The following is a 56,205-nucleotide window of genomic DNA, read 5'->3' on the forward strand; positions in this document are numbered from 1 at the left end:
ATCGCGACCAGGTCCATGTCTGGACGCACAGCCAGGGCGTCTATCTGCTCCGCGCCGATCTCGCGATCGTGCTCAAGGTGCCGCCCGCAAACATCATCGTCGAGCATATGGAGGGCGCGGGCTGCTACGGGCACAATGCGGCTGACGATGTCGCGCTCGATGCCGTGCTGCTGGCGAAAGCCGCCGGCGGCCGCCCGGTGCGGGTGCAGTGGTCGCGCCACGACGAGATGTCGCACGCGCCGTTTGGTGCCGCGATGGCCATCGAGATCGAGGCCGATCTCGACGCGGATAACGAGATCGTCGGCTGGCGCCACGCGATCTGGAGCAACGGCCATGCCGCGCGGCCAGGGCGCGCGACCCAACCTGCCCTGCTCGCCGCGACCGAGATCGAAAATCCCTATCCACGCATGATCTCGACGAATCCCCCGGCTGCCAATGGGGGCGGCGGAGACCGCAACTCCGTCCCGCTCTACGATCTTCCGGCATGGACGATCACGAGCCATCGCCTCCTGACCATGCCGGTGCGCACCTCGGCGCTGCGGACCCTCGGCGCGCAGGGCAATGTGTTTGCAATCGAATCCCTGCTCGACGAAATCGCAGCCCTGCGCGGCGAGGACCCGATCGCGTTTCGCCTGCGGCACCTCCGCGACGAGCGGGCACGCGAGGTTATCCGCGCAGCGGCGCGACGTGCGGCCTGGAAGCCCGAACGACGATCCGGCATCGGCCACGGCGTCGGCTTTGCTCGTTACAAGAACACCGGCGCCTATTGCGCCGCGATTGCTGAGATCGAAGGCACCGACGAGATTCGTGTGAGACGGCTGACGCTGGCGGTCGACGTGGGCGAGGCCATCAATCCGGACGGCGTCGTCAACCAGATCGAGGGCGGCGCGATCCAGGTGACGAGCTGGGTGTTGAAGGAGCGCGTCCGCTTCGACCAAACACGGATCACGTCCACCTCCTGGACGGACTATCCGATCCTGACCTTCAGCGAAGTGCCCGCGGTGGACGTCGAGATCATCCAGCGGCCGGAGATCGAGCCGGTCGGCGCAGGCGAAGCCGCGCACGGCCCGGTGACAGCCGCGATTGCGAATGCGATCCACGACTGCCTCGGCATACGCGTGCGCGACCTGCCGATCACACGCGACAAAATCATCGCAGCCATGGAGCTTGCATCGTGACCACAGTGAACATTTTGAGCGGCGGCGCGGCGCAAGGCCTGGTGCGCGGCCTCAGCGAGGACTTCAAGGCGAGGACCGGATTTGGCATTGACGGCGAATTCGGCGCGGTTGGCGTGATGGCGGACAAGCTGCGCACCAGCGCGCCGGCTGATCTCGTCATCCTGACGCAGGCCCTGCTTGCAAAGCTTGCCGCGGAGAAACTTGTCGTCCCCTCCTCGATCGCCGATGTCGGCCGGGTCGAGACCGCGCTGGCGGTCCGTGGCCGCGATCCCAAGGTGACCGTGAAGACGGAGGCTGATCTGCGCGAGGTCCTGCGCTCCGCGGACGCCATCTACGTTCCCGACACCAAGGCCTCGACCGCGGGCCAGCACGTCGCAAAAGTGCTGGATCAGCTCGGCATCGCCTATGAGGTCACCTCGCGCCTGAAGATTTTTCCGAACGGCGCGACAGCGATGCGCGAGCTGGCGTCGTCCACCGCGACGCGGCCGATCGGATGCACGCAGGCGACCGAGATCATCGCGACCGACGGCATCGCGCTATCGGGATCGCTGCCGCCGGGATGCGAGCTGATGACGATGTATGCGGCCGGCGTGACCACGCAAGCGGCGCATCCGAACGAAGCGGCTGGGCTGATTGCACTGCTGACCGGTGTAGATCACAGGGAGCTGCGCCAGCGCGTGGGCTTTGCCGGCTAGATGCGAACCTTATGTGTGCAGCTGGGTGAGACCGGTCGGCGGACCGTCGACCCCGGTCCAGCCGCCATCGACGAACAGCGTGCTGCCGCTGACATAGCTCGCGGCGTCCGAGGCGAGGTAGGCGACGGCCGTCGCGACCTCGTCGGCGCTGCTCCAGCGGTTGAACACGGTGTGGCCGGCGTAGAGATTGTAGATGTCGGGCCGCTGCTTGAACGGGCTGGTCAGCGCGGTCTCGGCGATGCTCGGCGCAATCGCGTTGACGCGCACGCCGGAGCGACCGACCTCGGAGGCAAAGCCCTTCACGAGGAGACCGATCGCCGCCTTGGTCGAGCCGTAGACGCCGAGGCCGGGCTCGATGGTCACAGCACGCACCGAGGAACAGGCGATGATGCTGCCGCCCTTCTGCTCGACCATGATGCGGCCGAAAGCCTGGAAGAACCAGACCGTGCCCTTGACGTTGAGGTTCAGGACGCGGTCGATATCCTCCTCGGTGTAGTCGAGGATGGTCTTACGGATGTTGAGCCCGGGCGTCGTCACCGCGATGTCGAGCCGCGAGAACTTCAGCATCACGGTTTTGGCGAGCGCGTTGACGTCGGCAGCGCTCGCGGCGTCGCACGCCGCCGCCTCGGCCCAGCCACCGTTGCCGCGGATGCCCGCAGCCGTCGCCTCTGCCGCCTCAAGCGCGCGATCGGCGCAGACGACGCGGGCGCCAAGCCCGGCCAGCGCCTCGGCCGACGATTTGCCGATGCCCGATGCGGCGCCGAGCACCACGGCCGTCTTGCCGGTGAGGTCGAAGAGCTTGCGATAGTCAGTCACGGACAGATTCTCCCTGTTGCTGTGACCCAAACTATCGCAGGCGCGGTTCGCCGGCCAATGCCGACGAACGCACGACAGCTATCCCTTGTATCCCATCAGCAGACGGGGCAGCCACAGCGAGAAGGCCGGGACGTAGGTCACGAACATCAGCGCCGCGATCAGGGCGGCGTAGAACGGCAGGATGGTGCGCATCACCGCGCCGACCGAGATGCCGCCAATGGCGCAGCCGACGAACTGCGTCGTCCCGACCGGCGGGGTGTTCAGCCCGAGCGCGCAGTTGATCAGCATCAGCATGCCGAACTGCACCGGATCCATGCCCGCCTTCATTGCGATCGGCAGGAAGATCGGCGTGCAGATCAGGATGGTTGCCGCCATGTCCATGAACGTGCCGAGCAGGAACAGGATGACGTTGATGAGCAGGAAGATCACCCAGGGATGTGTGGACACCCTGCTCATCAGGTCGCCCGCGAAGTCGGCGACCTCGTAGAGTCCCATCAGATACTGGAACATGGTGGAGACGCCAATCAGCAGCAGGACCACGCCCGTCGTCTTCACCGCCTTGGCGGCAGCATGCAGGAAGTTGTTCCAGGTCATGGTCCGGTAGATGAAGAACGTCAGCACGATCGTGTAGGTGACGGCAACGGCGGCAGATTCAGTCGCGGTGAAAACGCCGGACAGGATGCCCGTCAGGATGATGGCGACGATCAACAGGCCCGGCAGAGCCGCCGCGAACGAGCGGAACACTTCGGCCCAGCCCGGAAACTTGCCGGCGGGATATCCGCGCTTCACCGCGACCGCGTAGGCGGCGACCAGCATGCAAATCATCAGCACCAGCGCCGGCAGGAGGCCCGCGGCGATCAGCGCGCCGATCGAGACCTTGCCGCCGGCGGCGAGCGCATAGATGATCATGTTGTGGCTGGTCGGCATCAAGGCTCCCACCAACGAGGCGTGGGTGGTGACGTTGACGGCGTAGTCGGTGTCGAACCCTTCCTTTTTCATCATCGGGATCATCACCGCGCCCATCGCCGACACGTCGGCCACGGGCGAACCGGAGACGCCGCCGAACAGCGTGCAGGCCACCACGTTCGACATGCCGAGGCCGCCGCGGATGTGGCCGACGAGATTCTTGGCGAGCTGCACGATCTTGTCGGCGACGCCGCCATGCAGCATCAGCTCACCGCTGAAGACGAAGAACGGGATGGCCAGGAACGAGAAGATGTTCATCCCCGACATCATCTGCTGGAAGATGACGGCGACCGGCAGGCCTTCGTAGAGGATGGTGCAGATCGCCGAGAGGCCGATCGCGAAGGCGACCGGTACGCCGAGGACGAGGAAGCCGAAGAAGGTGGCGCCGAGAATAATCAGTTCCATGAGGGGACGACCTCTTCGCCACGCAGGAGAGCAATGATGTGCTCGATTGAAAAGGAGACGATCAGAACGCCCGAGACGATCAGCGGCACGTAGCGGACGACCTCGGGCAGGCCGAGATTGGGGATATGCACGGTTCCGACCGACGCGCCGAGGATCCAGCCGTTGTAGACCATCGCAACGCCGAAGATCGCCACCAGGACGTGGATCACGAGCTCGATCTTCTCGCGCACATGATCCGGAAGCATCACCAGCAAACTATCCATGCCGATATGTCCGGCATCGCGCACGCCAACGGCGGCGCCGATCAGCGTGACGTAGAGGATCAGCACCAGTGCAAGGTTCTCGGTCCAGGTCGGACTGGAATTGAGCACGTAACGTCCAAACACCTGGTAGAACACGATGGTGACGATGATGAGCAGGCCGGTCACGGACAGATACATGCCGAGGCGCGCGATGACGGCGTTGATCCGCGACAGCAAGCCGGTCGACGGTCGCCCGGCGACTTCCTGCTCGTGGTCTGCGACGTGAGGGTCTGTCATCATCGTCTCCTTGCAAGGGTCCGGTGCCGCCTCGCGGCGACGCCGGACCGGATGCGCTATGGTGCTACTTCGTGGCCTGGATGCGCTTGACGAGACTCGAGAGCTTCTCGTCGCCGGCGAACTTGGCGTAGACCGGCTTCATCGCGTCGACGAATTCCTGCTTGTTCGCGATGGTGACGACCTGAACGCCGGCTGCCTCGACGGTCTTGCGCGAAGCCAGCTCACGCTCGTCCCAGAGCTTGCGCATAACGGGCACCGAATCCTTGGCCGCCTTGCGGATCATCGCCTGATCCTCCTTGCTGAGCGTGTCCCAGACCTTCTTGGACATCACGAGGACTTCAGGCGCCAGCGAGTGCTCGGTGACGTTGTAGAACTTGGCGGCCTCGAAGTGGCGCGAGGATTCGTAGGAGGGCCAGTTGTTCTCGGCGGCGTCCACCAGACCGGTCTTCAGAGCGGTGTAGACCTCGCCATACGGCATCGGCGTCGGATTGGCGCCGAGGCTCTCGATCATGCCGACCCACAGGTCGGACTGCTGGACGCGGATCTTCAGGCCCTTGAGGTCGGCGAGCGACTTGATCGGGGCCTTGACGGTGTAGATCGACCGGGCGCCGCTGTCGTAATAGGCGAGGCCGATCAGGCCCGCAGGCTCCATGGCCGCGAGGATCTCATCGCCGATCGGCCCATCGAGAACCGTGCGCATGTGCTGGGTGTCGCGGAATACGAAGGGCAGGCACAAGGCGACGGTTTCCGGCACGAAATTGTTCAGCGGCGATGCGTTGATCCGCATCATGTCGAGCGCGCCGATCTTGAGCTGCTCGATGGTGTCCTTCTCCGAGCCCAAGGCTCCGTTGGGAAACACCTTCACGCCAAGCTTACCGCCGCTCGCTGTCGCGAGCTGTTTGCCCATGAACTTGACGGCCTCGACGGTCGGATAGTCGGCCGGGTGGACGTCGGCGGAGCGGAAATCGCGCGCCGTCGCGAACGGCGCCGAGACTGTCAGTGCAGCGGCTGCGATGATACCGATTAGTGTCTTCATCTGGGGTTTCCTCCTGAGTTGATTATGTCGTCGTTGGGCACGTGCTGCGGGCCACCTTGGGTCGCTCCACTTCAGGTGTGAAGTCAAGCGCTGCAACTGCACCACCTTCGTAGGATTGCGTGGCGGAGTCGAGGGGATTTGGCTGATTGGTAATGTCTGTCCGGGACAGTGCGACGATGATCGCGCCCGCTCCTGCGGGGGGACCTGTGCGGCAAGTGCCGGCTCCCCGGCAATCGGGCCGCGTCATCGGCCAATGCCGGATGCGCGGTAACGATGCTCATCGTATCCATGGACGTTTCTCTGGTGTTGTACTCGACCGCTATTGATTGCGGCTTGAGGTTCGGACGAGACGATCGTCTCATCCTGTACGAACGCGCCCCGTCGACGCGATATCGCCAGTGTCGTCCCTAGGGCGGGCGGCATTCTGAGTCCAAGCCAAATGCGGCATTGATCGATGCTGGAGTTGCATTGATCAACCACTCGGTGCCCATGGGGACGATCGGCGAAAACTTCTATCTTTCCGAATAATGCCGCGCAGGAGCGTTACTTGACGTCGCGGGCGGTGCCCCCTCAAGATGCATCGAAGCAAATGACCATCTTGAGGGAATGCCCATGCCGCGGAAGCTGATCGACATCTCCGTGCCGCTGCAGAACGATGTGCCCGCCGATCCACCGGGCAATCACCCGACGATTCATTACATCGATCACCAGCAAGGACTGCCGCGCATGCTGCAGTTTTTCGACGGCCTCAAGGCGGAGGACCTGCCGGATGGCCAGGGCTGGGCCGTTGAGCAGGTCTCGCTGTCCACGCATAACGGCACGCATCTCGACGCGCCCTGGCACTTTCATCCGACGATGAATCGCGGCGAGCGATCATGGACCATCGACGAGGTTCCGCTGGAGTGGTGCCTGCAGCCCGGCGTGAAGCTCGACTTCCGGCATCTGCCGGATGGCCATGTCGCGACCGCCGGCGACGTCGAGAAGGAGCTCAAGCGCATCGGCCACATGCTGTCGCCGCTGGAAATCGTCGTCGTCAACACCAGCGCCGGCGCGAAATTCGGCCAGCCGGATTATGTCAACTCCGGCTGCGGCATGGGCTATGACGCCACCATGTATCTGCTCGAGCGCGGTGTCCGGCTGACCGGCACCGACGGCTGGAGCTGGGATGCGCCGTTCGTCTTCACGGCAAAGAAATATGCCGAAACAAAAAATGCCGGCCTGATCTGGGAGGGCCACAAGGCTGGGCGGCACATCGGCTACTGCCATCTCGAGAAGCTGAACAATCTCGAGCAATTGCCCTCGACCGGATTCACCGTCTCATGTTTTCCGGTGAAGATCGAACGCGCCTCCGCGGGCTGGACCCGCGCGGTTGCGATCATCGACGGCTAGACCGGCAAGATCACTCGCCGTCGAGGCCGCTTTCGGCAAGCTCGCGCAGCGCATCGGTATCGAGCACGACGATCGCGCCGTGCTCGAGACGCACCCAGTTGCGTCCGGACCAGGCGCGCAATTGCTTGTTGATGCTCTCGCGCGTCATCCCCACCATCTCGCTGATCTCCTGCTGGGTGATCGCAAGCGTGCCGCTGCCGGAGTCGAATTTGCGCTCCTCGGTGAGGCCGAGCAGCGCGCTCGCCAACCGGCCCGGCAGATTCTGCAAGATCACCTGCTCGACCTGCTGACTGGTCCAGCGCAGCCGCGCGCAGAGCAGCTCGATGAATTTCATCGCAAGCGCCGGCTGACTCTTCACGAACGGAAGAAAATCGCGGCGGTCGATGATGTAGAGTTCGCAATTGGTGTTGGCGGTCGCGTCCGCCGACCGTGGTGCACCATCGAGCACCGCGATCTCGCCGAAGATTTCGCCGGGACCGATCAGATTGAGAATGGCGTTCCGGCCGTCGGGCGACGAGGAGGAAATTTTCACTGTTCCGGAGATCACCGCGAACAGATTATTGCCGGGGTCACCCTTGGCGGCGATCGTCGCACCGCGCTTGACCGTGGTGTGCTTGGCGTAGCGGCAGAGTTGATCGAGCGCATCCGGATCCAGATCTGCGAAGATCGGATGCTTCCGCAGAACCGACAGTTTATTACCCGACGGCTGCCGGGGGTCGCCGGTCTTGTCCTGAGGCACGCCGGGACTCCTAAGACTGCGAGGCACTGGGGTTCCTGCGTAGTCAGTGTTGTCGGGCTTTTCAACCGGAAAGCATGGATACAGTTTGAAGCAAATGTCGTTTAAGTGCCGTGGCCCGCGCTGGAAATCGCACCCGCAGGGTGCGCCGACGCGCTTCAGATCATGCAGAGTTGCAGGAGCGAGCATGCCACAGTTGGGTCTGCCAACCATGCCCCCACGGCAGTCACGTCAAAATGTGGCAATGATCTCAGGAACTTCGGCGCGGCGTGTCCGAGTCGAGCCGGTCTGCATTTGTTTATCGATCCGCCCAAGCCAACGCGGCTGCGAATGTGACAAAGATCGCTACGCCGGCAATGATCACCAGCAACGCGTCAATCGGCATCGCACCCTCCCCACCTTATTCCGGCCATTATTCGAGGTGCGCGACCGGCGTCATTGATCGGGATCAAAAAATAAGCGGCCGTTGGGCCGGGCCGAGAGTTAGGCCGCAGCCAGTGCCTCGACGCGTGCGGGATCGCGCAGGCTGATTCCGCCATGGAGTATCTCGATCGCTCCGTGCCGTTCCAGCTTGGTGAAGGTGCGACTGACGGTCTCGATGGTCAGGCCAAGATAGTCCGCAATGTCCTGCCGGCTCATCGGAAGTGGGACCGTGTTCGACAATCCCTCGAGCGAGAACAGCCGCTCGCGCCAGCCGAGTAGAAAGGTCGCGACCTTCTCATCCGCTGAGCGACGGCCGAGCAGAACCATGTGGTCGCGCGCCTGGCTCAGCTCACGAATCGTCATCTCGTTGATTCGCCTGAGCAGATGCGGCCGATCCTCGATGAAGCGACCGAACGGCGCCTTGGCGAACTGGCACACGGTCACCGCGCCGATGGCATCGCCCGAAAAATTGTGGCGGCCCGAAATATTCATCCCCAGGAAGTCTCCTGGCAGTGCAAAGCCCACGATCTGCCGCCTGCCGTCAGGCAGCAGCTTGTAGAGCCGCATGACGCCCTCGAGCAGATTGTAGAACGAGGTGGTGATGTCCTCCTCGGAGAACACGGTCTCTCCCGTGGCGAAATGGACGCGGCGCCCGAGATGCTCGAACGCCCTCAGCTCAGCCGCATCCAGCGACGAACAAACCGCGAAGCCGCGGACTGCACAATCGGTGCAAAAATAACCGTTGGGCTTGATCGTCACCACGGAAGTCCTCATCCATCGCTCCAAGCGTCGGCTGTTCTCCGTATCGGATCGAATCCACCGCGCGGGGTGCATTTTACTGCACTGTTCCAAAGCCGATTGACCCAGATCAATTTTGGCGGACATACCCGCCCTGTTCTGAAGTGCTCGAATGTCAGACCGCCTGCACCGTCCAGTCGATCAGCTCCTTGGCGATGCGGGCGAAGGCCGCGTCGAACGCCGCGACCGCTCCAGCCGGCTCGACTCTGTCGAGCTTCTCGCTGGTCTCGACGAGGCGTGATGCGATCACCTTGCCGGCCTTGTCGACGATCCGCGCCGACAGTCCGATTTCGACCCGCGTCTCACCCTCCGTGGCGATCCGGAAGCGCCTGATGTCGATCAGGAGCTGGTAGTCGGCTTGGCCCAGATCAGTCGTCCGCAGCGGGGCGTGGGCGATATCGTAATTCTCAAAGCTATCGATCAGCCTCGCCTGCACCAACTTTGGAATGCTGTCGGCCCACAGGAAATCGGCAAAGCCCTGGTTGTCTCCAACCGACGCGAACAGCATGCGCTGCGTCTGGAGCATCGCAACAGCAGTCGGCTCGGGAATGGCCAGCGACGCCGAGAGCGTCTTGCCGGCCGGCCCGAGGTTTTGCGGCGTGCGGAGGTCATAGGTGATCTTCTGCACAGGTGCGCCGCCGCCGGTCATCTTTTCCAGGCCTGCCAGAATGCCGTCAAGCTTGCCGGTGTTACGCGCAAGGCCATCGGAGAATGTCTTGAAATTCGCGATGGTGTCCTTGAGGGGACCGGAATTGTCCTCCAACACGGTGTCGACGCGCCGCAAAGCATCGCGCGCCGCCTGCGTCATGCTCTGGCCCGCGCCCGCCTCGGCGACTAGGGTCTGTGGCTCGCCGGACTTGGCGACGAGCATGCCACCCTCGAGCGTTACCACCGGCACGCCGGTCAACCCCTGGAAATCGAGCCTGACCTTAGTGTCGGTACGGACAGGCGTCGTCGAGGCAACCGAGATCGTCGCGTTGACGAAGCGCGGATTGTCAGGCGCAAGGCCGAGCTGGATCACCTCGCCGACACGGATGCCGTTGAACAGCACGCCAGCGCCGACCAGAAGGCCCGGCACCGGCCCCTGGAATTGCAAATGGTAATTCGTGCGCGGCCCGATTCCACCGGTGTTGTTCAGCCAATAGACGAAGCCGAACACCGCAAGGATCGCGGCCAGCACAAAGCTGCCGATCAACACGTAGGGAGCGCGGATTTCCATATCTCATCTCATCTGTGATTGCAGCATCTGCGAGCGCTTGCCGTGGAAATAGGCGCGCACCCAGGGATGCTCGGATTGCAGCAAATCGCGCATCGGGCCGATGGCCACGATCATGCCGTCGGCGAGCGCGGCGACGCGGTCACAGACCGTGGTGAGGCTGGCGAGGTCATGGGTGACCATGAAGACGGTGAGCCCCAGGGTCTTTTGCAGCGTCCGGATCAGCGCATCGAAATCGCCGGCGGCAATCGGATCGAGACCGGACGTCGGCTCGTCGAGGAAAAGAATCGGCGGATCGAGCGCGAGCGCGCGTGCCAGCGCCACGCGCTTGGTCATGCCGCCCGACAGTTCCGACGGATATTTATCGCCGTCCTGCGCCCGCAGCCCAACCATCTCCAGTTTGGCGATCGCGATCTCGTCCATCAGCTCCTGCGACAGCGTGAGATTTTCGCGAAGCGGAAATTGTACGTTCTGCCGGACTGTCAGAGAGGAGAACAGCGCGCCCTGCTGAAACAAAATGCCCCAAGTCGCTGCCCGGCTCCGGTCGTGCGTGCCCCCGATCGGTTGTCCCATGACTTCGATCGAGCCGCTGCGACGCCGGATGAGGCCGATGATGGTGCGCATCAGCACCGACTTGCCGCCCCCGGAGGCGCCCACCAGCCCGAGAATCTCGCCGCGGCGGACGTCGAGCGACAAATGATCGAGCACGGTCTGGCGACCGAAACCGACCACGAGGTCATGGATGCGGATCGCTAACTCGTCATGTAGCTCGGGCATTGTCACATCCCGATTGAGGCGAAGAAGATCGCGAACAGGCCGTCCAGCACGATCACCAGGAAGATCGACTTGACCACCGATGTTGTCGTCTGCCGTCCCAGCGACTCCGCACTGCCCTTGACGCGCAATCCCTCGCTGCAGGCGACGATGCCGATCACCAGCGCCATGAACGGCGCTTTCAGGATGCCGACCTCGAAATGCGTGACGGAGACGGCCTCATGCAGCCGGGCGACGTAGATCGCCGGCCCCATATCACCGTAGAACTGCGCAACCAGGCCGCCGCCATAGAGCGCGGCAATCGATCCGATGAAGGCGAGAATTGGCAGCGCGATGATGAGCGCGGCCACACGCGGCAAGATCAGAACTTCGACGGGATCGAGCCCCATGGTCGAGAGTGCGTCGATCTCCTCGCGCATTTTCATCGCGCCGAGCTCGGCAGTGTAGGCACTCCCCGAACGTCCCGCGACCATGATGGCGACGATCAGCACGCCGAGCTCGCGCAGGACGAGGATGCCGACCATATCGACGGTGTAGGACTCCGCTCCGAACCGGCGGAAATGGAAGAACCCCTGCTGCGCGATGATGGCGCCGATCAGGAATGTGATCAGCACGACGATGGGAATCGCCTGAAACCCGATCCGGTTGAGCTGATAGACCAGCGAAGTCAGCCGCAACGAGCGCGGCCGGCGTACGACGCCGATGACCACCATGAACAAAGCGCCCAGCATTTGCAGAAAGATCGTGATCTCTTCGCGGGCACCGATCGTGGCCTTGCCGAGATCATTCAGACTGAGCAGGACCGGATTGGGTACGGCCGCCGGCGCCGGCGTGTGCCGATTGACCCGCCGTACCTCCTCCAGCAGACCGCTGAGATGATCAGCTATCCCGACGATTTCGGCCCGCCTGCCGGATGAGGCTGCCTTGCGCGACAATTTCTCCAGGATCCAGGCACCAAGCGTATCGAGTGCGCTGATGCCCGACATGTCCAGCGTCACGGCTCTTGATCGATCGACATCCACTCCGACAGATCGAGTCAGAGATTCAAGCTTTGTCGCGTTCACCGCAATCCACGGTCCCTCGGGCCGCAATTCGAGCGCATCGCCCGACGAGGTTGCCAGCAGCAGGGGTTCCGAATTCACGCGCATATCCTCATGGGACGACCGGGCCGGATGAATATGTTCTAGGCGGGCATGGAGCGGCTCGATTGACTTGCGTCAAACAGACTTGCCTCAAACAGATTTGCCTCAAACACAGGTCCGCTCTCGCTCACTTGACCCAAATCAATGGCCGTCCGGCGCGCCGGCATAGGCTCTCGCCATGGAATGGAGAGCGCCAATGTTCGACACGGGCAGAATGAGCGACGAGCTGAAAGCGCTGAAGATCGACGTCACGCGTCTGCTGAGCACCGCTGGCGAGGAGATGTTCGAGACGTCCAAAAATCGTGCCGATGCCCTCGCCGATCAGATCAAGGCCGCGCTGACCGAACTCGGCGAAACTGTCAGCGAGGAGCAGGAGCAGCTGCATGAGTTTATCGCAGAGCGCCCCGTCACCTCGCTCGCATCCGCCTTTGCGCTCGGCGTGGTCGTCGGCTTCATGCTGAGGAGGCACTAGTTGAATACGGAGAATGTGGCCAAGCATCTGCGCGCCCTGTGGCGCACGGACAGGATCATCACGGATATCAGGCTCCGCCACCTGCTGATCGGACTCGGTCTGCGCGCCTTCGCGGCGCTGATCGCCGCATTCGGGCTGCTGATGCTCGAGCTGTCCGCCTATTTTTCTCTCGTCCAGATCTGGAGCGCGATCGCCGCAGCCGGCGTCTTGGGAGCGATCAATTTCGCCATCGCGACGGTCCTGTTCATCGTCGCCGGACGCCCGCCCTCGGGCCGCGACATCGAGCTCGCCAATGAAATCCACGGCACGTCAATCGAGGCCCTCCAGCTCGAAGCCCGGGCGTTACAGGCTCAATTGACCGGCGCGGTCCATCATCCGCTCAGCACGATCGTGCCGGTGCTGGTGCCGTTGATCGCAATCATCGTCAAGAACATGCGAAAGTCGGCCAGAGAGCCCGCAGCGGATACAGCGCCCGGAGCGCGCTCATAGCCGGCGCGCGTCAGAGCTTCAGCCGCACGTCACAGATATCAGGCTCGGTCGGGTCCGGCTTAATCTCGAAACCGAGCTGCCGGCACATTTCGAGCATCACGACATTCTCCTTGAGAACGTCACCCGAGATGGTCTTGAGCCCTTCGGACCTGGCGTAGTCGATGATCAGTTGCATCAGGGCCCATCCGAGCCCCCTGCCCTTGAGGTCGGACCGCAGCAGGATCGCGTACTCGCCGCTCTCGTAAATCGAGTCCGAGTGAAGCCGCACCACGCCGACCATCTCATTCTTCTCATCGAACGCAATGAACGCCATAGCGCGCGCGTAGTCGAGCTGGGTCAGGCGCGCGATGAACTCGTGGGTAAACTCCTTCATCGGCGCGAAGAAGCGCAGGCGAAGGTCGTGCGGCGTCACATGGCGCAGGAACTCGTGGATGGTCGGCTCGTCCTCCGGGCGCAACGGCCGCACGAAGATGCGCCAACCGTCCTTGAGCGCGAGCCGGCGCTCCCATTGCGAAGGATAGGCGCGGACGGCGAAATTGGCGGGGCCGGAGCCTACAAATTTCCGCTGCGGCGGCGCCACCGCGACGCGGGCGTCGACGGCGGTCACGCCAGTTTCGTCCGCCAGCAACGGATTGATTTCGAACTCGCGGATTTCGGGGATGTCCGTCGCCATCTGCGCCAACTTGACCAGCACCATGGCGACGGCGTCCTGCTTGACAGCCGGCACGTCCCGATACGCGGGCAACAATCGCGACACACGGGTGCGCTCGATCAGGTCACGGGCGAGCTGCAGATCGAGCGGCGGCAGCGCCAAGGCTTTATCGTTAATGATCTCGACCGCCGTCCCGCCGCGCCCAAACACGACGACGGTGCCAAAGGTGGGATCGTCAGCGAGGCCCAGGATCAGCTCGCGCGCCTTCGCCTTGACGACCATCGCCTGGACGATGACGCCGTCAATGCGGGCTTCAGGCCGGAGCTTCTTCGCCCGAGCGAGAATCTCGACAGCGGCCACGCGTACAGCATCCGGCGTGGTCAGATTGAGCACGACACCGCCGACGTCGGACTTGTGCACGATGTCGCGCGACATGATCTTGAGCACGACGGTCGCGCCTTGCGCGAATATCTCATCCGCATAGGCGACCGCCTGCTCGACATCTGCGGCCGCATAGGTCGGCACCATGGCGATGTCATAGCACCCAAGCAGATGCTTGATCTCGACGGGTTCGAGCCATTTGTGCCCGTCTGCGATGGCCGCGGTGACGATCTGCTTCGCAGCCGCGACATCCGGCACGAAGGTGTCCGGCATCGCCGGCGGAACCTGGCTCAGCTCATCGACCACCTCGCGATGCCGGACCATATGCATGAAGCCACGCACCGCATCGTCTTCGGTCGGATAGTTCGGAATGGCCGCGCCGGACAGCGTCGCGATGATCTCCTGGTCAGCCCCGACCCAGGCCGCAAGCACGGGCTTGGCCCAACTCCGGTGCTTCTCGCGATACTTGACGACGAGCTCCGTCACAGTCGCCGCGATCTCGGCGGCCGATGCAATCGCGGTCTGCACGTTGAGCACCAGAACCGCGTCATTGCCGGGATCGTCGAGCAGCACCTGCAGCGCCGCGCCGTAGCGCGACGCATCCGCGTCGCCGACGATGTCGATGGGGTTGGCGCCGGACCAGGTCGGTGGCAGCACCGCGTCGAGCTTTTCGCGCGTATCTGACGTCATGGGCGCAGGAATTCCGCCGAGGTCCGCCAGCCGGTCGACCGCCAGGACACCGATGCCGCCACCATTGGTCAGTATGGCGAGGCGCTTACCCGCCGGCGATCCGATCCGGCCGAGCGTCTCGGCGCAATCGAACAGCTCGCGCAGATCGGACACCCGGAGGACGCCGGCCCGGCGGAAGGCCGCATCATAGACCGCGTCCGCACCTGCAAGCGCACCCGTATGCGTGGCCGCCGCCTTCGCACCCTGCGCCATGCGGCCGGACTTCACCACAACGACGGGTTTCACGCGCGCCGCGGCGCGCGCGGCCGACATGAATTTCCGCGCGTCCTTGATGGCCTCGATATAGAGCAGGATCGCGCGGGTCTTGTGGTCCATTGCGAAATGATCGAGCAGGTCCGCGATGTCGACGTCGATCTGATCGCCGATCGTGACGATGCCCGAAAAGCCGACGCCGCGCTGCGCAGCCCAATCCACCATCCCGGCCGCGATCGCGCCCGACTGGGAGATCAGCGCGAGGTTTCCCGCCCCCGGCATGTGCGCGGCGAAACTCGCGTTGAGGCTTGCGCCGGGCATCATGATGCCAAGGCAGTTGGGGCCGATCAGCCGCATGCCGTATTTGCGCGCGGCAGCGGTAGCGGCTTCCTGAAGCGATCCGGGTCCGTGACCGAGTCCCGCCGAGACGATCAGGGCGCCGGCCGAGCCGCGACGGCCGGCCTGGTCGATGATTTCAGGGACATCACGCGCGGGCGCAGTAATGACGACTAACTCGGGCACGAAAGGCAGCTCGTCCAGGCTGCTCACCGCCGCGACGCCGCCGATCTCGGCATGGCGTGGATTTACGAGGCCGAACTGCCCCTTGAAATCCGCCTTGCGAATGTTCTCCAGGACCGCGCGCCCGACTGAGACCGGGCGGGAGCTGGCGCCGACCAGCGCGACCGATCGGGGCGACAGTAGGTTTTTCAGGCGGTAGGTCGACATGAGTGCAATCGTCCGATCGGGCGGCAGGTCCGACAGCTACGAAACTAACCCGGATGCGAGCCGAAACGCCCCTAGTGCGACATCATCACCCAGCACGGTGGCTGGCCGATGACGGTCTTGGTCACGCCGCCCCAGACGATCTCGTTCAGGCGCGAATGATGGTAGGCTCCCATGACGATGGCGTCGATGGCGTGAGACTGCGCCCAGCTCCCCAGCACCTTGCCAATCGAGCTGCCGCTCCCCTTCACAGTCTCGAAGGATGCGTAGACCCCGTGTTCCCTCAGATGATCAACAAGGCTCGTTCCGGACTGCATGACCTCGTCGGTCCTGTCGTCCGTAGCGGTGACCACGCGCACCGCGTTGGCGGCCTGAAGCATCGGCAGCGCGTCGCCGACCGCACGTGCGGCGCGGGCCGAGGGCGCCCAGGCAATCATGACGTTCTCGATTTCCGGCCGTAGCAGCTCCACATGCTGCTCCGGACAGAGCAGCAGCGGCCGGCCGGATTCGAACAGGAAGGTCTCGACGATATTTTCCGCACGGCTGTCGTGCGACTTCACGGGCACCAGGATGAGGTCGCCGACGCGCGCATGTTCGGCCAGGGTCGATGCGATCCGATCCGCCGGCACCCTGCCCGATCGGCTTTGGGCGCGAACGCCGATGCGGGAGGCCGCATTGGTGAATGCGTTCAGGAGCTGCTGCATGTCACTCACCTCGCGCACAGCGGCGAGTCCAGTGGACTCCGTATCATCGGGGAACAGCACTTTCGGCCGGACGAAAGCGTCATCCTCCAGTGCAAGCCCGGTCACCCTGGCGCCGAGGCCGGCGGCAACGGCTACGCACTTCTCGATCGCAGCCAACGTGGCGGCACGCGGCTCGCCAAAGAGCGGCAGAAACACGTCCTTGATGGGCATCGGATTCTCCTTGCCGGTCAAAATAGGCCAGCTTTTGGTCCGGGCGCTTGATCCTCCTCAAGCCGGGAAAACTCCGTGTCGCCAACCGACGCCAGGCCTTGACCGAAGTCAAGGACTGGTCGCGGTCCCGCCTTAAGGGTTACCCTGATTTGCGGCCCGACCGCTTGGCGCCCTCATTTGCAATATGCCGGCAGGGATGACAGACAATTCTGCGACCCAGGAACGGATCTTCGCGGTACTGAGCGCACGTCCCGGCGTGAAGCGGATCGACACCCACGCGGCTTCGGTCTTCCTCGACGGGACGCGCGCGCTGAAGATCAAGCGGGCGGTCAAGTTTCCGTTTCTCGATTATTCGACACTCGAGAAGCGCAAGATGGCCTGCGAGGAGGAGGTCAGGATCAACCGGCCGCACGCGCCACAGATCTATCATCGCGTGGTGGCCATCACAGAAGAGCCGGACGGATCGGTGAAGGTCGACGGCCGCGGCCGCCCGGTCGAATATGCCGTCGACATGTCACGTTTCGACGAGAGCCGGACGCTGGACCATCTGGCGAAGGCCGGACAGTTCGATGCGGACTTTGCGTCGGCCATCGCCGACGCGATCGCGGCTTCGCATGCGGCGGCGACGCCCGCCGACGGCCAGTCATGGGTTGCCTCCATTCCCGCACTGATCGACGGCAACAGCTCTGGGTTGCGGAACGGGACTCATATCCCGGCCGCGGAAATCGAGCAGCTTGCACAGGCCTCGCACGCGGCATTCCTGCACGCCCGTCCCTTGCTTGAAGAACGCGGCCGCCGCGGCTTCGTCCGCCGTTGCCACGGCGATTTGCATCTCGCGAATATCGTGCTGATCGGGCAGCAGCCCGTGCTGTTCGACGCCATCGAGTTTGACGCGCAGATGGCGACTGTCGACGTATTCTATGACCTCGCCTTCACATTGATGGACCTGTTGCGCCACGATCAGCCGCTGGCAGCCAACACTGTTCTAAACCGGTACCTTGCCGCGACGCCGCTGGAAAACCTCGACGCACTCGGCGCGCTGCCGCTGTTGATGTCGATTCGCGCAGCGATCCGCGCGCAGGTAGCGCTCGCAAGGCTAAAGCCGCCACGTTCCGGCGATGCCGGTATTCTCGACGAGGCGAGGCGCTATTTTGACCTTGCCCGGGCGCTGATCCAGCCTCCCGCTCCCCGCCTCATCGCGGTAGGCGGACTGTCCGGCACCGGGAAGACGGTTTTGGCGCGCGCGCTCGCACCCATCGTTGCGCCGCAGCCGGGCGCCGTCGTGCTGCGCAGCGACGTCATTCGCAAGCAGATGTGCGGGGTCGCCGACACCGAGCGCCTGCCGCCATCCGCATACACGCCCGAGCTCGCAGAGCGCGTCTACGCGACGCTGGCCGAGCACGCCCGGCGTGTGCTGGCCCAGGGCCATTCGACGATCGTCGACGGGGTGTTCGCCCGCGATTTCGAGCGAGACGCCTTCGCCACATTGGCCGGGGATTGCAACGTGCCTCTCACCGGTCTCTTCCTGACCGCGGATCTGGCGACCCGGCAGTCCCGAATCGGAGGGCGCCGCGGCGACGCATCCGATGCGACGCAAGAGGTTGCCGCGTTGCAAGAGCACTATAATATCGGCCATATCGGTTGGACGATCATCGATGCATCCGGGACACAAGCGCAGACGCTCCAGAACTGCCAGGACGCGATCGCTGAGGGCAGGTAAGGCAATCTGATTGGCGCGAGCTAGGATGGCGCGACCCACCACGAGTTCGACGGCGACCACGCGCGCCAGGCCGGCGGCGAGCCGTAATACGCTGCCCGGGCGCCTCAGCCCCGGCATGGCCTGCGACACCGCCTTCCGGATCATCGCCCGCCGTCACCTCGCCGCCGTCCTCGCCCAGCATGACGGGACCTGTCGTGGCGATCCGGAGGCGCTGCATCAGATCCGAATCGCGCTGACCCATCTGCGGACCGCGATTCGCTTCTTTTCGCCCATGGTCGACGATGCGCTGCGCCCCAACGTCTGGGCCGAGTTGAAATGGCTGAACGGCCAGCTCGGCATGGTGCGGGACCTCGATGTCGCCATCGAACGCGTCTTGGCCGAGACCGGCGATGAGCTCGCGGTGATCGCCGAGCTCCAGCACTGGGACCAGAAGCGGGCCGAAAGCCATCGCCTGTTGGCCCGCGCACTGCAATCGGCGCGATATCGCCGCCTGGTCGAACAGGCCTCGATCTGGATCGAGAGCGGCCCCTGGTCGACCAGGCGCAGCAAGGAGGCCATCAGGCTGCGCCGCTGTCCGCTCGCCGACCACGCCACGTCGCAACTGACCGAATGGGAAAAGGCGTTGCTCAGGAAGGCCAAGAAGCTGCGCAAGCTCGACGTCGAGAAACGGCACAAGCTGCGAATTCTCAACAAGCGGCTGACCTATTCGATCGAGTCGCTGCAGGATTTGTTCGCCGACGAGTCGTTGACGAAGCAGAAGTCGATCCTCAAGCAATTGCGCAGGGCGCAAAAGTCGCTCGGACAGTTGAACGATGATGCGCGCGGTCAAACGCTGGCAGCGTCATTGAATGAGGCCGTTCCCGAGGCCGGCATTCGCTTTCTCGACCGGAAGCGAGAAAAGAAGCTGTTGCGAACGGCTTCGACGGCCTATCGCAAGCTGGACAAGGCAAAGCCCTTCCGCTCCTCCGACCTGACCCCGGATTCGGAGCCGGAGGATTAGCTCTCCGCCAGCGCTGCTTGACCTGAGTCAAATCAGGCCACCGCCGCTGATCTAAGCTCCGCACATTGATATTTGTGTGAACTTGCGGAGCCCCCCATGCGCGCCCATCAGATCATGACCCGGTCGGTTATCTCGGTCACGCCTGACACCAGCATCGTCGAAGCCGCGAATATCATGCTGAAGCGCCACGTCAGCGGCCTCACCGTCGTCGACGACAACGGTAGGCTGGTCGGCGTGGTCTCGGAAGGCGACTTCATCCGCCGCAGCGAAATCGGCACCGGGCGCACGCGCGGCCGCTGGCTGCGGTTCATTCTCGGACCCGGTACGACGGCCAGCGATTTCGTCCATGAGCACGGCCGCAGAGTGTCGGAGGTCATGACCGCCTCGCCCGTCACGATTAACGAAGATACGGCGCTTGCAGAGATTGTCGATGTGATGGAGCGAAACAACGTCAAGCGCCTGCCGGTGGTTCGCGGCAACAAGGTCGTCGGCATCGTGTCGCGCGCGAATCTCCTGCAGGCCGTGGCGGGCCTCGCTCGCGAAGTGCCAGACCCGACAGCCGACGATGATCACATCCGCGGGCGCATCATCGATGCCATGGAGAAAAACGACTGGTGTCCGTTCGGACTGAACGTCATCGTCCGCGATGGCATCGTTCACTTGAGCGGCGTCATCACCGAGGAGCGCGCGCGGCAGGCCGCGATCGTTGCCGCGGAGAATGTCGCGGGCGTCAAGAAGGTGCACGACCATCTGTGCTGGGTCGACACCATGTCCGGCGTCTATCTGAACTCGCCCGAGGACGATGATCTCGCCAAGGCAGGCTGAAACGGCAAGCTGAGGGCAGTTCAGCGAGAAATGACGGCGGTGGCCTCGATCTCGACGCGCGCCGCCTTCTCGACAAGGCGCACGACCTGGACCAGCGCCATCGCCGGATAGTGCGCACCGAAGATCGTGCGATAGATCTTGCCGAGCTCCTTCAGGTTCGCGAGGTACTCTTCCATGTCGACGACGTACCAGGTCAGGCGAACGAGATGCTCGGGCCGCGCACCGGCCTCGGCAAGGATTTCTGCGATGTTACTCAGGGTCTGGCGGACCTGCGCGACAAAGCCTTCCGCGAGACGCTCCTCGGCGTCCCAGCCGATCACGCCGCCGGTGACGACGATGCGCCCTTCGGCAGCTATGCCGTTGGCATAGCCCTTCGGCATCGGCCAGCCGGACGGTTGGAGCACCTGTACCTTAGGGCTGGCGTCGTCGTCGGCTGCACTTGGCAGCACCGCGAGCTGTGGGCCTTTCGGCGTCGTCACGGACAATTCCTGATCCTCATCTCATTCTGCCGCGACGCCCGAAGACGTCACTGCGGCCTGCGCCAATTGCCGCAAAGCAAAGCGCTTCAATTTTCCGGTCTCGGTCTTCGGCAATTGCGTTACGAACTCGATCGCGCGCGGGTATTTATACGGTGCGATCTCGCGTTTGACATGTTCCTGCAACTCGGCTGCGAGCTTTGCATCGGGCGTCACGCCGGGTGCGGCAATGACATAGGCCTTCACAATCATCCCGCGCGCTTCATCCGGCGCCCCGACGACTCCACACTCGGCAACCGACGGATGCGTCAGCAGCGCTGCTTCCACATCCGTGCCCGCGATATTGTACCCGGATGACACGATCATGTCGTCGGAGCGCGACTGGTACCAGAAGTAGCCGTCGCTATCCATCAGATAGGTGTCGCCGGTGATGTTCCAGCCGTTCTGGACATACTTCCGCTGCCGCTCGTCGGCGAGATAACGGCAGCCGGTCGGCCCGCGCACCGCAAGCTTCCCCATCGTGCCCGGCGGCAGATCGTTGCCGTCATCATCGACGATCTTCGCCTCATAGCCGGGCACGGGCTTGCCGGTCGCGCCAGGACGAATTTCGTCCTCGGTCGCGCTGATGAAGATGTGCAGCAGCTCAGTCGAGCCAATCCCGTCCATCAGCTTGATGCCGGTGGCCTTCAGCCAGGCATCGAATGTCGGCTTGGGCAACGTCTCGCCCGCAGACACGCACTTCCGCAGCGAGGAGATGTCACGACCCGGCAGTTTGCCGATCATGGCGCGATACGCGGTCGGCGCCGTAAAGCAGACTGTGGTCTTGTACTGCTCGATCGCCGTTAGCATGTCATCGGGCGTCGTCTTCTCGAGGACGACGAAAGAAGCGCCGATGTGCATCGGGAACAGCACGCCGCCGAAACCGAAGGTGAAGGCGAGCGGCGCGGAGCCGACAAAGCGGTCTTTCTGCTCGGCCCGCAAGATATTGCGCGCGTAGCCGTCGCACACCGCCAGCATGTCCCGGTGAAAATGCATGGTGCCCTTGGGATCGCCGGTCGTTCCCGACGTAAAGGCGATCAGGCAGATATCGTCAGAGGCGGTATCGATCGCGGCGAACTCGGCGCTCGCATCCGCGATCAGTGCTTCGAGCGAGTCGGGAGCACCGTTGCCCCAATAGACCACATGCCTGAGACCCGGTGCGGCCAGCTTCGCCTTCTCCATCTCATCGGAGAGTTTTCCGTCGCACAGCGCGAGCGTGATCTCCGCTTTCTGGATCGGATAAGACAGCTCCTTCGCGCGCAGCAACGGCATCGTCGCCACGCAAATGCCGCCGGCCTTGATCACCGCAAGATAGGTCGCGACCATCATTGGGCTGTTCGCGGAGCGCAGCAGCACGCGGCCGCCGGTCACGAGACCGAGCTTGCCGACCAGCACATTGGCGATACGGTTCACGAGCCCCTGCAGTTCGCGATAGGTGTAGCTCACGGCGGGACTGATGACGCAAGGCGCATCGCCCTGCCCCTGCTCGACCCAACGGTCGAGGAAATAGCTGACACAGTTCAAACGCTGCGGATAGCGCAGCTCCGGCCGCGTGAAGATGAACTCCGGCCACAGCTCTGACGGTGGCAGATGCTGCCGCGCAAACGTGTCGACGTGGGCGGTCGCAGCGTTTGCATCATGCGAGCCCGAGACTTGAACCTTGGCGGTGTTGGCCATCGCACGCTCCTTTGCGCATGGAAAGCACCCGGCAGCACTAACTTGGGAAACATTTTAGGCTTAAAACAATTCGGCGCAATAGCGGATTTTGGGCGTCCCTTGCATTTTCGTGCGGCAAATTGGGATTAGCGGGCGCGTCAGCCCGCGCTTAGGGCCGGCGACGCGCGGCCGATTTCTGCGCCGACGCCTTGGTCTTGGCCAGCAACCGCATCAACTCGCGCACGTCCTTTGGCGTCAGATCGGCGAAGAGATCGGCGATCCAGGTTTCGTGTTCCGAGGCCATTCTGCGAAACTCGGCACGGCCAAGCTTTGTGAGCCTGATCACCTGGACGCGGCGGTCAGTCTCCGAGGTGCGCCGGTCGAGATGGCCGGATTCCACCAGGCGCTCGACGAGGCCGGTGACGTTGCCGTTGGACACCATCATGCGCTTGGAGACGTCCGACAGCGTCATGCCGTCGGGCGCCTTGTCGAGCTGCGCCATCAGATCGAAACGGGGCAGCGTGACGTCGAAACGTTGCCGCAGCCGGCCGCGGACTTCTCCTTCGATCAAGGTCGTGCAGGTGAGCAGGCGCAACCACAGCCGAAGCTCTTCGGCATGGTCCTCCGGTGTTTCGACGGCCTTGGTCTCGGAATCGAGCATCTCGATGCAGTCACTCACGGCCGGCATTGGCGCCGGCACGGATTCCCCAATGTTTTGAGCTTCAAATAAATCAACGCCGGCCGCAAGCCCAAAGCTGCAACAATCGACCACACCCCAGTTTCTTTAGGCTTCAAATAATTGGCGCGCGGCTTGCATGCGCCGCTGCGCGCGAGATGGTGACGCCTTGAGCTTGGCTTGCCGCGGCGGCCATCATCGGCATAAGCTTGGATCAAGGTACGCGGCTTGCAGCACAAGCCCGATGTTGATGGGGGACAGATCATGAAGACGCAAATGACTTTGGCTGCGGCCGCCTTGCTGCTTGGCACCGCAATGAGCCCTGCCCTCGCTCAGGAGAAGATCAAGCTGGGCGTCATCGTGACGCTGTCGGGCCCCGGCGCCGCGCTCGGCCAGCAGGTTCGCGACGGCTTTGCCCTCGCGGTGAAGGATCTCGGTGGCAAGATGGGTGGCCGCGACGTCGAGGTCGTCGCGGTCGACGACGAGTTGAAACCTGATGTGGCCGTGACCAAGGTCAAGGGCCTGCTCGAGCGCGACAAGGTCGACTTCGTAGTCGGGCCGATCTTCTCCAACATCCTCCAGGCGATCCATCGGCCGGTCACGGAATCCAAGGTGTTTCTGATCAGCCCCAATGCCGGCCCGTCGACCTTTGCCGGCAAGGACTGCAACCCGTTCTTCTACGTGACGTCCTATCAGAACGACCAAGTCCACGAGATCCTCGGCAAGGTGGCGCAGGATCGCGGCTACAAGCGCATGTATCTGATGGTGCCGAACTATCAGGCCGGCAAGGACTCGGTCGCCGGCTTCAAGCTCGACTACAAGGGCGAGATCGTCGAAGAGTCCTACATGCCGCTCAATACGCTGGACTTCCAGCCGGAGCTTTCCAAGATTTCGTCGCAGAAGCCCGATGCTCTCTTCACGTTCATGCCGGGCGGCCTCGGCGTGAACCTCGTCAAGCAGTACAAGCAGGCCGGTCTCGCCGACAGCATTCCGGTGCTCTCGGCCTTTACGGTGGATGAATCGACCCTGCCGGCGCAGCAGGACGCGGCGGTCGGCATGTTCGGCGGCGCGAACTGGGCACCCAATCTCGACAATCCCCAGAACAAGAAGTTCGTCGCCGCCTATGAAGCCGCCTATAACGGCGTGCCCGGCACTTACGCCTTCCAGGCCTACGACGCTGCTATGCTGATCGACAGCGCGGTCAAGGGTGTGAAGGGCGACCTCTCCAACAAGGACGCCGTTGCGGCAGCCCTGAAGAAGGCGGACTTCACGTCGTTGCGTGGTTCGTTCAAGTTCAACACCAACGGCTATCCGATCCAGGATTTTTACCTGACCAAGGTCGCCAAGCGTCCGGACGGCAAATTCCAGACCGAGATCGTCCAGAAAGTTTTCGAGAATTACGGCGACCGATATGCCAAGGACTGCAAGGCGGCAAACTAAGGCCGCGCGTCGCGTTTAGGGAGGACTGCAATGAAGAGCGAAATCACCGGCATCACGCGGGCCAATGAGGGGATTCAGGGCATCTCCTGGAACATCCTCGGTCAGACCTATGTGCCGAAGAGCAACACCGAGAACAGCTTCTCCTGGCACGCAACCCTGCCGCCGGGCACGTTCGTGCCGCCGCACATCCATCCCGATCAGGACGAATATCTCTACATGCTGGAAGGCAAGCTCGATTTCATGCTCGGCAATTCGGAGGCGCAGGCAACACCCGGCGATCTGATCCGGCTCGGCATGGGCGTGCCGCACGGCATCTTCAACAAATCGGACCAGACCGCAAAAGTGCTGTTCTGGGTCTCGCCGACCAAAAAGCTGTTCGACCTGTTCTGGGGCCTTCACAACATGAAGGAGCAGAAGCCCGAGGACGTGGTGGCTATGGCCGCCGAGTTCAACATCCACTTCCTGCCGCCGCCGCCCGGCGCCGGCTAGCGACGCGGTTTAGGCGCGCACGGCCGCGAGTCCCGGGACCGCGGCGAAGCCCGCCTTGGTGGCATAGCCACGCACAATCGCCTCGCGCTGGGAATAGCTCAGCACGTTGTCGACATTGTCAAAGCCGTCGGGCGCAAGCTGCTCGACGGTGTCGATGACGCCCTCGGGGCCGCCGCGACGGTTGGAGCGGACGATGTCCGCCGTCATCGGCAGGCGCTTCTTCTCGTATTCCATCAAGGCCTGACGCGGATGCTCGGCGCGCACCAGCGCGTCGGCAAGGCAGCGCGCGTCGAGGATCGCCTGTGAGGCGCCATTGGAGCCAACCGGATACATCGGATGCGCGGCATCACCGAGCAGAGTGACGCGACCGGACGACCAATAGGGCAAGGGATCGCGGTCGCAGGTCGGATACTCGTAGAATTCCGGCGTCGCTGAAATCAGGCTCCTCACATCGATATAAGGCACCGAGAAGCGCGCGACATGCGGCATCAGCTCCTCGCGCCGGCCCGGCCGCGACCAGTCTTCCTTCCGCGGCGGCGGCGCGTTACCCTCGCCTACCTTCACCAGCACGGCCCAATTTGTCAGACGGCTCGCCGGGCTCGATCCCTCCGCTATCGGATAGATCACCACCTTGGCGTTGAGGCCACCGGCGACGATCATCGATTTGCCGGTGAGGAACAGCGGCCAGTCGCGCGCACCGCGCCACAGCATGAGGCCGTTCCAGCACGGCGGCCCTTCGTTCGGAAACAGCGTGTCGCGTACGCGTGAGTGGATGCCGTCGGCGCCAATCAGGATGTCGCCGCGCGCGGTGTGGATATGCGCGCCGGCACGATCGAAGAAATAGGCTGTGACACCGCCCTCGTCCTGCGTGAAGGCGCCAAGCCGGCAGCCGGTGTGGATCGACTCCGCTCCGAGCCGCTCTTCGACGGCGCGATGGATGACACCCTGGAGACGGCCTCGGTGGATCGAGAATTGCGGCACGTCGTGGCCGGCGTCCACGCCGCGGGCTTCGCGCCAGACCTCCTGGCCATGGCGGTTGAGGTAGTAGAGCTGGTCGGTACGGATCGCGACGTCGTCGAGCTTTTGCAGCAGGCCAAGACCGGCAAGCTCGCGCATGGCGTGCGGCAGCGTGTTGATGCCGACGCCGAGCTCGCGGATCGTATCCGACTGCTCGAAAATCTCGCAGCCGATGCCGCGGGCCCGCAGCATCAAAGCCGTGGTGAGACCACCGATACCACCGCCGACGATAATCGCCTTCATCGCCCTTAACTCCACTCAATACACAGGCAACGGGGTTAACGTCGCACGGGCGGTTACTCCGCCGCAAGCGGCTTTGTCGCCTCCGCCTTGAGCTCAGCCCGGGTCTTGGGCTTAGCCTTAATTCTCAGCTCCTCGAGATCCTGCCGATCTCGCACGCTATTGCGGAAAATCTGGTCCTTCCCGGGCAGATATTGCGGCGGGCAGAACGCGTCGTTTGCGCCGTACCAGGCGGCTGCTTTCAAGGTGAAGAAGGGGTCGACCAGATGTGGCCGCCCGAGCGCGACGAGGTCGGCCCGACCGGCGGCCAGAATGGTGTTGGCCTGGTCCGCGGTCGTGATGTTGCCGACGCACATGGTTGCCACGCGGGCCTCGTTGCGCACCTGGTCGGAGAATGGCGTCTGGAACATGCGTCCATAGATTGGCTGCGCATCGCGCACGGTCTGTCCGGTCGAGACATCGACGAGATCGACGCCGGCCTCGGCAAAGGCCCGCGCGATGGCCACCGCATCGTCACCCGTGATGCCGCCGTCAGCCCAGTCAGTCGCGGAGATCCGCACCGACATCGGCTTGTGCTTCGGCCAAACGGCCCGCAGCGCCTCAAAGATCTCGAGTGGGAAGCGCAGGCGTTTTTCGAGCGAGCCGCCATACTCGTCCGTACGGGTGTTCGTCAGCGGTGAGATGAAGCTTGCAAGAAGATAGCCATGAGCGCAGTGCAGCTCAAGCATATCGAAGCCGCAGCGCTCGCCGCGCTCGGCCGCCGCGACAAACGAATCTCTCACCGCGTTCATGCCGGCGTGGTCAAGTTCGCGCGGCACCTGGCTGTCGGCGAAATAGGGCAGCGGCGATGCCGAGACCACGTCCCAACCGCCTTCGTCCAGCGGACGGTCGATGCCGTCCCACATCAGTTTGGTCGCGCCCTTGCGGCCTGCGTGTCCGAGTTGCAGGCAGATTTTTGCGGCCGAGTTGCCGTGAACGAAATCCACGATGCGATGCCACGAGGCCTCCTGCTCGTCGTTCCACAGCCCCGCGCAGCCGGGTGTGATCCGGGCGTCGCGGCTGACGCAGGTCATCTCGGTGAAGATCATGCCGGCGCCGCCGATGGCGCGCGAGCCATAGTGCACGAGGTGGAAGTCACCGGGAACGCCCTCCTTCGCCGAGTACATGCACATCGGCGACATCACGGCGCGGTTGGCGACCTCCATCTCGCGCAGGCGGAATGGCTGGAACAGCGGCACCATCGGCTTGTCGGTGCTGACGTCGAAGCCGTTGCTGCGCACTTGCCTGGCGAACGACTTCTCAACTTCGGCGACGAAATCGGGCGCGCGGAGCTTCAGATTGTCATAAGTGATCGCCTTCGAGCGCGTCATCACGCCAAAGGCGAATTGCACGGGATCGAAATCCCAGAAGCGGTCGACATGCTCGAACCAGACCAGCGAAACGTCGGCCGCGTGCTGGGTCTTCTCGACCTCTTCGCGGCGGCCGTGCTCATAGACATCCAGTGCAACCTTGGTGTCGGGCGCCTTTGCCATCGCTTCGGCCAGTGCGATTGCATCTTCCATCGCGAGCTTGGTGCCCGAGCCGATCGAGAAATGCGCGGTCGCCTTGGCGTCGCCAAGCAAAACCATGTTGTCCTTGACCCAGCGTTTGCTCCGGATCATCGGGAAATTGCGCCACATCGACCGGTTGGTGAGCAGCTTGTGCCCGTCGAGGAACCAGCCGAAAATGTCGGCCATTCGCGCGGCCGATTGGCTCTCGTTCAGCCCATTCAGCCCTGCCCGCTCGAACGTCTCCGGGTCGGTCTCGAAAATCCAGGTCGAGTGGCCGGCTTCATATTGGTAGGCGTGGGCGATGAAAGGTCCCCACTCTGTCTCCTGGAAGATGAAGGTGAAGGCATCGAGCGGCCTGGTCGAGCCCATCCAGGCGAATTTGTTGGTGCGGAGGTCGACTTCCGGCTCGAAATGATCGACATGCTTCTCCCGGAATCGGCTGTTGATGCCGTCGGCGAGCAAGACGAGATCGGCATCGGCGAAGCGCGACTCGTCGTCAACATCCACTTCGAACTGGAGGTTGACACCGAGCTCGCGCGCTCGCTCCTGCAGAATCAATAACAATTTTTGCCGTGAGCAGCCGCAAAAGCCGTTACCCCCGACCCGATGCACCGTGCCGCGAAAATGCACGGCGATATCATCCCAATAGGCGAACTCCTGGGTGATGCGGCGGTAGCTCGGGAGGTCGTGTTTCTCGAAATTGTCGAGCGTGGCGTCCGAGAACACCACGCCGAAGCCGAACGTATCGTCAGCGCGGTTGCGCTCATAGACGGTGATATCGGCGCTGTGGCGCTGCTTCTTGAGCAGAATCGCTGCGTAGAGCCCCGCGGGTCCACCACCGATGATCGCGACTTTCATGGGAGCCTCGCCAATTCACCCGGCCATGAAAACTATTTTAAGCCTAAAATAATTTCTGGCAAGTCCCCGTTCCAGGCTCCCCCGCAGGAAATGGCGGGTCAGTCGCCCCTGAAGACCGGCTTGACCTTGTTGGCAAAAGCCTCAAAGGCGCGCTCGAAATCAGCCGTCGTCATGCACAGGGCTTGGGCAACGGCCTCCGCTTCGATCGCTTCCTCCACCGACATCGCCCATTCCATGGCCAGCATCCGCTTGGTCATGGTGTTGCCGAAGGTCGGTCCGTCCGCGACCTGCTTGGCCAGTAGCTGTGCCTGGGACAGCACCTGCTCCGGCGTGACGATGCGGCTGAAGAAGCCCCAGCGCTCGCCCTCCTCCGCGGTCATGAACCGGCCGGTGTACAGAAGCTCGGAGGCGCGGGACTGACCGATGATCCGCGGCAGGATCGCGCAAGCGCCCATGTCACAGCCGCCAAGACCCACCTTGTTGAACAGGAATGCCACCTTGGCTCCGCTAGCGGCGAGCCGCATGTCGGATGCCATGGCGATGATCGCGCCGGCACCGGCGCAGATGCCCTCGACCGCGGCCACAATCGGCTGCGGGCAGGCCCGCATCGCCTTGACCAGATCACCGGTCATCCGCGTGAACGCGGTCAGCCCCTTGGTGTCCATCTTGACAAGCGGGCCGATGATCTCGAACACGTCGCCGCCAGACGAGAAATTGCCGCCGGCGCCGGTGACGACGATCGACTTGACCGCGTCGTCGAACGCGCATGCACGGAAGAAATCCGTCAACTCGCGGTAGCTCTCGAACGTCAGCGGATTCTTTCGTTCCGGACGGTTGAGCGTCACCGTGGCAACACCGTCGACCGCGGCCAGCAGGAAGTGTTGTGGCGAATAGTCCGCCAGCGGCACGGTGACGGGATTGGCTGGTCTGCTCATGAGATTTCCTTCCTTGTTCCGTGCGGTTAGATCTCGCCACCGGCGACCGCAATCGCCTGGCCCGTGATCGCACCAGCGTTCTCGCTGCACAACCAAAGCACGGTATTGGCCACTTCCTGCGGCGTGATCAGGCGCCCCTGCGGGTTGTGCTTCGCGAGCTCGGCGATGGCCTGCTCGCGGGTGCGCCCGGTCTTCTTCACAATGTTGTCGATGCTGCCGGCAACCAGATCGGTGTCGGTGAAGCCGGGGCACACCGCATTCACGGTCACATTGCTGCCGGCCATCTCCAGCGCAACCGAACGCACGAGACCGACCACGGCGTGCTTCGCCGCAGCATACGCGCTCACGTAAGCATAACCCTTGAGCCCGGCCGTCGATGCAATCGCAACGATGCGCCCGTATGGGCGATCCTTCATCCCCGGCAACACTGCGCGGACGGCATGGACAACGCCCATGAAATTGACGTCCATCATGCGCGCAAAAAGGGCGCTGTCCGATTTCGCAAACGGCGCGGATTCGGCGCTGCCGGCGTTTGCGATCAGGATATCGATCGGCTTTCGCGCATCCGCCACGGCGATCGCTGCCTTGAGCGCGGCTTCGTCCGAGACGTCGGCAACGGCTGCATAATGCGCGGCGCCTGCGCTTACCGCCTCTTCGAGAGTAGCCGCGTTCCGACCGAGCACCGTCACGGTGGCACCAGCGTCGACAAGGGATGCTGCGATCGCGCGACCGATGCCGCGACCGCCACCGGTCACCAGCGCGTGCGGTGAATGCGGCAATGCGGACATGCGCGGGCTCCCTCGAGATCTGCTGATCGTTCCTCCGATATATTTTAACCTTCAAACTTTTGCAACGAAAGCGCGGATCGACGCCGCAAAAGCCCGCGCGCGAGGGAGCGGCCTGAAAATTGCTTTAAGTATAAAATTATCTCTTCCCATCCCCCGCAGGCCTGTTAGCATCGCCGGGCCAAGCAAAAGGATGTCGCGTGTCGCAGCCTGCGCCAATGATAACAAGGGGTGGACGCTTCGCCTATGAAGCTGCGGGCGATCCGGCCGCGATACCCCTGATTTTCCTGCATGGCATTGGCGGCGCGGCGCGGGCCTGGCGGCAGCAGCTTGCTACATTCGGCAACCGTTTCCGCGCGATCGCGTGGGACATGCCGGGCTATGGCGGCTCGGCGCCACTCGCCAGCGTCAGCATCGCGGCCCTGGCCGATGCGCTCCAGCAATTCATCGAGCAGATCGGGGCGACAAGCCCTATTCTGGTCGGCCATTCGATCGGCGGCATGATCGTCCAGAAATGGCTGGTGCAATCGCCGAAACTCGCGCGCGCGGTCGTCCTTGCGCAGACCAGTCCGGCCTTCGGCAAAGCCGACGGTGACTGGCAAAAATCGTTCATCGCGGCACGCCTGGGTCCGCTCGATCGCGGCGAGACCATGAAGTCGCTGGCGCCGTCTCTCGTGAAGGAGCTGGTCGGCGATGATCCAGATCCCAAGGGGATGGAGCTTGCACGCGAGTGCATGGCGAGTGTGCCCGAAGCGAGCTATCGCGCCATGATGCTGGCGCTGATCGGATTCGACCAACGCAGCACGCTCAAGGACATTTCGGTGCCGACGCTGCTGCTGTCTGGTTCCAAAGACAACAACGCGCCTGCGCCAATGATGGCGAAGACGGCAACCTACGTTCCCGCCGCGGAATATGTCGAACTCCCCGGCGTTGGCCATCTCGCCAACCTTGAGCGGCCTGATGCCTTCGCCAAGGCTATCGGCAGCTTCGTCGATTCCGTTGCTGCGAAACACGGGTGACTGCGCCATGACCATGCAAGTCAGCAAGACCATCGGCACGAGCGACAAGGTCGCGCTGGACGCGCCGATCTTCGATCCCGTGGCGTTTCGCTTGAGCGACGAACAAGCCGGGATCATCGCGCGGGCGCGCGAGATCGGCCAGAGCGTGTTCGCGGGTCGTGCCGCCACCTACGATCGCGAGGCGGTCTTTCCAACCGAGAATTATCGCGACCTGCACCGCGTCGGCCTGCTCGGCATCGCCGTGCCGAAGAAGCACGGCGGGCTGGGAGCCAACTACCAGACCTATGCCCTGGCCGCGGCGGAGATCGGCCGCTATTGCGGCGCGACCGCGCTGACCTGGAACATGCACGTCTGTTCGACACTGTGGTCGGGGCCTTTGGCTGATGATCTCGACATGGATGCGGAGACCCGCGCAGAGCACGAAAAGCGGCGTGCCGTCCACTACAAGCGCATCCTCGAGGACGGTGCGATTTATTCGCAGCCCTTCTCCGAAGGTGGCGCGGCGGCCGCGGGCGGCGTTGCCTTCGGCACTGAAGCAAAGCCTGTCGAAGGCGGCTGGATCGTCAACGGCAAGAAGATCTTTGCGTCGCTCTCCGGCCACGCCGACTATTACGGTGTGCTCTGCACCGAGATCGAGAAAGGTGAGAAAGCCTCGCGTCGCAATACGCTTTACCTTGCGATCTCCGCGAAATCACCGGGCGTTTCGGTTGTTGGCGATTGGGATCCGCTCGGCATGCGCGGAACGGTGTCGCGGACGCTGCTGTTCAAAGATGTCTTCGTGCCCGACGACTCCGCACTGATGCCCCGCGGCGTCTATTTCCAGGCCGCGATGCGCTGGCCACACATGTTCCTGACGCTGTCGCCGACCTATATGGGCCTCGCGCAAGCCGCCTATGACTTTACGGTGCGCTATCTGCGCGGAGAGGTGCCGGGCATGCCTCCGGTCAAGCGCCGGATGTATCCGACCAAGCAGATCGCGGTTGCGCAGATGCAGATCAAGCTCGAGCAGATCAAGGCAATCTGGTTCCAGGCTGTTACCGAAGCGCGCGCCAATCCGAGCAAGGAGCAGGTGCTGCGCGCCTATGCCGCGCAATATTCGGTGATGGAAGGCGCCAATGAGCTCGCCGCGCTTGCGATCCGCACCTGCGGGGGACAGGCGATGCTCCGCTCGCTGCCGCTTGAGCGCATCTATCGTGACAGCCGCTGCGGCTCGCTGATGCTGCCCTGGACGGCCGAGCTCTGCCTCGACCGGATCGGTCGCGAGGCGCTGTACGAGGCTGGCGAAACGGACGACTGACGGTGGACCTCTGCAGTCTGATCGATCGCAACGCGGCGTTTTCGCCAGACAAGACTGCCATCACCTTCGAGGGGGAGCGGCTGAGCTACGCGGCATTCGCCGATCGTATCGAACGGACGGCAACTGGCTTGAAGCAGGAATTCGGTGTCGGCCGGGGCGACCGCGTCGCGATCCTGAGCCTGAATCGGCCGGACTATTTGGTCCTACTCTATGCATGCGCGCGGCTCGGCGCGATGTTGGTGCCGCTGAACTGGCGGTTGGCTGTCGCCGAGCAGCTCTTCATCCTCACCGATGCCGGCGCCAAGGTGCTGGTGCTCGAACAGGCATTTGAGGGAGTCCTTCCCGAACTCGCGCCGGGAACCGCGATCATCGGCCTCGATTTTGCGCCACCGCACGGCATGACCTTCGGCAGCCTGCTGGCGCGTAAGGGAAGCAGCGGACGCAATCCGCACACCGATCTCTCCTGCCCACTGCTCATCGTCTACACGTCAGGAACGACCGGGCGGCCGAAGGGTGCTGTTCTGCGCCAGGAGGCGCTGTTCTGGAACGGCGTCATGAGCCAGCACATGCACAACATGACGTCCGACGATCATGTGCTGACGGTGTTGCCATTCTTCCACGTCGGCGGGCTCAACATCCAGACGACGGCGGCGCTCCAGCTTGGCGCGACCATCTCAATCCACGCTCGCTTCACCCCCGATACGGCGCTTGCGGCCATCGAACGGGAGCGTCCGACCCTGACGGTCATGGTACCGGCGATCATCCAGGCCGTCAGCGAGCACCCCGCCTGGGCCACGATCGATCTCTCGTCGCTGAAGGCCGTCGCCACCGGCTCGACCATCGTGCCACCACATCTTATCGATCGTTTCGTCGCGCGCGGCGTGCCGGTGCTGCAAGTCTACGGTTCGACGGAAACCTGCCCCATCGCCGTCTACACCCGCCTCGGCGGCGACCTGTCGCGCGCGGGATCGACCGGGCTTGCCGGCCTGTGCTGCGAAGCGAAGGTGATTGATCAGGCCGGCAACGAGGTGCCGGCAGGCGCGCCGGGCGAGATCGCGGTCCGCGGTCCCAACGTCTTCTTCGAATATTGGGGCAATGCGGACGCCACACGCGATGCGCTGCACGACGGCTGGTATCGCACCGGCGATGTTGGCCTGTGTGATCCGGACGGCTACTTCTGGGTCCGCGACCGCAAGAAGAACATGATCATTTCCGGTGGCGAGAACGTCTATCCGGCTGAGGTCGAACGGGTGCTGCTCGAACATCCTGACGTCAGCGAATGCGCCGTGATCGGCCGGCCGGATCCGCGCTGGGACGAAGTCCCCGTCGCCTATGTCATCCCGCGATCCGGCTGCCGTCTCGAAGCAGACGAGCTGAGAGCGCACGTTCAGGCGCAGCTCGCTCGCTACAAGGTTCCACGCGACATCGTCTTCGTCGCCGACATGCCGCGCACGGCGCTGGGCAAGGTCCAGCATTTCCTGCTGAAGCAGCTTGATGCGCAGTCACGTGCGCAAGGAGAAGCATCTTGAAGATTGCGGTTCTGGGTGGGGGGAACGGCTCTTTCGCAGCCGCGGGCGACTTCGCGCTATCCGGGCACGAGGTGCGACTCTGGCGCCGCGACACAGAGCAGGTCGAGGCACATCGTGCCGCTGGCTCCCGCATCCTGGTGAAGGACCATGCTGGCCAGCACGACGTGAAGTTGGCGCTGGTGACCAGCGACATCGCCGTAGCTATCAGCGATGCCGAGCTGATCTTGTGCCCCGCCCCCGCGTTCGCTCAGCCGGATATCGCCCGGCTCCTCGCCCCGCATCTGCAGGACGGCCAGGTCGTGTTTCTGCCGCCCGCGACATTCGGCTCAATGATCTTCGCGCAGGCCGCACGAGACGCCGGCAATCGCGCCAAAGCGAGCTTCGCTGAAACCGGCACGTTGCCATGGCTCACTCGCAAGCACGGGCCATTCCAGGTCGCGATCACCATCCGCGCAAAGCGGTTGCCGGTCGGCGTGTTCCCGCTCGACCAGGCGCCGCATGCGCTTGAAGTGATTGGACGCGCCTTCCCGGATGTGATCGAGCCGTGCGGTGACGCGCTCTCGGGCGCGCTGATGAATGCGGGCTGCATCATTCATCCGCCGCTGATCGCGATGAACGCGGGCCCGATCGAGCATTTCGAGCGGTGGGACATCCACAAGGAGGGAACGCAGGCTGCGATCAGACGGGTGACCGACGCACTCGACGCGGAGCGGATCGCCGTGCGCGAGGCGCTCGGCTATGGGGCACCGCATTTTCCGCTCGCGCACCATTACGCCAAAGAGGGGGAGATGTGGATGTATGGCCGCGGCTCACATGATCGCCTGACGGATTCCGGTGACTGGCGCGAGCGGATCGTGCTGACCGAGCATCGCTACATGCGCGAGGATCTGCGGCTCGGCTTGTCGCTGCTGGTGTCCGTCGCCGGGCTGGCGGGCGTGGCCACACCGCTCGCCAAGGCTTTCCTGGCCATGGGCGGCGCAATCTGCGGCGAGGATTTTGCGCAAGGCGGCCGGACGTTGGAGACGCTGGGGCTTGGCAAGCTTCACAAGGCCGAATTGCAGATGCTGCTTCGTGAGGGATTCTGACCGATGACCCGTCGCGCCAACATTGCCTGTCTCGGGGCCGGTCGCATGGGCCGCGGTATCGCCGTCGCGTTCGCCTATGCGGGGCACACGGTCACGATGATCGACATCAAGCCCCGTTCAGCGGGGGACTTTGCCAGGCTGGAGGGGGACGCGCTGGGCGAAGTCAGGAAGACCTTTGCCAGCCTGTCGAAGCTGGGGCTGCTGACCGAGACCGACGTTGATCCGCTGATCGCGCGGGTTTCGGTGGTGCCGGCCAGCCAAAGCGGCGCCGCGTTGTCCGAAGCCGGAATGGTGTTCGAGGGCGTTCCCGAGGTGGTCGAGCTCAAGCGCGAGGTGCTGGCGGCGGCTTCAAAGCAGGTCGGCGACGACACAATCATTGCATCGACCACGTCGACCATCCTCGTCGACGATCTCTCGGGCGCGATCGTAAACCCTCGCCGCTTCCTCAACGTACACTGGCTCAACCCAGCCTATCTGATCCCGCTGGTCGAGGTTTCGCCCGGCAAAGCCACCGATCCAGCCATCATCGACGAGGTCAAGGCGCTGCTCGAAGGCATCGGCAAGGTGCCTGTCGTCTGCGCGGCGACGCCCGGCTTCATCGTTCCGCGCATCCAGGCATTGGCGATGAACGAGGCCGCGCGCATGGTCGAGGAAGGCGTCGCCAGCGCGGAGGAGATCGACAAGGCGATCCGCTACGGGTTCGGCTTCCGGTATGCCGTGCTCGGGCTGTTGGAATTCATCGATTGGGGCGGCGGCGACATTCTGTACTACGCCAGCAAGTATCTGGAGGGAGCACTCGGTAGCGACCGCTACCGCGCACCGGAAGTGATTTCCCGTAATATGCATGAAGGTCGGATCGGCCTCCGCACCGGCGCCGGCTTTCTCGATTATTCAGGCATGGACGTCGACGCCTATCGGGTAAATCGCCTCCAAGCGATGGTTGACCTGCTGCGGCACTTCGACCTGGCCCGCCCGCCGGTCATCGATCGCAGTTAGCCGAAGACGTCCTGAAGCACGCCTTCCCGCACCACCGCAACGCCATCGAGCTCGATGGTCGTTCCCATCATTGGCAAGTCGAAATGGCCCGCAGTGTAGCGGCCGGCGAATTCGTTGGCGCCAGTTGAGAACAGGAAGTTGCCGGAGACGGCGCGGATCTCCGTGCCATTGGTATCTCGCTGATCGTACATCGACAGCGCTTCGTAGCGTGCGCCCGGGTTCATGCCGAAACCCACATGCGAGACGGCATAAGCCTCCCGATCGCCCCAGGCGGCAAGATAGGCACGCATCATTGCGGCATCCGTGCCCTCGCCTTCCAGCTCGACCACGTAGTCGTCTTTCAACGTCATCTTCACCGGCGACGTCAAGTATCGCTTGAACGTCAGATTGACGTCGCCCGGGGCCATCACCAGCGTGCCATTGATCGTCCCGCTCTTGGGAAAGCTGACCACGATGCCACCCGGCCAATGCGCCAGCGTGCCGGGCTTGTCGGTCCAGCCCCACACGCCGACCGTGGACGCACCGACCATGTCGACGTCCAGTGACGTGCCGGCCTTCGACGTGACCCGCATCCGCTTCGTCCCACGCAGCATCTTTGCGGCTGCGCGAACGCGCTTCTCCAGCACCGGATCCGGCACCATGCGCTCCAGCGCCTCAGGATGCTCGTTGGAGATCACCAGAATACGCGCGCCCGCTTTCAGGATTTCGGGCGTCTCCACCGCATGCATCAGGCCTTCTATGGTGCAGTCCACCACGAAGCCAGCTTGCTGAAGCGCAGTGATGACCGGCCCAAGCTTTTGGATTGCTTCGCTGGCGCCGGTTGAGCGGACGGGAACGATATTCCGATTGCGCGGCGTTGGAATAACCACATGAAAAGGCTTCGCTCCCATTCGCAGCAGGGCCAGCTCTGCCAGATGCACATTCAAGGCGCGCGACTGCGTCTCCGAGAGAATCGCCGCGGTATCGCCGGTCTTGACCGCACATCGCTCAAAAATCTCGCAAAATGCGTCGATCCATTTTGCCTCGATGCGATCAGCCAGCATGGTTCACTCCCGGTCCTCTGGTTTCTTATTCGTCAGCTCACGCTTCGGGGAAGCCCCGTAGAAGATACGATCGCACAGCGCCCAACAGGGCATTGAGGATCAACCCCAGCAGTGAAATCGTGATCAATGGTACGAACATGTCGACGGCCTGAAAGGTGCGGGCCGCGGTGACCAGCGCGTGCCCCAGGCCGTCCGTCGACGTGATCATCTCTGCCAGAAACACCACGATGCAGGAAATGACAAGACCGATCCGGCACCCGGTCAGGATCGATGGCATTGCCGCCGGCAAGACGACCTTGAACAGGATTTCATAGCGCCGCGTTCCCGCCGCCATAGCCGACCAGATAATCTTCTGCTCCACCGTCGAGGCGCCGTAATAGGTGGACAGCAGAATGGGAAAAAGCGCGTCCGCAGTCACCAGCGTGATCTTCGATCCGTGGCCGAAACCGAGCAACAGCAACAGCGCCGGATAGAGCGCTACCTTCGGCAGCGGCGCCAGCACCCGCACGATCGGCCGCACAATGGCATTGATCGCCGGACTGGCAGCAGCGGCGATGCCTATGCTCACGCCAAGCACGACCGCTATCGCGAAACCGGCGAATAGCCGGATCAGGGTCGCGGCAATTTCCTGCTGAAAAGTCCATGTCACGAGCTGCTGGAGCAGCCGGTTGAAGACGACGCCAGGCGGCGGCAGCAAAACTACGGGCGCGAAGCCGAATGACACCAGGCCTTGCCACAGCACGATCACCAAGGCGATCGGCGCGAGCCCCAAGATGACGTTTGGCGAGAGAGCACGTGACATCATGAGAAGCTCAAAGGCATGTCGAACTGCGGCTCGGACCAGCGCACCAATCTTGCGCGGACGCGCTCGAAGACCGCATCGAGACAGATGCCCATCGCGCCGACGATGATGATCATCGCATAGACCGTGTCGTATTGGCCCATGTCGAGCGCGTTGAACAGGATGTTCCCCGCTCCAGACTGGCGCGCGATCATCTCGCTGGTGATCATCGTGATCAGCGCCAGCACCAGGCCGGTGCGGCACCCGGTCAGGATCTCCGGAAGTGCGGCAGGCAACACGATCCGGACCAGACGCTGCAAGGGCGAAAGCCCCATCGCCGCGCCCGACCACAGCATCTTCTCCTCGACGGCCTTGGCACCCTCAAAGCTATGATAGATGACAGGCAGGCTGACGCCGAGGAAGATCACCAGCGTCTTGGTGATGTCACCGACGCCGAGCCACAGCATGACGATCGGCATCAACGCAGCCTTCGGCACCGGATAGATCACCATCAGCAGCGGATTGAAGAAGGCTGCAACGGCCCGGCTACGGCCCATCAAAAGGCCCAGCGGAATCGAAACCAGAACTGCTATGCCAAACCCGATCGTCATGCGGCGGAGCGAGGCCAGGATGTTGATCAGAGATTCCTTGTCGCCCAGGATATCCGGGATCGCGCGGATCGCTTCGATAGCCGTTGGAAAGCTGTCGTTCTTCAGCGCAAGCGACGCGACCTGCCATACCGCCAATAGTCCGATGCAAGCCAGCACCGGCGCAGCACGTTTCGTCACGGCGCTCGGCGACATCATGAGAGCGACCCGGCTTCGTCGCTTTCATCGAACATACGCTCGATGTCGACGACGTATTTCTGGTAGCGCGGATCGAGCAACAGCTCGTTGCGGCGCCGCGGCCGCGGCAGATCGATATCAATGACCTCCCGGATACGCCCCGGAGACTTCGACATCATCACGACCTTGTCCGAGAGGAAGACTGCTTCGTCGACCGAGTGGGTGACGAACAGCACCGTCTTGCGGTCACGCTCCCAGATATTCAGGAGATCGTTCTGGAGACGCGTCCGGGTATGAGCATCGAGCGCACCGAACGGCTCGTCCATCAACAGGACCTCGGGGTGATAGGCGAGCGTCCGGGCCAGCGCGACGCGCTGCTTCATGCCGCCCGACAACTCCTTGGGATAGAAGTTCTCATAGCCCTTGAGCCCGACCATCTCGATCAGAGCGCGGCTCTGCGCTTCTGCTTCGTTGGCTCGCACACCTTGCTGGCGCGGGCCATACATCACGTTGCCCAGCACAGTCTTCCACGGAAACAGCGCGAACTCCTGGAAGACAGGCCCGCGATCCGGCCCCGACCCGGTAATGGTTTGTCCCTTCATCCTCACCGCGCCACTGGTTGGACTGACGAAGCCACCGACAATGTAAAGCAGCGTCGACTTTCCGCAGCCCGACGGTCCGAGGATGGAGACGAACGCCCCCTCCTCGATCGTCAGGGAAATATCCGATAGCGCCAAATGTTCCCTGCGTGCCGAGGTCTGGAAGACCTGCGAGACGCGGTCGATCTCGATGATCGCAGAAGCTGGCTTTTGCGATGTCACCGGTCTCACCCATTCGCTCGATCTCGAAGGCACTACCTTCATCCCGTCTCTCGCTTCACTCACGGCGAACGTCACGCAGCCGGTTTGCCGAATGTCCTCCATAAGCGGCACGAGCTTAGCAAGAAACCTGCCAAACAGGCGCCAGTTTCGCACGCGCGCGACTTCTCACTCGAACCACGGCCATTCCGCCGGTCCCTCATGCGTGACTGCGCCACCCGGCGCCTGGCCGACCAGACGCGCATATTTCGCCAACGCACCTGCGCGATGACGCGGCGGGCGCCGCTTCCAATCGCGTCGGCGTGCGGCGAGTTCCTGCTCATCCACCAGCAAGTCCATGCGGCGTCGGGCGGCATCAATCCGGATCTTGTCGCCATCGCGGACAAGCGCCAGCGGTCCGCCAACGAACGCTTCCGGAGATACATAGCCGATACACATGCCGCGCGTGGCGCCGGAAAACCGCCCATCCGTGATCAGGGCCACTTTCTCGCCCATGCCCTGCCCGTAAATCAGCGCGGTGACGCCGAGCATCTCGCGCATACCAGGGCCGCCCACTGGCCCTTCATTGCGGATCACCAAAACCTCGCCAGCCTTGTAGCTGCGGTCACGAACAGCCGCGACACAAGCCTCCTCATCCTCGAAGACGCGCGCCACGCCCTCGAAGAACTGGCTCTTCAAGCCCGCGACTTTGATGACGGCGCCATCGGGACAGAGATTGCCCTTCAGAACCGCCACCCCGCCGTCTGGCATGATCGGCGCGCGGGTCGCGTAAACGACCTCGCCATCGGGCGCGTTGGCCGCGCCATGTTCTTCCGCGAGCGTGCGGCCCGTGATGGTCAGGCAGCTGCCATCGATATGCCCGCCTTGAATCAACTCGCGGATCACAACGGCCGCCCCGCCAATATCGAAAACATCCTTCGCCGTGTATTTGCCTCCAGGCCGCAGGTTTCCGATCAGCGGCGTTCTGGCAAAGACCTCACCGACGTCATCGATTGTGAACGCAATGCCGGCTTCGTTCGCGATCGCTGGCAGATGCAGCGCGGCATTGGTCGATCCGCCTGTGGCAGCAACGATCGCGGCTCCATTTTCCAGCGACTTCCGCGTCACGATGTCACGCGGAAGTGGCCCACCTCGTTCGAGCATCTCCATGATCAACCGCCCGGCGCGGCGGGAGATCTGAGCGCGCTCGGCATAGACGCCGGGCACCATCGACACGTTGGGTATCGTTAGACCCATCGCCTCCGACACCATTCCCATGGTGTTCGCGGTGAACTGACCGGCGCAAGCGCCAATGGTCGGCAGGCAGGCGCGCTCGATCCGCTCAAGCGTCGGGACGTCGATCTCTCCGGTCATGAAGCTGCCGACGGCCTCGTAGGAGTCGAGGACGGTCAGCGTGCGTCCATCAACGCGGCCCGGCAGCGAGCTGCCGCCATAGATGAAGATGGACGGCACGTTGCAACGAACCATGCCCATCATCACGCCCGGAAGCGTCTTGTCGCATCCGCCGTATCCGATCAGCGCGTCGTAGGCGAGACCATGGACGACGGCCTCGATGGAGTCGGCGATCAGCTCACGCGAGAACAAGGAGAACTTCATCCCCTCGTGATTCATGCTGATGCCGTCGGACACCGAGATGGTTGAGAATTCGCGCGGCGTGCCGCCGGCCTCCTCGACTCCGATCTTGGCAGCAGCCACCTGAAAATCGTGGGTCATGTTGCAGGGCGTCTGCTCGCCCTTCATGCTGACGATGCCTACCATCGGCTTGGCAATGGCCGCGTCGTCAAGCCCCATGGCGCGCATGAAGGCACGGTGCGGAGCCCGGTCGAGGCCGTCGGTCGTTATCCGTGATCGCAACTTCTTCATGCCTGCATCATCTTCATGCAATGTCCCGCACGCGGCGGGACATTTGCGACCTCATTGGTCCGGCGAACGGGTCGGATCGCCTATTGCAGCGGCGCGACGATCGTCGGGTGCTTGAATTGCGCGACATCCAGCTTCGGCAGCATTCCCGTTTCCGCATAGATGTCGAGCATCTTCTGGATCGCCGGGAAATTCGGTGCCGCACCGGGATCGCGACCGAAATCATTGTCCTTGAGCAGATAAGTCTCGAGCACCGGGATGGGCGCTTTCAAGACCTCATTGACCACCTTCAACGTCTCTTCACGGTTCGCCAGTGCCTTTTTCATGCCCGACGTGATATCGCGGACATAAGCCTTGACCAGCTCGGGGTTCTTGTCGACGAAATCAGCACGGCAGGCTTCCAGGATGTGCACGATGTTCGGCATGGCCTGCGACAGCGAGAACAGTTTTCTTGTGCCGCCCTTGGCCTCAGCTCGCGCCGCGAACGGCTGGTTCATGTTGACCGCATCGACCCGGCCCTGTCGCAGGGCATCCTCGGAGACGGCAAAACCGACCTCGACCAGCTTGATGTCCTTGGCCGGATCGACGCCGTTCTGCTTCAGCAGCAGATTGAACGGGCCTTGCGTGCCGCCGCCGATGACGGAAATGCCGACCGTCTTGCCCTTGAGATCTGCAATCGTCTTGATTGGCGAGTCATCCATGACCGCCCAGTAGACCGAGAAGCCACCAGGCTTCTCGAAGACGTGCTGCGCCACGATGTAGGCCTTGAGATTGCCGCCGACCACGCCATTGGCAAGTGAGAGCGGCGCTTGCGTTGCGCAATCCAATGCGCCGGCCGCCAAGGCCTGCGTCATCGGCGCTGTGCCCTGAAACTGGGTCCACTCGACGTTATAGGTCTTGCCGATATCGGGAAATTCGGCCGGCCTGCGCATCATCCAGTATTTGGATTCCTCGGCCGGAATCGTCCAGCCCACGCGGATCGTCTGCTGCGCCCATGAGGGGCTCGCGCCCGCGATCATGGCCGCCACAGCCCCCGCTGCCAGCATCCACCTCGAAACTGTCCGCATCGTGCCCACTCCGCTGCTCCGGCGCCGACCGACGCCACCCAACCCGACCAGCCCAAATGTTTCATGGTTCAAACAATCAGGCAAGCCATGCATGCCGACCGGTTTCACAGCTAGATGCGTTATGTATGGTGCGCAGCGGTCGCGCGGCGTTGCGCCGCGACACAAGGAGGCAACCTATGGCTGATGCGAGCAAGGCAAACCCGCAGGGCGTCGAGAAACTCGGCTATCTCGGCCTCGGACTGATGGGGACGCCAATGACCCGGCGCCTGCTCAAGGCCGGTTATCCCGTCAGCGTCTGGAACCGCTCGGAAGGCAAGGTCGCTCCGCTCGTGGAGGCTGGCGCCAAACGCGCGGGCACGCCACGTGACCTGTTGGCAAACTGCGACATCGTCTTCATGTGCGTCACGGATGCAGCAGCCGTCGAGGAGGTCATCTTCGGGCGGGAAGGTCTTGCGGTCGCTCCCGGCGCAGGCAAGCTCGTGGTCGATTTTTCATCCATCCATCCCGAAGCCGCGCGCGAACTGGCTGCCCGATTGAAGTCGGCGAACGGTGCAGGCTGGATCGACGCACCGGTGTCCGGCGGTACCAGGGGTGCCGAAGAAGCCACGCTTGCCATCATGGCCGGCGGAGAGGCCTCCGACATCGAGCGGGCACGGCCCTATGTGCTGACAATGGCGCGCAGGTTCACGCACATGGGTCCCACCGGCGCGGGCCAGACCACGAAGCTTTGCAACCAGGTGATCGTCGGATGCGCGATGGCCGTGCTCGCAGAGGCAACGCGCCTTGCCTCGAATGCTGGAATTGATGCAAGCCGGCTGCCCGAGGCGCTCGCCGGCGGCTTCGCGGATTCGATCCCGCTTCAGCTCTTCGTGCCGCGCATGGTTCAGGGCATCCACTCACCGCCGCTCGGCCACATCGCGACGATGTTGAAGGATCTCGACACGGTCGCCGATGTCGCCCAGTCAACGTCAACGCCGGTGCCGATGGCGACCCTCGCGGGCCAGATCTTCAGGCTGGCCAAGGCTGCACGCGGCGCAGACGCGGACGCTCTGGAAATCTACAAGCTCTCGGCCACAGACCGCTGAACCGAGCGGCGTCCCTCGATCAGTCTACGGCGACTTCTTGCGCTCGTCATCGGCCAGAAACCGGCCGTAGGTCCCCCGCGCAAACAGCAGCGGCTCTTTGGCGTTGTAGGCATAGGCCTCGACCGCACCGAGAAAGATCACGTGATCGCCGCCATAGTAGCGATTGACGGACCGGCACTGAAAATTGGCCACGCTGTCGGCAAGAACGGGCGCGTTGCCGAGGCCCGGCGTCCAGTCCACGCCAGCGAACTTGTCCTCGGACGATTTTGCGAATTTGTTTGCAAGCGCTTGCTGCGAGGTGCCTAGCACGTGCACAGTGAAATGGCTGGCGTTCTGAAACACGCTCAAGCTCGAGGAATAGACGCCGAGGCTCCAGAGAACGAGGGGAGGATTCAAGGAGACCGACGCAAACGAATTGCAGGTGATGCCATACGGCTTTCCATCAGCGGCCGTAGCTGTGATGATAGTTACGCCCGTTCCATACGCCCCGAGAGCGTTGCGAAAATCACGCGGATCAATCTGCGAGCTATCGCTCGCGAGCTCGTTGGCTGGATCGGGCGCGGCCGGCTGCTTTGGCTGGTCTTTCATCGGCCGGCTCACAAGGTGAGATTCTCGGACGGCAGGCCTAGCGCCACACGTCCATAATTGGTTCCGGCCGCATCGAAATTGAATGCGAGGTGCGAATTGATGGCGTGCGCATCGCGGAACTGCCGCTGCAATACCCCCGTCGTGAACAGGCCGCGCGCGCCGCTGGCCGCGAACAGCATCGAGACGGCATCCGTGCACAGATTGACCGAGAACGCCCCATCGCGCCGATACCTGGTCTTGATCGCCATGTCAGGCATGCGCTTGCTTCGCGCGTGCTCCATCGCCTCGATGCAGGCCGAGCGCATGACGAGGCGCGCAGCATCGATCTTGGCGGAGGCCTCCGCAATCTTGATTTGAGTGCTTTGGAAATCGCTCAGCTTGGCGCGATTGTACGTCGAAATGCGATGACGGGCGACCTCCGCATAATCGTCCAGACACGCTTGCGCATTCCCGAGCGCGACGCCGGAGAGAACATAAGGAAACAGCGAGAATACCGGCAGCGCGTACAGCGGATTGCGGTTCACGCCGCTTCCGGGCGTCACGCCTCCTGCCAAATCACCGACGGCGACCGACATGTACTCGGGCACAAAGGCGTCCTTGACTTCGACATCCGACGACCCGGTGCCGCGCAGTCCGGCGACGTTCCAGGTGTCGAGAATCCTGTAGTCGGCCTTGGGCAACAGAAAGATGCGGTATTCAATGCCATCAGCCTCGTCGTCAGACGACACGACGCTCGCGAGCATGTTCCACGCGCAGGAGCCAACACCCGACGAGAACGGCCAGCTTCCACGCAGCCGGTATCCGCCCTCGACCTTGCTGGCGCGGCCGGCCGGGAAAATGAAGGATGATGCGATCAGGACGTCCGGATCTCGGCCCCAGACCAGATCCTGCGCGCGCTGCTCGAACATGGCGAGCATCCAGTGGTGGCTTGCCAAATTGGCCAGATTCCAGGCCACTGACGCGTCGGCCCGCCCGAGCAGCTCGGCACAATCGATCAGGGCGACGTAGTCGAGTTCGGCACCGCCGATACGCTTCGGCTGAAGCATACGGAACAGGCCGGCATCGTGCAGGTCCCGCTCGGTCTCCGGCGGTAGATGCCGTAGCTCCTCCGTGCGAGCCGCGCGTTCCCGCAGTTGCGGCAACAGCGACCGGGCCTTTGCGATCATCGTCGCATAGGCTCGTCCGCCGGAGTCTGTCGCTACCGACAGCCCCATACTCGGCTCTTGACCAGGCACCATTCGTATCCCTCGCTCTCACATATTTATGCGGCGGGAACCCTGCCAAATCAAGCTGGCGCAGCCCTCAGTCCGAAGTCGTCGCCTTGGGCAGCCCAAAGACCCCTTTTTTCGCCAAAGCCGCAATCAGGTCTTGGTCGTAACCAAGCGTCTCGCGCATGACGCCCTCGGTATGCTCGCCCAGCAGTGGCGCGGCTACGGGATCAATTGCCGCCGTCAGGCTCATGTTGATCGGCGGCTCGATATTCGGCACCCACTCCGCCGTACGATGCGGGATTCGGCTCAAGCGCGCGCGTTCGCGTGCTTCGGGCGCATTGAATCCCTCCTCGACTGTCCGGAGATAACCCACCGGGATATTGGCCAGCTTCATCTTCGCCATCCAGTTCTCGAGCGTGTCGCTCGCGAAAACCTCCGCGATAGCCGTGCGTAGAAGCTCCTTGTTCTCGGACCTCGCCTTTCGCGTGGCGAACTGTGGCGCGTTGATGAGATCCGGGCGGTTCAGCACCTCGACAACGAGCCGCCGATACAACCGATCATTGGCGCAGGCCATGTAGAGCGGACCGTCGGATGCTTCGTAGACGCCGACGGTGGGAGAGCCACTAGGCGAATTTCCGAACCGCCCGGGATTCTCGCCGTTGATCAGATAGGCCATGCCGTAGAAGCCGGTCATTCCCATGGCGACGTCGAACAGGGCGACTTCGACATGCTGTCCGCGGCCGAGCCGATCCCGGGCCAATAGCGCCAGCAGGATGGCATTGCAGGCCGACATCCCCGTCGCCATGTCGACAATCGGCGGGCCGGTCCGAACCGCCGGACCATCGGCGAACCCGTTGAGCGACATGAACCCACTCTCGGCTTGCGTGATCGGATCGAAGCCGGGGCGCGAGGCGAACGGCCCGGTGCGTCCGTAGGCAGAGATCGAACAATAGACGAGGCGAGGGTTGAGCGGCGCGACCGCGTCATAGTCGAGGCCGAACTTCTTCATGACACCGCTGGAAAAATTTTCCACGACGACGTCCGCCTTGCGGATCAGATCCAGCGCGACCTCGCGCGCCTCCGGGACGGCGAAATCGAGCGCGATGCCGCTTTTGTTGCGATTCAGGCTGAGATAGGCCGCGCTTTCCCCTCCGATCTCGGCGTGCTCATAGGCACGCGTGTCGTCGCCACCATCGGGATTCTCGATCTTGATGACGCGCGCACCGAAATCGGCCAGCGTCTGTGTGCAGGCGGGCCCCGCGACCACACGCGTAAAGTCGACGACCAGCAGACCATCAAGTGCGGTTGGCCCTCCGGCCGCTCGCAACGGACGTTCCGGCAATTGAGGCTTGGTGAACATCCCTAGGGCTCCCTTACATCGGCTTGTGCTCGCCGAATTTTCTGCAAACGAACTTAAAGCCCGGCGAAGCCGACCGCGCAAGTGCTTCAGGGGCAACGCTTCAATACGCAAAAAGGACCCGGCAGCGATCAAGCTGCCGGGTCCTCAAGCATTTCAGGTGAACAAGGCGCCTACGTCGACGCGCGCCATTTGACGTTGCCGTAGGCACCTTCGGCATCACGTGAAACCCTCCTCAACGAAGCGATCTCCGCCAATGGAGCGTATGCGACCAGGCCCAGGGCATCTCGGGTTCGTAGAGCCGATAGCCTGCCCGGATGAAATTATTCGCGGAAAACCGATTGTCCGTCGTATCCGAAACGATACTCTCCCATCCGATGCGCCGGCCCCGCGCTTCGACGGCCCGCATCAGCCTGAGCTGGAGTCCCATTCCCCAATGTCGCTGCAAAACGCCGACTCTGGAAAAGTAGCCGCAGTTTCGCGCATAGGTGGACGGCACGGCGCCTGCGAAGGCGACATCATCGCCGCAACAAGCAAGCCACCATGCCCCGACATCGAAATCCGGGATGGCCGCGGCATCGAAGAACGTCAGCCGATGCAAATCAGCCAAGGTCTCGGCAATGTCATCATCGGACGCATCGACCATACGAATTTTGTACATTGCATGCCTCTCAGCAACGAAACGACCCTGACCGACCACGAGGCGACGTCACTATTAAGAGACAGTCACTTGCTCAGCACGACCTTCACGCCGAGCCAGACGGCCCCCATCAGGCCGGTCGCAAGCACCGTAATCACGGGCTTGAAAGTGTAGCTCTGCGCCTGCTCCACGCTCTTTCGCCACCGCCGCAGGTGCTGAAAATCTGCCCTCACCTCCTTCCGGTCGTCATCTTCGATTCCAAAGGAAGCCAGCACTGATGCCACCGCCTTCAGCACGGTCGCATCGACGCTGTCCTGCTGGAGCCTGTTCTGCTCCGCCAGCGTCGCGGCGACGAAGGCCCTGATTTCGTCGTCTGGCATCTTCACCGCTTGATGATCCTTGCAACATTCTCAAAGCCGCGCTTGGCGAAGTAGAAGGAGACGACGAGATTGGCGGTGATCGCCGCGAACCCCGCCAGGGGATCCGTCGATCCGAGGCCGAGGACCTTGTCCCAGACAAGGAGCTTGCCCGAGGTGTCAAGCGAACGAAGCCGCAAGGCGAGCGTTGACCGATCAGGCGGATCGGCCATGACACAAAAAACCATGACACAGAAAACCTCACGCAATCTGCCGGGACCCGTGCCGAAGGACAGCGAACGCGACACACGCGGGAAGCTGCGATCGAAGATGCGCCCGAGACCGAAGACAAGAACCGCGATCTCGTTCACGGCGACGGCGGCACCCTCGGCATTCCACGAAACCCGGCGATCTCTCGCGAGACGATTAGCGCCTCAGTACGCACATGCGCAAAAAGCCCGCGACGGATTTCTCCGCGCGGGCCGAACCAACTTTTCCGATGATGCCATTGTGCCGGTGTTTTGCCCGACGTGTCAATTCGAGAGAACGGCTCCGGCGCGGACGGGGGGCTCGGGCGCCGGAGCCGTCATTCCAGGCCGGTCGATCGGCGGCAAGACCGGCCACAGAACAAATTCGTGCTCGGAACCGAAAGTTCCTAACGCAGCCACCATAATTTGAAGGACGCGAAAGCCGCTCACGCCGCGCGCGAGACCTCCGCCGCGCGCTCTTCCCGTCCCTGCAACATGGCGATCGAGGCCCGCAGGTTGTCCCGGCGCGACCGCAAGGTCAGGGCCAGCATCGAATAGGTGGCACTGCCAGGGTCGGCATTCCCGGCCTTGCGCTCTTCCTCGGCAATGTCGCTGTCCAGCATCTGGATCCGCCAGCGCAGGTCGGAGATCAGAGCGTGGAGCGCGGTCGCTTCGAAACGGGACGTTGACTGCATGTGATCGCCTCAATCTGAAACGGCCCGATTGGCCGGGCCGGGATGACGACGTGATGCAGCAAGAGAGATGCCAGCTTTTGGGGGGAACCGGGGCAAGAGCCCCCTCACTCCTCCGCCAGTTTCCGCGCGATGTACGCGTCCACCGTCTCGGCGAACGAGCGCTGCACGCCGACCGACGTCACATGCAGCTCGAGCGCGTCTTGCTGGAGCACCCGCAGACCGCGGCTGCGTGCGCTGACCGGTGCCATCGCCAGATAGTCGTCGATGGCGCCCATCGCCAGCGGGATGCCTTTTGGATCTCCCCTGGCGATCAGCAAACGCAGAAAGCTCAGGCAATCGGCCAAACCCGGCATGGGTTCGCTTTCAGCCCTGCTACGATTTCGTCTTGGGCTTCCTGACGGGCTGGGTATGAGTCCCGAACAGTGCCAGCAGCAATGCGACTTCTTCCTTCGAACCGACCTGGATCATGGCTTTCTCCTTTTCGCTCCGTTGGTCGGGCCCAACGGCGAGCGAGTTCAGGAGGATCTGGTTTCAGGATTGTTTCAAAATTGTTTCGTCGTGCAAGCCGCAGCGCGCTGGACTGGCGGATGCTCAGCCATTCGGCTGCCAGCCGATGATCGCACCGGCGAAGCATAGCAGCGCGCCGAAAGCCGTGCCGCACATCTGCATCCAGTACCGGATCGGCATGGTGTCGCGACAAAATTCCTGCCGCGACCAGCGCGACCAGTCCAGCCAGTCGTCGCTGACGAACAGGATCTTTCGCTCGACATAGCCGTACCAGGCCTTGCGGGCGCAATAGATGCCGATCCCGATCGCAGCCAGGCGATAGAGGAGATCGAGAGCGGGGTTCATGCAAGCATCCGTTCGTCAAGCCTGGCTGCCGATGACCGCACCGCATTGCCGATCAGCCAGCACGGTCGCTCCAGCCATGGCAATACCTCTGCCTGTCTTGGTGTCGCCGGAGAGGATGCAGGTTCAATCTCGGCCGCGATCGGCTCGGGTGTTTTACCCGACACATCAAACTTTAATCGAATCCAGCAAAGAGGATTCGGCGGAACGAAATCTCTCCGCGCCATGCTGGCACATACGCGTTCCGAGGAGAGATGCGCGATGTACTACGTCGCCGCCGCATTGCTGGGACTGTCAGGACTTTTCTACTCCGCGAGCCATCACGAGCTCGGCCAGTTCGGCTCGAACGTGTGCAGCTATAGCAGCACCTTCTGCGAGAATCCGGTGGTCGTCTTCACGGGTGCCGCTCTCGCCGCCGCCTGGGGCATGTTCGTCAGCATCAAGTAGCACAAAAGCCCGGCGCCGGACCGGCTTACAGCGCCAGCTCCTTGCGGACGGCGGCAGCCGAATTGCCGACTTTGTCGACGGCCTGTTGCAGCTTTTCCCGGGAGACGCCGAGCGCGTGGGACCAATATTTGACCTCCCGGGCTTCGTGCATGTTGATCTTGCTGCGGTCCGGCTGCTCGCGTTTCGTCAAATGGTCCATGGCGACGTCCTCCTCACGCAAACAAACGCCATCGGACCTCTGCCGTTCCGAAACGGGTCGTCGGCGCGTTGCTTGCGCGCAAGATGCGCGGCAAGCGGAGCGACCTTGGTGGGCGTCTGGCAATGGCTCATGACGCTCCCTACAATCTCAACGTGCTTTTCGCAAGAGAAGCGCGCCGCGCCGCAAGCGGGATCACGACCTTGTCTTGAAGCGAAGCTAGACCGCGAAAAAGCCCGCGGGCACGGCATGTCGCTGGTCGGCCGCGGACCTTTCCGGTTACAATCGCGACCCAGCTCGGCAGCACGCTGATGGTGCCTGCCGCCCTGCTCGGCTCGGCTCGGCTCGTTCGCAATGGCTTAGAGCGGCGACAGCGCTACCGAAATCTGCGAAGCGATGACGAAGGCCGCGAACACGGCCGGCACGCTGATGAACCGCAAGAACTGGTCTACCGAAAGCATCATTGTCTCCCCAAAGACAAAAGCACCCTCGCGCGTGCGCGCTACTCCACCCCTTGCGCGACGTGCTGATCGGCTGTCAGAAACCGATCGGAAACGGCGGCTCCGCTGATCGTGAGGAGCGCCAGAACCGAAATCATGGCTAGAAACTGCATGCCTCCTTGATCGGTTCCGATTGTGGCCAAAATGTCTCGGCTCGGCGCAATTTCAGGACGAGCCAGAGAAAGATCACGATCCCCCAATTTCTACGGGTTTTCAGCGACAAGGCTGAAAATCGACGTCCGGCCAAGCGCTTGCAGGCTTCACGCCCGCCGGTCGTTAGCCTAACAATTGTGGCTGGGCTCGGGCTTGCGACCGGGACACAAAACCAACAACGCCCGGCCCGGCGACGGGGAGCGATATGACAAAATCATCAAAAGCAACAAGTCTCGAAATCCTCGCCTGCGACGCCGGCTGGAGAAACTACCACTTCGCCAAGGTGACGACGGAAGACGGCATCGTCGGCTGGAGCGAGTTCGACGAGGGGTTTGGCTCACCCGGGGTCGGCGCCGCAATTCAGCGCCTTTCCGGCCGCGTTATCGGCCAGAACGTCTACCAGCACGAGCGCATCTTCGCCGAATTGTTTGCGGCCACCCGCCCTGCGGCCGGCGGTGTCGTGGCGCAAGCGCTCGGCGCGATCGAGAATGCGTTGCTCGATGCCAAGGCAAAGTGCCTGGGCGTCCCTTGCTATGAGCTTCTCGGTGGCAAGATCCGCGACCGCGTCCGGGTCTACTGGTCGCATTGCGCGACCTGGCGGATCAATCATCCGTCCTGGTACAAGCCAGCAATCGAAGACCTCGACGGTGTCAAGGCGATAGGCCGCGAGGTGCGCGAGAAGAAGTTCACCGCGCTCAAGACCAACATCTTTTCCTATGACGACGGCAAACCGACTGGCTGGCGGCCCGGCTTCGGCTCGCCCTTTGCGCCCGAGATCAATGTCGACCGCAAGATCCTGCGCGACCTGCGCATGCATCTGGAAGCGATCCGCGACGGCGCGGGTCCCGACGTCGACATCCTGCTCGACTGCAATTTCAACGCCAAGACCGAAGGCTATTTGGAGATCCTTCGCACGATCGCCGACCTCGACATGTTTTGGATCGAGATCGACAGCTTCAACCCGCAAGCTCTCGGGTATATCCGCAGGCAGAGTCCACATCCGATCTCGTCCTGCGAGACACTATTGGGCCTGCGTGAGTTCCTGCCCTATTTCCACCAGCAGGCGATGGACATCGCGATCATCGACACACCCTGGAACGGCGTGTGGCAGTCGATGAAAATCGCCTCAGCCGCGGAAGCCTTCGAGGTCAACGTCGCGCCACACAATTTCTACGGCCATCTCTGCTCGATGATGAATGCCCATTTCTGCGCGGCGGTGCCGAACCTGCGCATCATGGAGATCGACATCGACCGCCTCGCCTGGGATCGCGAGCTGTTCACGCACGAGCCGGAGATCCAGAACGGCCATCTGATCATTCCGGACCGTCCGGGTTGGGGCACCGAGCCGAACGAGGAAGCCCTTCACGCCCATCCACCGAAGACCACAGGCGGGCTCCTCAGCTACGGCCGCAAGAGCTGACGCTTACGGCGTCACCGGATTGATGGTCGGAGACGTCTTGGGCCCCGGCCGCTCCGGCTCAACCGCCGACCTTGGTTCGGTGGGAAGCACCTTGGCGCCTGCTGCAGTGGCGGCTTCACCCGTGGTCGCATACATTGCGACATGTGCCGGTTGGGTCTTGGCACGGTTCCAGGGACCGTGATCAACGATCAACATCGCAGCAATCGTCACGCCGGCCACAATCAACGCAATCACGCCGGGATGGCGAAGCGCTGAGGACATGGAGTTTGCGAAGCGGTCAGTTGTCATCGAAAGACTCATCATTTTTCTCTCGCAGGTTAATTCAAATGCGGCCCGCGAGTTCCGCGTCTGACTTAAGCAAGTTCCGAGCCAATGACTGGGAACTCCACCATTCGCTTCGTTCACTTTACGTCGGGGCGCGCGTCGCCGACGAATCTGTCGCGGTTGGGCATTTTGATAGCCGCAAGCGATTTCGCATCGAGCGTCGCATCCGCTCCCACAAGCCCATTCAGATTCAACACATAAGCGGACACCGCGTAGACATCCCCGTCACTCAACGACTGAGGCGCGTTCTGCGGCATGGCACGGCGGATATAGTCGAACAACGTTGGCGCATAAGGCCAATAGCTTCCGACGGTGCGGATCGGCTTGGCGGTCCCGATCGTACCCTGCCCACCAGCGAGGCGATCGCCCAAACCGCCCTCGCCGCTGTCGCCATGACATGACGCACATTGCTCGGCGAACACCTCGCGTCCATGACTGACCGAACCGCTTCCCTTCGGTAGATTGCTGCCATCGCGCCCGACATCGATATTCCAGCCTGCGATCTCCGCCGCCGTCGCGGGACGCCCGATGTCATAGGGACTTTGCGCCTGCGCGCCGTTCGCTGAAGCGCAGAGCAAGACGACGAAGGTAATGCCGCAGATCTCACGCCAGCGCATTGGTCACCTCCCCGTCGTTGGCGATACGCCAGGGCCAGATCGCGTTGTTGTGGTAAAAATAATTCTCGCCGCGTACCGCGAGCAGGTCGGCGAGCGCCGGCTGCACATAGCCGGTTTCGTCGATCGCGCGGCTCTGGATCACCGCGGGCTTGCCGTCCCACTGCCAGGGCAGGCGAAAGCGCGTGAGGGCACGCGTCAGCACCGGCTCCTGCAATTGCGCATTCTGCCAGCTCTTACCATCATCGACGGACACCTCGACTCGCTTGATCTTGCCGTGGCCACTCCACGCGATGCCAGTGATTTCGTGGAAACCAGGCGCGTTGAGACGCTGGCCACCCGAGGGACGGGTGATGATCGACTTCGCTTCCATGTAGAAGGAGAACTCTCGTGCCGTGCCGTCCGGCAGCAGGTCGGTGTATTTCGAGGTCTCCTCGCGCGAGTAAGCGGGCTCGGCCGTCACGTGCAAACGCCGCAGCCACTTCACGTTCATATTGCCTTCGAAACCCGGCAGAAGCAGCCGCAACGGATAACCCTGCTGCGGACGAAGCCGCTCGCCGTTCTGGCTATAGACGAGCATGGCGTCCTCGAGGCATTTCTCGATGGGGATGCTTCGGGTCAGGGCGGCAGCGTCGGCGCCTTCAGCGATGATCCATTTGGCATCCGGCTTCAGCCCGGCCTCCTGAAGCACCAGCTTCAGGCTGACGCCCGTCCATTCGGCGCAGCTCAGCAGGCCGACGAGGTCCGACGCCGTCTTGCCATAGGGCTTGGTGTAACCGGGATTGCCGGAGCATTCGAGAAAGTGGATGCGCGACTCCGAAGGGAAGCGCCGCAGATCGTCCACGGTGAAGATCAGAGGCCGTTCGACGAGGCCGTGAAGCATCAGCCGGTGCTGTGCCGGAGCGATCGTCGGAACGCCGCCGTGATGGCGCTCGTAGAACAAGCCATTCGGCGTGATGATGCCGTCGAGCTCCTGCAACGGCGTCCGTCCGGACGCGGAGATGTACTGTTTGAGGTTCTTCGAGGTGTTCTTGACGACGCCCTTCTCGAACGGCGACGGCGCGCCATAGGGCTGGCTTCCGGTCGGATCGCCCGGCGCCTTCATCCAATCGGGAACGTTAGGCGGGAGGTTTTCCGTATCAGCGGCGGCCGATGCACCAGCGCCGAGAACGACGCCCCCGGCCACCGCAGTGCCGCTTTGCAGGAAGCGACGGCGCGTTGTTCGGGTGGATTTGTCTTCGGTGTCGATCGTGCTGCTCATTGCGGACCCTCGGCTCAAGCTCGGCCCGCATGAAACCTTCCGCGAAGGACATTTGCAATTCGTGTGCATTTCAAAAGCAGGCGATTTCGATCAGAACTGACCTAAATCCGCTATCAGCGACAGCAGTTCCATTCTTCGCGATGCACAAAAGGCTCGCTTGTCACTCACCCGGCGCGATCGCATTGCTGGGTGTCGGCCGATCCGTGATCTGCTGGCCGAACAGGCTGCCGATCAGTTCGACCGCGGTGCGTGCAGTGCGGCCGCGCTCGTCCAGGAACGGGTTGAGCTCGACGATGTCGACCGATCCCACCACACCGGAATCGTGCAGCAATTCCATGATCAGATGCGCCTCGCGATAGGTCGCCCCTCCCGGCACCGTGGTGCCGACACCCGGCGCAACGCAGGGATCGAGAAAATCGACATCGAAGCTGACATGCAGCACGCCGTTGCTCGCCTTGACGCGTTCGATGACGCGCCGGATCAGCACCGCGACTCCGAACTCGTCGATCTGGCGCATGTCGACAACCCTGATCCGGCGTGCACGCATCAGCTCCTTTTCGAGCTTGTCGATTGAACGCGCACCGAACAGGTCGAGCCTATCCGGATCAATCGAGGCGCGCGGATCATCGCCCAGGAGGCCATCGAGGCCGGCCTCGCCGCATAGGAACGCCGCCGACATGCCATGCATATTGGCTGTGATCGTCGTCTCCGGCGTATTGTAATCGGCATGGGCGTCGAGCCAGAGCACGAACAGCGCGCGTCCGCGCTCCTGCCAATGTCGGGCCATCGCATTGACCGAACCCATCGAGAGCGTGTGATCGCCCCCGAGGAAGATCGGCAGGGCACCGGTTTGCGCGATCTCATAGCCGCGGCCACTGAGCATGCGCGTCCAGCGTTGGATTTCGCGGTAGTGGTTGGCCTTCTCCGGCGGCCTGTCGACGAGATCCCTGACCTCGGCCACCGAGAGATCGCCGTAGTCGACGACTTCGAAATCCAGGCTTTCAAGCAGTGTTGCAAGACCGGCGGTCCGCAGCGCCGCCGGGCCCATCAAGGTGCCACGCTGTGAAGCACCCATATCGATGGGCGCGCCCAGCAACGCGATGCGCCGGGCTCGATCCGTGATGGCTTGATCGGTCACGGCAATCTCCTGAGATCAGCAAGGCTGCACCAGCGTAACAGAGATTCGCATCCATCGTTTCACGGGAATCCGGAACTAAATCCCGCGCGCCGCATTTTCCTGCAAGGCCGGTACCCGCCGTTTACAAACGGCGCCTGTCGCGGATAGCCAAAGGTCTTCGGACCCGCTGTTCAAAACGAGCGCTCGCGCGGATAGCCAAAGGTACCGGTCTCGGTTTCTTCATCTGGTTGGAGGCAACGAGGTTGAGCACGGACATACCGCAGCCAGATCCGCACCCTGGCATGGCAGAACGCGCCATCGATGCAGCGACCGATGTGTCCCACACCATTGGCGAGGTTGCCGGTGGCTTGCGTTCCGCCGTCGATCGCCTGACCTACGCGATTGATGAAGCGCGAAAGCCCGGACGGCCGCTCTCGACACTGGCGGCGATCACGCGCGAAGCGCCCTTGGC

57 protein-coding genes (2 of these 57 running past the window's edge) are annotated in these 56,205 nt (G+C 63.0%); 19 read left to right on the top strand and 38 right to left on the bottom strand.

Going from position 1 to position 56,205, the window contains the following annotated elements; translation table 11 throughout:
- Both K3F49_RS04155 and K3F49_RS04160 read left to right on the top strand, forming a co-directional pair.
- A protein-coding gene (locus K3F49_RS04155) for a xanthine dehydrogenase family protein molybdopterin-binding subunit (RefSeq protein ID WP_234679625.1) crosses the window boundary here: on the top strand, positions 1–1,178 show its 3' portion. Its footprint begins 952 nt before the window's first position; 1,178 of the gene's 2,130 nt are visible here — the last part of the coding sequence; the start codon falls outside the window, past its left edge; its stop codon occupies positions 1,176–1,178.
- Complete coding sequence (locus K3F49_RS04160) at positions 1,175–1,873, top strand: molybdate ABC transporter substrate-binding protein (protein ID WP_234679626.1); 699 nt, start codon at positions 1,175–1,177, stop codon at positions 1,871–1,873. Before K3F49_RS04155 ends, K3F49_RS04160 begins: the two co-directional genes overlap by 4 nt.
- Before the next feature lie 9 nt (positions 1,874–1,882).
- On the opposite strand, the gene K3F49_RS04165 is transcribed toward K3F49_RS04160, so the two are convergent.
- From K3F49_RS04165 to K3F49_RS04180, 4 genes are all read right to left on the bottom strand, one after another.
- Positions 1,883–2,689 carry an SDR family NAD(P)-dependent oxidoreductase gene (locus K3F49_RS04165; protein ID WP_234679627.1) on the bottom strand — a complete coding sequence of 269 codons (807 nt, stop codon included), beginning with the start codon at positions 2,687–2,689 and terminating at the stop codon, positions 1,883–1,885.
- A 78-nt stretch (positions 2,690–2,767) separates the two neighbouring features.
- Entirely contained in the window at positions 2,768–4,060 is a 1,293-nt protein-coding gene (locus tag K3F49_RS04170) for a TRAP transporter large permease (RefSeq protein ID WP_234679628.1), read from the bottom strand.
- On the bottom strand, positions 4,051–4,599 hold the full coding sequence (locus K3F49_RS04175; protein ID WP_234679629.1) for a TRAP transporter small permease: 549 nt from the start codon (positions 4,597–4,599) through the stop codon (positions 4,051–4,053). The genes K3F49_RS04170 and K3F49_RS04175 overlap by 10 nt, the downstream gene beginning before the upstream one ends.
- A 64-nt stretch (positions 4,600–4,663) precedes the next feature.
- Positions 4,664–5,635 (bottom strand): TRAP transporter substrate-binding protein, encoded by a 972-nt coding sequence (locus K3F49_RS04180; RefSeq protein ID WP_234679630.1) that lies wholly within the window; start codon positions 5,633–5,635, stop codon positions 4,664–4,666.
- A gap of 612 nt (positions 5,636–6,247) precedes the next feature.
- Here K3F49_RS04180 and K3F49_RS04185 point away from each other — a divergent pair.
- On the top strand, positions 6,248–7,024 hold the full coding sequence (locus K3F49_RS04185) for a cyclase family protein (RefSeq protein ID WP_234679631.1): 777 nt from the start codon (positions 6,248–6,250) through the stop codon (positions 7,022–7,024).
- A 10-nt stretch (positions 7,025–7,034) separates the two neighbouring features.
- Here the strand turns inward: K3F49_RS04185 and K3F49_RS04190 are convergent, their stop codons facing one another.
- From K3F49_RS04190 to K3F49_RS04210, 5 genes are all read right to left on the bottom strand, one after another.
- Positions 7,035–7,763, bottom strand: a complete 729-nt coding sequence (locus K3F49_RS04190; protein ID WP_148775381.1) for a Crp/Fnr family transcriptional regulator — start codon at positions 7,761–7,763, stop codon at positions 7,035–7,037.
- Between the two features lie 480 nt (positions 7,764–8,243).
- On the bottom strand, positions 8,244–8,957 hold the full coding sequence (locus K3F49_RS04195) for a helix-turn-helix domain-containing protein (protein WP_234679632.1): 714 nt from the start codon (positions 8,955–8,957) through the stop codon (positions 8,244–8,246).
- A gap of 139 nt (positions 8,958–9,096) precedes the next feature.
- Positions 9,097–10,200: an ABC-type transport auxiliary lipoprotein family protein gene (locus tag K3F49_RS04200; protein ID WP_234679633.1), complete on the bottom strand. Its 1,104-nt coding sequence runs from the start codon at positions 10,198–10,200 to the stop codon at positions 9,097–9,099.
- A 3-nt stretch (positions 10,201–10,203) separates the two neighbouring features.
- Positions 10,204–10,974, bottom strand: coding sequence for an ABC transporter ATP-binding protein (locus K3F49_RS04205; protein ID WP_234679634.1), 771 nt, complete (start codon positions 10,972–10,974; stop codon positions 10,204–10,206).
- A 2-nt stretch (positions 10,975–10,976) separates the two neighbouring features.
- Positions 10,977–12,113 (bottom strand): MlaE family lipid ABC transporter permease subunit, encoded by a 1,137-nt coding sequence (locus K3F49_RS04210; protein WP_234679635.1) that lies wholly within the window; start codon positions 12,111–12,113, stop codon positions 10,977–10,979.
- A gap of 196 nt (positions 12,114–12,309) precedes the next feature.
- On the opposite strand from K3F49_RS04210, the gene K3F49_RS04215 reads away from it, so the two are divergent.
- Both K3F49_RS04215 and K3F49_RS04220 read left to right on the top strand, forming a co-directional pair.
- Positions 12,310–12,585: a hypothetical protein gene (locus K3F49_RS04215; RefSeq protein WP_234679636.1), complete on the top strand. Its 276-nt coding sequence runs from the start codon at positions 12,310–12,312 to the stop codon at positions 12,583–12,585.
- Complete coding sequence (locus K3F49_RS04220; protein ID WP_234679637.1) at positions 12,586–13,074, top strand: phage holin family protein; 489 nt, start codon at positions 12,586–12,588, stop codon at positions 13,072–13,074.
- Positions 13,075–13,084: 10 nt separating this feature from the next.
- Here K3F49_RS04220 and K3F49_RS04225 read toward each other — a convergent pair whose 3' ends face one another.
- Together K3F49_RS04225 and K3F49_RS04230 are read right to left on the bottom strand one after the other, a co-directional pair.
- The gene (locus K3F49_RS04225; RefSeq protein ID WP_234679638.1) at positions 13,085–15,775 is read right to left on the bottom strand and encodes a bifunctional acetate--CoA ligase family protein/GNAT family N-acetyltransferase; all 2,691 of its coding nucleotides are present in this window, start codon (positions 15,773–15,775) and stop codon (positions 13,085–13,087) included.
- A gap of 71 nt (positions 15,776–15,846) precedes the next feature.
- Entirely contained in the window at positions 15,847–16,686 is an 840-nt protein-coding gene (locus K3F49_RS04230) for a universal stress protein (RefSeq protein WP_234679639.1), read from the bottom strand.
- A gap of 196 nt (positions 16,687–16,882) precedes the next feature.
- Here K3F49_RS04230 and K3F49_RS04235 point away from each other — a divergent pair, with 196 nt between their 5' ends.
- The 3 genes from K3F49_RS04235 (at position 16,883) to K3F49_RS04245 (ending at position 20,231) form a co-directional block, all read left to right on the top strand.
- Positions 16,883–18,406 (top strand): bifunctional aminoglycoside phosphotransferase/ATP-binding protein, encoded by a 1,524-nt coding sequence (locus K3F49_RS04235; RefSeq protein WP_234679640.1) that lies wholly within the window; start codon positions 16,883–16,885, stop codon positions 18,404–18,406.
- A 25-nt stretch (positions 18,407–18,431) separates the two neighbouring features.
- Positions 18,432–19,406 (top strand): CHAD domain-containing protein, encoded by a 975-nt coding sequence (locus K3F49_RS04240; RefSeq protein ID WP_234679641.1) that lies wholly within the window; start codon positions 18,432–18,434, stop codon positions 19,404–19,406.
- A gap of 96 nt (positions 19,407–19,502) precedes the next feature.
- Entirely contained in the window at positions 19,503–20,231 is a 729-nt protein-coding gene (locus tag K3F49_RS04245; RefSeq protein ID WP_234679642.1) for a CBS domain-containing protein, read from the top strand.
- Between the two features lie 20 nt (positions 20,232–20,251).
- Here the strand turns inward: K3F49_RS04245 and K3F49_RS04250 are convergent, their stop codons facing one another.
- The 3 genes from K3F49_RS04250 to K3F49_RS04260 all read right to left on the bottom strand — a co-directional run bounded on the left by K3F49_RS04250 (position 20,252) and on the right by K3F49_RS04260 (position 23,090).
- A complete protein-coding gene (locus K3F49_RS04250) occupies positions 20,252–20,710 on the bottom strand; it encodes a RidA family protein (RefSeq protein WP_234679643.1) in 459 nt (152 codons plus the stop codon).
- A 21-nt stretch (positions 20,711–20,731) separates the two neighbouring features.
- On the bottom strand, positions 20,732–22,423 hold the full coding sequence (locus K3F49_RS04255) for a benzoate-CoA ligase family protein (protein ID WP_234679644.1): 1,692 nt from the start codon (positions 22,421–22,423) through the stop codon (positions 20,732–20,734).
- 148 nt (positions 22,424–22,571) lie between these two features.
- Entirely contained in the window at positions 22,572–23,090 is a 519-nt protein-coding gene (locus K3F49_RS04260; protein ID WP_234679645.1) for a MarR family winged helix-turn-helix transcriptional regulator, read from the bottom strand.
- 252 nt (positions 23,091–23,342) lie between these two features.
- Here K3F49_RS04260 and K3F49_RS04265 point away from each other — a divergent pair, with 252 nt between their 5' ends.
- The gene (locus K3F49_RS04265) at positions 23,343–24,518 is read left to right on the top strand and encodes an ABC transporter substrate-binding protein (protein ID WP_234679646.1); all 1,176 of its coding nucleotides are present in this window, start codon (positions 23,343–23,345) and stop codon (positions 24,516–24,518) included.
- 30 nt (positions 24,519–24,548) lie between these two features.
- Complete coding sequence (locus K3F49_RS04270; protein ID WP_148752669.1) at positions 24,549–25,007, top strand: cupin domain-containing protein; 459 nt, start codon at positions 24,549–24,551, stop codon at positions 25,005–25,007.
- Between the two features lie 9 nt (positions 25,008–25,016).
- Here the strand turns inward: K3F49_RS04270 and K3F49_RS04275 are convergent, their stop codons facing one another.
- The 4 genes from K3F49_RS04275 to K3F49_RS04290 all read right to left on the bottom strand — a co-directional run bounded on the left by K3F49_RS04275 (position 25,017) and on the right by K3F49_RS04290 (position 30,395).
- Positions 25,017–26,267: a flavin-dependent oxidoreductase gene (locus K3F49_RS04275; RefSeq protein ID WP_234679647.1), complete on the bottom strand. Its 1,251-nt coding sequence runs from the start codon at positions 26,265–26,267 to the stop codon at positions 25,017–25,019.
- Between the two features lie 53 nt (positions 26,268–26,320).
- Positions 26,321–28,672 (bottom strand): bifunctional salicylyl-CoA 5-hydroxylase/oxidoreductase, encoded by a 2,352-nt coding sequence (locus K3F49_RS04280; protein WP_234679648.1) that lies wholly within the window; start codon positions 28,670–28,672, stop codon positions 26,321–26,323.
- A gap of 98 nt (positions 28,673–28,770) precedes the next feature.
- On the bottom strand, positions 28,771–29,607 hold the full coding sequence (locus K3F49_RS04285) for an enoyl-CoA hydratase family protein (protein ID WP_234679649.1): 837 nt from the start codon (positions 29,605–29,607) through the stop codon (positions 28,771–28,773).
- 26 nt (positions 29,608–29,633) lie between these two features.
- A complete protein-coding gene (locus K3F49_RS04290; protein WP_234679650.1) occupies positions 29,634–30,395 on the bottom strand; it encodes an SDR family NAD(P)-dependent oxidoreductase in 762 nt (253 codons plus the stop codon).
- A gap of 197 nt (positions 30,396–30,592) precedes the next feature.
- On the opposite strand from K3F49_RS04290, the gene K3F49_RS04295 reads away from it, so the two are divergent.
- The 5 genes from K3F49_RS04295 to K3F49_RS04315 are packed head-to-tail and all read left to right on the top strand — an operon-like array spanning position 30,593 to position 36,318.
- Entirely contained in the window at positions 30,593–31,411 is an 819-nt protein-coding gene (locus tag K3F49_RS04295) for an alpha/beta fold hydrolase (RefSeq protein WP_234679651.1), read from the top strand.
- Between the two features lie 7 nt (positions 31,412–31,418).
- Entirely contained in the window at positions 31,419–32,708 is a 1,290-nt protein-coding gene (locus K3F49_RS04300; protein WP_234679652.1) for an acyl-CoA dehydrogenase family protein, read from the top strand.
- 2 nt (positions 32,709–32,710) lie between these two features.
- A complete protein-coding gene (locus tag K3F49_RS04305) occupies positions 32,711–34,237 on the top strand; it encodes a class I adenylate-forming enzyme family protein (RefSeq protein ID WP_234679653.1) in 1,527 nt (508 codons plus the stop codon).
- Positions 34,234–35,322, top strand: coding sequence for an NAD/NADP-dependent octopine/nopaline dehydrogenase family protein (locus tag K3F49_RS04310; protein WP_234679654.1), 1,089 nt, complete (start codon positions 34,234–34,236; stop codon positions 35,320–35,322). Before K3F49_RS04305 ends, K3F49_RS04310 begins: the two co-directional genes overlap by 4 nt.
- A gap of 3 nt (positions 35,323–35,325) precedes the next feature.
- Positions 35,326–36,318, top strand: coding sequence for a 3-hydroxybutyryl-CoA dehydrogenase (locus K3F49_RS04315; RefSeq protein ID WP_234679655.1), 993 nt, complete (start codon positions 35,326–35,328; stop codon positions 36,316–36,318).
- Here the strand turns inward: K3F49_RS04315 and K3F49_RS04320 are convergent.
- From K3F49_RS04320 to K3F49_RS04345, 6 genes are all read right to left on the bottom strand, one after another.
- Positions 36,315–37,361, bottom strand: a complete 1,047-nt coding sequence (locus tag K3F49_RS04320) for a M29 family metallopeptidase (protein ID WP_234679656.1) — start codon at positions 37,359–37,361, stop codon at positions 36,315–36,317. The genes K3F49_RS04315 and K3F49_RS04320 overlap by 4 nt on opposite strands.
- A 37-nt stretch (positions 37,362–37,398) precedes the next feature.
- Positions 37,399–38,166, bottom strand: a complete 768-nt coding sequence (locus tag K3F49_RS04325; protein WP_234679657.1) for an ABC transporter permease — start codon at positions 38,164–38,166, stop codon at positions 37,399–37,401.
- A complete protein-coding gene (locus K3F49_RS04330) occupies positions 38,163–38,948 on the bottom strand; it encodes an ABC transporter permease (protein WP_234679658.1) in 786 nt (261 codons plus the stop codon). Before K3F49_RS04330 ends, K3F49_RS04325 begins: the two co-directional genes overlap by 4 nt.
- A complete protein-coding gene (locus tag K3F49_RS04335; protein ID WP_234679659.1) occupies positions 38,945–39,790 on the bottom strand; it encodes an ABC transporter ATP-binding protein in 846 nt (281 codons plus the stop codon). The genes K3F49_RS04330 and K3F49_RS04335 overlap by 4 nt, the downstream gene beginning before the upstream one ends.
- Before the next feature lie 123 nt (positions 39,791–39,913).
- On the bottom strand, positions 39,914–41,608 hold the full coding sequence (ilvD, locus tag K3F49_RS04340; protein WP_234679660.1) for a dihydroxy-acid dehydratase: 1,695 nt from the start codon (positions 41,606–41,608) through the stop codon (positions 39,914–39,916).
- An 80-nt stretch (positions 41,609–41,688) separates the two neighbouring features.
- Complete coding sequence (locus K3F49_RS04345; protein ID WP_234679661.1) at positions 41,689–42,672, bottom strand: ABC transporter substrate-binding protein; 984 nt, start codon at positions 42,670–42,672, stop codon at positions 41,689–41,691.
- Between the two features lie 176 nt (positions 42,673–42,848).
- Between K3F49_RS04345 and K3F49_RS04350 the strand changes: the two genes are divergently transcribed.
- Positions 42,849–43,757, top strand: coding sequence for an NAD(P)-dependent oxidoreductase (locus K3F49_RS04350; protein ID WP_234679662.1), 909 nt, complete (start codon positions 42,849–42,851; stop codon positions 43,755–43,757).
- Positions 43,758–43,781: 24 nt separating this feature from the next.
- On the opposite strand, the gene K3F49_RS04355 is transcribed toward K3F49_RS04350, so the two are convergent.
- The 9 genes from K3F49_RS04355 to K3F49_RS04395 all read right to left on the bottom strand — a co-directional run bounded on the left by K3F49_RS04355 (position 43,782) and on the right by K3F49_RS04395 (position 49,704).
- Positions 43,782–44,345: a flavin reductase family protein gene (locus K3F49_RS04355; protein WP_234679663.1), complete on the bottom strand. Its 564-nt coding sequence runs from the start codon at positions 44,343–44,345 to the stop codon at positions 43,782–43,784.
- Positions 44,346–44,353: 8 nt separating this feature from the next.
- Entirely contained in the window at positions 44,354–45,583 is a 1,230-nt protein-coding gene (locus K3F49_RS04360) for an acyl-CoA dehydrogenase family protein (protein WP_234679664.1), read from the bottom strand.
- A 64-nt stretch (positions 45,584–45,647) separates the two neighbouring features.
- Positions 45,648–46,916: a CaiB/BaiF CoA transferase family protein gene (locus K3F49_RS04365; RefSeq protein ID WP_234680569.1), complete on the bottom strand. Its 1,269-nt coding sequence runs from the start codon at positions 46,914–46,916 to the stop codon at positions 45,648–45,650.
- 232 nt (positions 46,917–47,148) lie between these two features.
- Complete coding sequence (locus K3F49_RS04370; RefSeq protein ID WP_234679665.1) at positions 47,149–47,574, bottom strand: GNAT family N-acetyltransferase; 426 nt, start codon at positions 47,572–47,574, stop codon at positions 47,149–47,151.
- A 65-nt stretch (positions 47,575–47,639) separates the two neighbouring features.
- On the bottom strand, positions 47,640–47,939 hold the full coding sequence (locus K3F49_RS04375) for a hypothetical protein (protein ID WP_234679666.1): 300 nt from the start codon (positions 47,937–47,939) through the stop codon (positions 47,640–47,642).
- A complete protein-coding gene (locus K3F49_RS04380; RefSeq protein WP_234679667.1) occupies positions 47,936–48,280 on the bottom strand; it encodes a hypothetical protein in 345 nt (114 codons plus the stop codon). The genes K3F49_RS04375 and K3F49_RS04380 overlap by 4 nt, the downstream gene beginning before the upstream one ends.
- Positions 48,281–48,603: 323 nt before the next feature.
- Positions 48,604–48,852 (bottom strand): hypothetical protein, encoded by a 249-nt coding sequence (locus tag K3F49_RS04385; protein WP_234679668.1) that lies wholly within the window; start codon positions 48,850–48,852, stop codon positions 48,604–48,606.
- Between the two features lie 104 nt (positions 48,853–48,956).
- Entirely contained in the window at positions 48,957–49,205 is a 249-nt protein-coding gene (locus tag K3F49_RS04390; RefSeq protein ID WP_234679669.1) for a hypothetical protein, read from the bottom strand.
- 238 nt (positions 49,206–49,443) lie between these two features.
- Positions 49,444–49,704, bottom strand: a complete 261-nt coding sequence (locus tag K3F49_RS04395) for a hypothetical protein (RefSeq protein ID WP_234679670.1) — start codon at positions 49,702–49,704, stop codon at positions 49,444–49,446.
- Between the two features lie 258 nt (positions 49,705–49,962).
- On the opposite strand from K3F49_RS04395, the gene K3F49_RS04400 reads away from it, so the two are divergent.
- Positions 49,963–50,148, top strand: a complete 186-nt coding sequence (locus tag K3F49_RS04400; protein WP_234679671.1) for a hypothetical protein — start codon at positions 49,963–49,965, stop codon at positions 50,146–50,148.
- A gap of 25 nt (positions 50,149–50,173) precedes the next feature.
- Here K3F49_RS04400 and K3F49_RS04405 read toward each other — a convergent pair whose 3' ends face one another.
- Positions 50,174–50,347 (bottom strand): DUF3606 domain-containing protein, encoded by a 174-nt coding sequence (locus tag K3F49_RS04405; protein ID WP_234679672.1) that lies wholly within the window; start codon positions 50,345–50,347, stop codon positions 50,174–50,176.
- A gap of 855 nt (positions 50,348–51,202) precedes the next feature.
- On the opposite strand from K3F49_RS04405, the gene K3F49_RS04410 reads away from it, so the two are divergent.
- Positions 51,203–52,417, top strand: a complete 1,215-nt coding sequence (locus K3F49_RS04410) for a mandelate racemase/muconate lactonizing enzyme family protein (RefSeq protein ID WP_234679673.1) — start codon at positions 51,203–51,205, stop codon at positions 52,415–52,417.
- Between the two features lie 3 nt (positions 52,418–52,420).
- On the opposite strand, the gene K3F49_RS04415 is transcribed toward K3F49_RS04410, so the two are convergent.
- The 4 genes from K3F49_RS04415 to rocF all read right to left on the bottom strand — a co-directional run bounded on the left by K3F49_RS04415 (position 52,421) and on the right by rocF (position 55,754).
- Positions 52,421–52,717, bottom strand: a complete 297-nt coding sequence (locus K3F49_RS04415) for a hypothetical protein (protein WP_234680570.1) — start codon at positions 52,715–52,717, stop codon at positions 52,421–52,423.
- A 101-nt stretch (positions 52,718–52,818) separates the two neighbouring features.
- Positions 52,819–53,358, bottom strand: coding sequence for a c-type cytochrome (locus tag K3F49_RS04420; RefSeq protein WP_234679674.1), 540 nt, complete (start codon positions 53,356–53,358; stop codon positions 52,819–52,821).
- Positions 53,345–54,616, bottom strand: coding sequence for a sulfite dehydrogenase (gene soxC, locus K3F49_RS04425; RefSeq protein WP_234679675.1), 1,272 nt, complete (start codon positions 54,614–54,616; stop codon positions 53,345–53,347). The genes K3F49_RS04420 and soxC overlap by 14 nt, the downstream gene beginning before the upstream one ends.
- Positions 54,617–54,776: 160 nt before the next feature.
- Complete coding sequence (gene rocF, locus K3F49_RS04430) at positions 54,777–55,754, bottom strand: arginase (protein WP_234679676.1); 978 nt, start codon at positions 55,752–55,754, stop codon at positions 54,777–54,779.
- 281 nt (positions 55,755–56,035) lie between these two features.
- Between rocF and K3F49_RS04435 the strand changes: the two genes are divergently transcribed.
- Positions 56,036–56,205, top strand: partial view of a hypothetical protein gene (locus K3F49_RS04435; RefSeq protein WP_452100402.1) — the 5' portion only. It continues 52 nt past the right edge of the window; 170 of the gene's 222 nt are visible here — the first part of the coding sequence; the start codon lies at positions 56,036–56,038; the stop codon falls past the right edge of the window.

The sequence above is a fragment of the Bradyrhizobium monzae genome (assembly GCF_021458635.1).
Classification (GTDB): Bacteria; Pseudomonadota; Alphaproteobacteria; order Rhizobiales; family Xanthobacteraceae; genus Bradyrhizobium.

Excerpts from the sequence above, each read along its gene's own strand:
- K3F49_RS04170 (WP_234679628.1), bottom strand. The coding sequence starts at position 4,060 with ATGGAACTGATTATTCTCGGCGCCACCTTCTTCGGCTTCCTCGTCCTC.
- K3F49_RS04175 (WP_234679629.1), bottom strand. The coding sequence starts at position 4,599 with ATGACAGACCCTCACGTCGCAGACCACGAGCAGGAAGTCGCCGGGCGA.
- K3F49_RS04180 (WP_234679630.1), bottom strand. The coding sequence starts at position 5,635 with ATGAAGACACTAATCGGTATCATCGCAGCCGCTGCACTGACAGTCTCG.
- K3F49_RS04185 (WP_234679631.1), top strand. The coding sequence starts at position 6,248 with ATGCCGCGGAAGCTGATCGACATCTCCGTGCCGCTGCAGAACGATGTG.
- K3F49_RS04195 (WP_234679632.1), bottom strand. The coding sequence starts at position 8,957 with ATGAGGACTTCCGTGGTGACGATCAAGCCCAACGGTTATTTTTGCACC.
- K3F49_RS04200 (WP_234679633.1), bottom strand. The coding sequence starts at position 10,200 with ATGGAAATCCGCGCTCCCTACGTGTTGATCGGCAGCTTTGTGCTGGCC.
- K3F49_RS04205 (WP_234679634.1), bottom strand. The coding sequence starts at position 10,974 with ATGCCCGAGCTACATGACGAGTTAGCGATCCGCATCCATGACCTCGTG.
- K3F49_RS04215 (WP_234679636.1), top strand. The coding sequence starts at position 12,310 with ATGTTCGACACGGGCAGAATGAGCGACGAGCTGAAAGCGCTGAAGATC.
- K3F49_RS04225 (WP_234679638.1), bottom strand. The coding sequence starts at position 15,775 with ATGTCGACCTACCGCCTGAAAAACCTACTGTCGCCCCGATCGGTCGCG.
- K3F49_RS04230 (WP_234679639.1), bottom strand. The coding sequence starts at position 16,686 with ATGCCCATCAAGGACGTGTTTCTGCCGCTCTTTGGCGAGCCGCGTGCC.
- K3F49_RS04235 (WP_234679640.1), top strand. The coding sequence starts at position 16,883 with ATGACAGACAATTCTGCGACCCAGGAACGGATCTTCGCGGTACTGAGC.
- K3F49_RS04240 (WP_234679641.1), top strand. The coding sequence starts at position 18,432 with ATGGCGCGACCCACCACGAGTTCGACGGCGACCACGCGCGCCAGGCCG.
- K3F49_RS04245 (WP_234679642.1), top strand. The coding sequence starts at position 19,503 with ATGCGCGCCCATCAGATCATGACCCGGTCGGTTATCTCGGTCACGCCT.
- K3F49_RS04255 (WP_234679644.1), bottom strand. The coding sequence starts at position 22,423 with ATGGCCAACACCGCCAAGGTTCAAGTCTCGGGCTCGCATGATGCAAAC.
- K3F49_RS04260 (WP_234679645.1), bottom strand. The coding sequence starts at position 23,090 with ATGCCGGCCGTGAGTGACTGCATCGAGATGCTCGATTCCGAGACCAAG.
- K3F49_RS04265 (WP_234679646.1), top strand. The coding sequence starts at position 23,343 with ATGAAGACGCAAATGACTTTGGCTGCGGCCGCCTTGCTGCTTGGCACC.
- K3F49_RS04270 (WP_148752669.1), top strand. The coding sequence starts at position 24,549 with ATGAAGAGCGAAATCACCGGCATCACGCGGGCCAATGAGGGGATTCAG.
- K3F49_RS04275 (WP_234679647.1), bottom strand. The coding sequence starts at position 26,267 with ATGAAGGCGATTATCGTCGGCGGTGGTATCGGTGGTCTCACCACGGCT.
- K3F49_RS04280 (WP_234679648.1), bottom strand. The coding sequence starts at position 28,672 with ATGAAAGTCGCGATCATCGGTGGTGGACCCGCGGGGCTCTACGCAGCG.
- K3F49_RS04285 (WP_234679649.1), bottom strand. The coding sequence starts at position 29,607 with ATGAGCAGACCAGCCAATCCCGTCACCGTGCCGCTGGCGGACTATTCG.
- K3F49_RS04290 (WP_234679650.1), bottom strand. The coding sequence starts at position 30,395 with ATGTCCGCATTGCCGCATTCACCGCACGCGCTGGTGACCGGTGGCGGT.
- K3F49_RS04300 (WP_234679652.1), top strand. The coding sequence starts at position 31,419 with ATGACCATGCAAGTCAGCAAGACCATCGGCACGAGCGACAAGGTCGCG.
- K3F49_RS04315 (WP_234679655.1), top strand. The coding sequence starts at position 35,326 with ATGACCCGTCGCGCCAACATTGCCTGTCTCGGGGCCGGTCGCATGGGC.
- K3F49_RS04320 (WP_234679656.1), bottom strand. The coding sequence starts at position 37,361 with ATGCTGGCTGATCGCATCGAGGCAAAATGGATCGACGCATTTTGCGAG.
- K3F49_RS04325 (WP_234679657.1), bottom strand. The coding sequence starts at position 38,166 with ATGATGTCACGTGCTCTCTCGCCAAACGTCATCTTGGGGCTCGCGCCG.
- K3F49_RS04330 (WP_234679658.1), bottom strand. The coding sequence starts at position 38,948 with ATGATGTCGCCGAGCGCCGTGACGAAACGTGCTGCGCCGGTGCTGGCT.
- K3F49_RS04335 (WP_234679659.1), bottom strand. The coding sequence starts at position 39,790 with ATGAAGGTAGTGCCTTCGAGATCGAGCGAATGGGTGAGACCGGTGACA.
- ilvD (WP_234679660.1), bottom strand. The coding sequence starts at position 41,608 with ATGAAGAAGTTGCGATCACGGATAACGACCGACGGCCTCGACCGGGCT.
- K3F49_RS04345 (WP_234679661.1), bottom strand. The coding sequence starts at position 42,672 with ATGCGGACAGTTTCGAGGTGGATGCTGGCAGCGGGGGCTGTGGCGGCC.
- K3F49_RS04350 (WP_234679662.1), top strand. The coding sequence starts at position 42,849 with ATGGCTGATGCGAGCAAGGCAAACCCGCAGGGCGTCGAGAAACTCGGC.
- K3F49_RS04355 (WP_234679663.1), bottom strand. The coding sequence starts at position 44,345 with ATGAAAGACCAGCCAAAGCAGCCGGCCGCGCCCGATCCAGCCAACGAG.
- K3F49_RS04360 (WP_234679664.1), bottom strand. The coding sequence starts at position 45,583 with ATGGTGCCTGGTCAAGAGCCGAGTATGGGGCTGTCGGTAGCGACAGAC.
- K3F49_RS04365 (WP_234680569.1), bottom strand. The coding sequence starts at position 46,916 with ATGTTCACCAAGCCTCAATTGCCGGAACGTCCGTTGCGAGCGGCCGGA.
- K3F49_RS04370 (WP_234679665.1), bottom strand. The coding sequence starts at position 47,574 with ATGTACAAAATTCGTATGGTCGATGCGTCCGATGATGACATTGCCGAG.
- K3F49_RS04385 (WP_234679668.1), bottom strand. The coding sequence starts at position 48,852 with ATGCAGTCAACGTCCCGTTTCGAAGCGACCGCGCTCCACGCTCTGATC.
- K3F49_RS04390 (WP_234679669.1), bottom strand. The coding sequence starts at position 49,205 with ATGCCGGGTTTGGCCGATTGCCTGAGCTTTCTGCGTTTGCTGATCGCC.
- K3F49_RS04395 (WP_234679670.1), bottom strand. The coding sequence starts at position 49,704 with ATGAACCCCGCTCTCGATCTCCTCTATCGCCTGGCTGCGATCGGGATC.
- K3F49_RS04400 (WP_234679671.1), top strand. The coding sequence starts at position 49,963 with ATGTACTACGTCGCCGCCGCATTGCTGGGACTGTCAGGACTTTTCTAC.
- K3F49_RS04405 (WP_234679672.1), bottom strand. The coding sequence starts at position 50,347 with ATGGACCATTTGACGAAACGCGAGCAGCCGGACCGCAGCAAGATCAAC.
- K3F49_RS04410 (WP_234679673.1), top strand. The coding sequence starts at position 51,203 with ATGACAAAATCATCAAAAGCAACAAGTCTCGAAATCCTCGCCTGCGAC.
- K3F49_RS04415 (WP_234680570.1), bottom strand. The coding sequence starts at position 52,717 with ATGAGTCTTTCGATGACAACTGACCGCTTCGCAAACTCCATGTCCTCA.
- K3F49_RS04420 (WP_234679674.1), bottom strand. The coding sequence starts at position 53,358 with ATGCGCTGGCGTGAGATCTGCGGCATTACCTTCGTCGTCTTGCTCTGC.
- soxC (WP_234679675.1), bottom strand. The coding sequence starts at position 54,616 with ATGAGCAGCACGATCGACACCGAAGACAAATCCACCCGAACAACGCGC.